Annotated in this window: 45 protein-coding genes, 1 tRNA gene and 2 pseudogenes (1 of these 48 only partly in view); 16 read left to right on the top strand and 32 right to left on the bottom strand. The window is 51.6% G+C overall.

Annotated features, from left to right (window positions below; translation table 11 throughout):
• Positions 1–53, top strand: a pseudogene (locus ACSBQN_RS10145) (hypothetical protein); its annotated part reaches 174 nt to the left of the window's first position; the annotation flags it as partial.
• Here ACSBQN_RS10145 and ACSBQN_RS10150 read toward each other — a convergent pair.
• Positions 54–141: transfer RNA gene (locus ACSBQN_RS10150), tRNA-Ser, on the bottom strand. It abuts the pseudogene before it with no gap.
• A gap of 191 nt (positions 142–332) precedes the next feature.
• Between ACSBQN_RS10150 and tusE the strand changes: the two genes are divergently transcribed.
• The gene (tusE, locus tag ACSBQN_RS10155) at positions 333–662 is read left to right on the top strand and encodes a sulfurtransferase TusE (RefSeq protein WP_004241806.1); all 330 of its coding nucleotides are present in this window, start codon (positions 333–335) and stop codon (positions 660–662) included.
• Between the two features lie 7 nt (positions 663–669).
• On the opposite strand, the gene ACSBQN_RS10160 is transcribed toward tusE, so the two are convergent.
• Positions 670–948 (bottom strand): acylphosphatase, encoded by a 279-nt coding sequence (locus ACSBQN_RS10160; RefSeq protein ID WP_214177296.1) that lies wholly within the window; start codon positions 946–948, stop codon positions 670–672.
• A 202-nt stretch (positions 949–1,150) separates the two neighbouring features.
• Here ACSBQN_RS10160 and hspQ point away from each other — a divergent pair, with 202 nt between their 5' ends.
• Positions 1,151–1,471, top strand: coding sequence for a heat shock protein HspQ (gene hspQ, locus ACSBQN_RS10165; protein ID WP_004235876.1), 321 nt, complete (start codon positions 1,151–1,153; stop codon positions 1,469–1,471).
• Positions 1,472–1,516: 45 nt separating this feature from the next.
• On the opposite strand, the gene ACSBQN_RS10170 is transcribed toward hspQ, so the two are convergent.
• The gene (locus ACSBQN_RS10170; protein ID WP_024474022.1) at positions 1,517–1,930 is read right to left on the bottom strand and encodes a CoA-binding protein; all 414 of its coding nucleotides are present in this window, start codon (positions 1,928–1,930) and stop codon (positions 1,517–1,519) included.
• A 131-nt stretch (positions 1,931–2,061) separates the two neighbouring features.
• Here ACSBQN_RS10170 and ACSBQN_RS10175 point away from each other — a divergent pair, with 131 nt between their 5' ends.
• Positions 2,062–2,520, top strand: a complete 459-nt coding sequence (locus ACSBQN_RS10175) for a methylglyoxal synthase (RefSeq protein ID WP_024474023.1) — start codon at positions 2,062–2,064, stop codon at positions 2,518–2,520.
• Between the two features lie 45 nt (positions 2,521–2,565).
• Here the strand turns inward: ACSBQN_RS10175 and helD are convergent, their stop codons facing one another.
• A complete protein-coding gene (gene helD, locus ACSBQN_RS10180) occupies positions 2,566–4,620 on the bottom strand; it encodes a DNA helicase IV (RefSeq protein ID WP_024474024.1) in 2,055 nt (684 codons plus the stop codon).
• A gap of 156 nt (positions 4,621–4,776) precedes the next feature.
• On the opposite strand from helD, the gene yccS reads away from it, so the two are divergent.
• Positions 4,777–6,993: a YccS family putative transporter gene (yccS, locus tag ACSBQN_RS10185; RefSeq protein WP_004241802.1), complete on the top strand. Its 2,217-nt coding sequence runs from the start codon at positions 4,777–4,779 to the stop codon at positions 6,991–6,993.
• A gap of 42 nt (positions 6,994–7,035) precedes the next feature.
• Here yccS and ACSBQN_RS10190 read toward each other — a convergent pair whose 3' ends face one another.
• Positions 7,036–7,647, bottom strand: a complete 612-nt coding sequence (locus ACSBQN_RS10190; RefSeq protein ID WP_052049106.1) for a TfoX/Sxy family DNA transformation protein — start codon at positions 7,645–7,647, stop codon at positions 7,036–7,038.
• A 224-nt stretch (positions 7,648–7,871) separates the two neighbouring features.
• Between ACSBQN_RS10190 and sulA the strand changes: the two genes are divergently transcribed.
• Positions 7,872–8,378 carry an SOS-induced cell division inhibitor SulA gene (gene sulA / locus ACSBQN_RS10195; RefSeq protein ID WP_036407258.1) on the top strand — a complete coding sequence of 169 codons (507 nt, stop codon included), beginning with the start codon at positions 7,872–7,874 and terminating at the stop codon, positions 8,376–8,378.
• A gap of 349 nt (positions 8,379–8,727) precedes the next feature.
• Complete coding sequence (gene ompA / locus ACSBQN_RS10200) at positions 8,728–9,810, top strand: porin OmpA (RefSeq protein ID WP_214177295.1); 1,083 nt, start codon at positions 8,728–8,730, stop codon at positions 9,808–9,810.
• 76 nt (positions 9,811–9,886) lie between these two features.
• On the opposite strand, the gene matP is transcribed toward ompA, so the two are convergent.
• The gene (gene matP / locus ACSBQN_RS10205; RefSeq protein WP_015422583.1) at positions 9,887–10,345 is read right to left on the bottom strand and encodes a macrodomain Ter protein MatP; all 459 of its coding nucleotides are present in this window, start codon (positions 10,343–10,345) and stop codon (positions 9,887–9,889) included.
• 260 nt (positions 10,346–10,605) lie between these two features.
• Between matP and ACSBQN_RS10210 the strand changes: the two genes are divergently transcribed.
• Positions 10,606–12,351, top strand: a complete 1,746-nt coding sequence (locus tag ACSBQN_RS10210; protein ID WP_354632856.1) for a Lon protease family protein — start codon at positions 10,606–10,608, stop codon at positions 12,349–12,351.
• 86 nt (positions 12,352–12,437) lie between these two features.
• Positions 12,438–12,956 carry a bifunctional 3-hydroxydecanoyl-ACP dehydratase/trans-2-decenoyl-ACP isomerase gene (gene fabA, locus ACSBQN_RS10215; RefSeq protein WP_004241796.1) on the top strand — a complete coding sequence of 173 codons (519 nt, stop codon included), beginning with the start codon at positions 12,438–12,440 and terminating at the stop codon, positions 12,954–12,956.
• Between the two features lie 68 nt (positions 12,957–13,024).
• Here fabA and rmf read toward each other — a convergent pair whose 3' ends face one another.
• The 6 genes from rmf to rlmKL all read right to left on the bottom strand — a co-directional run bounded on the left by rmf (position 13,025) and on the right by rlmKL (position 21,124).
• Positions 13,025–13,192, bottom strand: coding sequence for a ribosome modulation factor (rmf, locus tag ACSBQN_RS10220; RefSeq protein WP_015422581.1), 168 nt, complete (start codon positions 13,190–13,192; stop codon positions 13,025–13,027).
• A 347-nt stretch (positions 13,193–13,539) separates the two neighbouring features.
• The gene (gene pqiC, locus ACSBQN_RS10225) at positions 13,540–14,130 is read right to left on the bottom strand and encodes a membrane integrity-associated transporter subunit PqiC (RefSeq protein ID WP_036407263.1); all 591 of its coding nucleotides are present in this window, start codon (positions 14,128–14,130) and stop codon (positions 13,540–13,542) included.
• Between the two features lies 1 nt (position 14,131).
• Complete coding sequence (pqiB, locus tag ACSBQN_RS10230) at positions 14,132–15,781, bottom strand: intermembrane transport protein PqiB (protein WP_024474032.1); 1,650 nt, start codon at positions 15,779–15,781, stop codon at positions 14,132–14,134.
• Positions 15,771–17,048, bottom strand: a complete 1,278-nt coding sequence (gene pqiA, locus ACSBQN_RS10235) for a membrane integrity-associated transporter subunit PqiA (protein ID WP_124537707.1) — start codon at positions 17,046–17,048, stop codon at positions 15,771–15,773. Before pqiA ends, pqiB begins: the two co-directional genes overlap by 11 nt.
• Before the next feature lie 33 nt (positions 17,049–17,081).
• Positions 17,082–19,001, bottom strand: a complete 1,920-nt coding sequence (locus tag ACSBQN_RS10240; RefSeq protein WP_024474034.1) for an ABC transporter ATP-binding protein — start codon at positions 18,999–19,001, stop codon at positions 17,082–17,084.
• A gap of 8 nt (positions 19,002–19,009) precedes the next feature.
• A complete protein-coding gene (gene rlmKL / locus ACSBQN_RS10245; protein WP_024474035.1) occupies positions 19,010–21,124 on the bottom strand; it encodes a bifunctional 23S rRNA (guanine(2069)-N(7))-methyltransferase RlmK/23S rRNA (guanine(2445)-N(2))-methyltransferase RlmL in 2,115 nt (704 codons plus the stop codon).
• A gap of 196 nt (positions 21,125–21,320) precedes the next feature.
• Here rlmKL and ACSBQN_RS10250 point away from each other — a divergent pair, with 196 nt between their 5' ends.
• A complete protein-coding gene (locus ACSBQN_RS10250) occupies positions 21,321–22,391 on the top strand; it encodes an MOSC domain-containing protein (protein WP_405083826.1) in 1,071 nt (356 codons plus the stop codon).
• A 152-nt stretch (positions 22,392–22,543) separates the two neighbouring features.
• Here the strand turns inward: ACSBQN_RS10250 and ACSBQN_RS10255 are convergent, their stop codons facing one another.
• The 4 genes from ACSBQN_RS10255 to pepN form a co-directional block, all read right to left on the bottom strand.
• Entirely contained in the window at positions 22,544–23,089 is a 546-nt protein-coding gene (locus ACSBQN_RS10255; RefSeq protein ID WP_004235855.1) for a cell division protein ZapC, read from the bottom strand.
• A 187-nt stretch (positions 23,090–23,276) separates the two neighbouring features.
• On the bottom strand, positions 23,277–24,287 hold the full coding sequence (gene pyrD, locus ACSBQN_RS10260) for a quinone-dependent dihydroorotate dehydrogenase (RefSeq protein ID WP_004235854.1): 1,011 nt from the start codon (positions 24,285–24,287) through the stop codon (positions 23,277–23,279).
• A 204-nt stretch (positions 24,288–24,491) separates the two neighbouring features.
• Positions 24,492–25,721, bottom strand: coding sequence for a TPM domain-containing protein (locus ACSBQN_RS10265; protein WP_024474038.1), 1,230 nt, complete (start codon positions 25,719–25,721; stop codon positions 24,492–24,494).
• Positions 25,722–26,022: 301 nt separating this feature from the next.
• A complete protein-coding gene (pepN, locus tag ACSBQN_RS10270) occupies positions 26,023–28,641 on the bottom strand; it encodes an aminopeptidase N (RefSeq protein ID WP_354632857.1) in 2,619 nt (872 codons plus the stop codon).
• 274 nt (positions 28,642–28,915) lie between these two features.
• On the opposite strand from pepN, the gene pncB reads away from it, so the two are divergent.
• From pncB to ACSBQN_RS10290, 4 genes are all read left to right on the top strand, one after another.
• Positions 28,916–30,130: a nicotinate phosphoribosyltransferase gene (gene pncB, locus ACSBQN_RS10275; RefSeq protein ID WP_024474040.1), complete on the top strand. Its 1,215-nt coding sequence runs from the start codon at positions 28,916–28,918 to the stop codon at positions 30,128–30,130.
• 223 nt (positions 30,131–30,353) lie between these two features.
• On the top strand, positions 30,354–31,754 hold the full coding sequence (gene asnS / locus ACSBQN_RS10280; protein WP_004235849.1) for an asparagine--tRNA ligase: 1,401 nt from the start codon (positions 30,354–30,356) through the stop codon (positions 31,752–31,754).
• 293 nt (positions 31,755–32,047) lie between these two features.
• Positions 32,048–33,148, top strand: a complete 1,101-nt coding sequence (gene ompC, locus ACSBQN_RS10285; protein ID WP_354632858.1) for a porin OmpC — start codon at positions 32,048–32,050, stop codon at positions 33,146–33,148.
• A gap of 237 nt (positions 33,149–33,385) precedes the next feature.
• On the top strand, positions 33,386–34,576 hold the full coding sequence (locus tag ACSBQN_RS10290) for an amino acid aminotransferase (protein ID WP_004235846.1): 1,191 nt from the start codon (positions 33,386–33,388) through the stop codon (positions 34,574–34,576).
• A gap of 69 nt (positions 34,577–34,645) precedes the next feature.
• Here the strand turns inward: ACSBQN_RS10290 and ACSBQN_RS10295 are convergent, their stop codons facing one another.
• From ACSBQN_RS10295 to aphA, 4 genes and pseudogenes are all read right to left on the bottom strand, one after another.
• Positions 34,646–35,293: an MBL fold metallo-hydrolase gene (locus ACSBQN_RS10295; RefSeq protein ID WP_024474042.1), complete on the bottom strand. Its 648-nt coding sequence runs from the start codon at positions 35,291–35,293 to the stop codon at positions 34,646–34,648.
• Positions 35,294–35,331: 38 nt separating this feature from the next.
• Positions 35,332–35,880, bottom strand: a complete 549-nt coding sequence (locus ACSBQN_RS10300) for a YcbK family protein (RefSeq protein ID WP_024474043.1) — start codon at positions 35,878–35,880, stop codon at positions 35,332–35,334.
• Between the two features lie 467 nt (positions 35,881–36,347).
• Positions 36,348–38,081: pseudogene (ldtD, locus tag ACSBQN_RS10305) on the bottom strand (L,D-transpeptidase).
• A 338-nt stretch (positions 38,082–38,419) separates the two neighbouring features.
• Complete coding sequence (gene aphA / locus ACSBQN_RS10310) at positions 38,420–39,133, bottom strand: acid phosphatase AphA (RefSeq protein ID WP_036407279.1); 714 nt, start codon at positions 39,131–39,133, stop codon at positions 38,420–38,422.
• 279 nt (positions 39,134–39,412) lie between these two features.
• On the opposite strand from aphA, the gene ACSBQN_RS10315 reads away from it, so the two are divergent.
• Positions 39,413–40,090, top strand: a complete 678-nt coding sequence (locus ACSBQN_RS10315; protein WP_004235839.1) for a hydrolase — start codon at positions 39,413–39,415, stop codon at positions 40,088–40,090.
• Positions 40,091–40,154: 64 nt separating this feature from the next.
• Here ACSBQN_RS10315 and mukB read toward each other — a convergent pair whose 3' ends face one another.
• The 4 genes from mukB to cmoM are packed head-to-tail and all read right to left on the bottom strand — an operon-like array spanning position 40,155 to position 47,463.
• Positions 40,155–44,642, bottom strand: coding sequence for a chromosome partition protein MukB (mukB, locus tag ACSBQN_RS10320; protein WP_024474047.1), 4,488 nt, complete (start codon positions 44,640–44,642; stop codon positions 40,155–40,157).
• On the bottom strand, positions 44,639–45,376 hold the full coding sequence (gene mukE, locus ACSBQN_RS10325; RefSeq protein ID WP_434991671.1) for a chromosome partition protein MukE: 738 nt from the start codon (positions 45,374–45,376) through the stop codon (positions 44,639–44,641). The genes mukB and mukE overlap by 4 nt, the downstream gene beginning before the upstream one ends.
• Positions 45,357–46,682, bottom strand: a complete 1,326-nt coding sequence (gene mukF / locus ACSBQN_RS10330; protein ID WP_024474048.1) for a chromosome partition protein MukF — start codon at positions 46,680–46,682, stop codon at positions 45,357–45,359. The genes mukE and mukF overlap by 20 nt, the downstream gene beginning before the upstream one ends.
• Entirely contained in the window at positions 46,675–47,463 is a 789-nt protein-coding gene (gene cmoM / locus ACSBQN_RS10335; protein WP_004235834.1) for a tRNA uridine 5-oxyacetic acid(34) methyltransferase CmoM, read from the bottom strand. Before cmoM ends, mukF begins: the two co-directional genes overlap by 8 nt.
• A 209-nt stretch (positions 47,464–47,672) precedes the next feature.
• Here cmoM and elyC point away from each other — a divergent pair, with 209 nt between their 5' ends.
• Positions 47,673–48,470: an envelope biogenesis factor ElyC gene (elyC, locus tag ACSBQN_RS10340; RefSeq protein WP_024474049.1), complete on the top strand. Its 798-nt coding sequence runs from the start codon at positions 47,673–47,675 to the stop codon at positions 48,468–48,470.
• A 59-nt stretch (positions 48,471–48,529) separates the two neighbouring features.
• Here the strand turns inward: elyC and kdsB are convergent, their stop codons facing one another.
• The 8 genes from kdsB to rpsA all read right to left on the bottom strand — a co-directional run bounded on the left by kdsB (position 48,530) and on the right by rpsA (position 57,624).
• Complete coding sequence (gene kdsB, locus ACSBQN_RS10345; protein WP_036407286.1) at positions 48,530–49,279, bottom strand: 3-deoxy-manno-octulosonate cytidylyltransferase; 750 nt, start codon at positions 49,277–49,279, stop codon at positions 48,530–48,532.
• Between the two features lie 5 nt (positions 49,280–49,284).
• Positions 49,285–49,461: a Trm112 family protein gene (locus ACSBQN_RS10350; protein ID WP_004235830.1), complete on the bottom strand. Its 177-nt coding sequence runs from the start codon at positions 49,459–49,461 to the stop codon at positions 49,285–49,287.
• A 106-nt stretch (positions 49,462–49,567) separates the two neighbouring features.
• Positions 49,568–49,783 carry a cold-shock protein gene (locus tag ACSBQN_RS10355; protein ID WP_024474051.1) on the bottom strand — a complete coding sequence of 72 codons (216 nt, stop codon included), beginning with the start codon at positions 49,781–49,783 and terminating at the stop codon, positions 49,568–49,570.
• Positions 49,784–50,143: 360 nt separating this feature from the next.
• Entirely contained in the window at positions 50,144–51,127 is a 984-nt protein-coding gene (gene lpxK / locus ACSBQN_RS10360) for a tetraacyldisaccharide 4'-kinase (RefSeq protein WP_024474052.1), read from the bottom strand.
• 12 nt (positions 51,128–51,139) lie between these two features.
• Entirely contained in the window at positions 51,140–52,885 is a 1,746-nt protein-coding gene (gene msbA, locus ACSBQN_RS10365; protein WP_004241767.1) for a lipid A ABC transporter ATP-binding protein/permease MsbA, read from the bottom strand.
• Between the two features lie 37 nt (positions 52,886–52,922).
• Positions 52,923–55,223 (bottom strand): DNA internalization-related competence protein ComEC/Rec2, encoded by a 2,301-nt coding sequence (locus tag ACSBQN_RS10370; RefSeq protein WP_214167698.1) that lies wholly within the window; start codon positions 55,221–55,223, stop codon positions 52,923–52,925.
• A 377-nt stretch (positions 55,224–55,600) separates the two neighbouring features.
• Complete coding sequence (ihfB, locus tag ACSBQN_RS10375; RefSeq protein WP_004235823.1) at positions 55,601–55,885, bottom strand: integration host factor subunit beta; 285 nt, start codon at positions 55,883–55,885, stop codon at positions 55,601–55,603.
• Positions 55,886–55,950: 65 nt separating this feature from the next.
• Positions 55,951–57,624, bottom strand: a complete 1,674-nt coding sequence (gene rpsA / locus ACSBQN_RS10380) for a 30S ribosomal protein S1 (RefSeq protein WP_004235822.1) — start codon at positions 57,622–57,624, stop codon at positions 55,951–55,953.
• Positions 57,625–57,671 lie beyond the last annotated feature (47 nt).

The following is a 57,671-nucleotide window of genomic DNA, read 5'->3' on the forward strand; positions in this document are numbered from 1 at the left end:
ACGAAACCATAAAAGAAAAACGCCATGCTGGTCAGCAGCATGGCGTTGAATGATGGCGGAGGAGGAGAGATTCGAACTCTCGGACGGTTTCCCGTCGGCGGTTTTCAAGACCGCTGCCTTAAGCCGCTCGGCCACCCCTCCGCAATGACGTGCACTATAGTCCCCTCCCCGTGCCTTGTAAAGTCCCGGATAGTTTAAATGCCGGAAATTTAGTCATTTCTCAATGTGTTAGCTGATTTTATCATCATAATCACCGCTTTCTTTCTTCTGATGCTTGGGGTAGCGGCAGATTTTTGCTACATTTTCATTCTCATTTTCAGCAGGTTCAGATTATGTTTGTGTTTGAAGGGCGTGAAATCGCCACTGACCCCCACGGCTATTTACTCAATGTGCAGGACTGGCAGGAAGCAATGGTGCCGCTGCTGGCTGAACAGGAAGAAATCACCCTGACAGAACAGCACTGGGAAGTTATCCGCTTTGTGCGGGATTTTTATCTGGAATTTAATACCTCACCGGCTATCCGCATGCTGGTGAAAGCCATCACACAGAAGTATGGCGAAGAGCGCGGGAACAGCCGTTATCTGTACCGCCTGTTTCCGAAAGGCCCTGCCAAACAGGCAACAAAACTGGCCGGTCTGCCGAAACCGGTGAAATGTATCTGACCGCCGTTTATTCGTGGCGGACACGGAATACCGCAACTTCCCTGTAATCACAGGGGGTTGCGATAATATCTGTCACTTTCGCCCCCGGCGGCCCGCCCGCCTCCAGCCATGCAGTCATCGCCTCCAGCACACTTTTATCGCCATACGCCTCAATTTCCACACTGCCATCCTGACGATTACGGACAAAACCGGTCACATTATGGCGTTTTGCCCAGTAAAACGTTTGATAGCGGAAACCAACGCCCTGAACGCGTCCGTATACGGCAAAATGTCGTCCGATCTTCATTATGTCGCTCCTTTTTCCGAAAATGTCACTATTTTAATCTGTATCGCTGTCCGCCGGTTGTAATTTTACCCACTCCCCGATAACCTGAAATTGTCAGCTGTTGCTGATTGCAGTGATAGGAAACAACAATCTGTTAAGGGATTGAATCTGTCATCAGTACCCCCCATATTAGTAACAGAGCAAAGTTTCTTCGGAGGTGATTATGATGATTTCAAGTAAATTCGGTATCGGACAACAAGTTCGCCATAAGCTGCTTGGCTACCTGGGCGTGATTGTCGACATTGATGCTGAATACTCACTGGATCAGCCGGAAGAGGACGACATCGCATCCAATATGAACCTGCGCTCTGCGCCCTGGTACCACGTCGTGATGGAAGACGATAACGGTGAGCCTATCCATAGCTATCTGGCAGAAGCCCAGATCACCTATGAGATGGATGAAGACCACCCCGATAACATCACTATGGATGAGCTGGCTGAGTCCATCCGCAACCAGTTACAGTCTCCCCGGTTGCGCAATTAACATACGAAGAGCCCCGCCACTCACATGCCGGGGCTTTATTTTTGCTTACTTTTCCAGCCCCAGACGCGGGATCTCAATTTTCGGGCAGCGATCCTCAACAAACAGCAACCCGGCGTTTTCCGCCAGCGCTTTCGCCTCACTGCTGGTAATCCCCTGCTGCAGCCACAGCACTTTCGCTTTTATGGCAATCGCTTCCTGCGCAATGCCCGGTGCGGCATCCGCGTTACGGAAAACATCCACCATATCCACCGGCTCCGGAATATCGGCAAGCGTGGCATACACCATCTGCCCGATCAGGGTTTTTCCTGCCAGTTTCGGATTCACCGGAATCACCCGGTATCCCTGTCCCAGCAGATACTCCATCACATGATAAACAGGACGGTCCGGTTTATCACTCGCCCCCGCCACGGCAATCGTTTTTACCTGCTGAAGAATACCGGTCAGAAATGTGTCATTCATAGAAGCCTCTTTTATCATCCTGCGCAACAATCTGAGTTATAGCATACTGAATTGAAAATCACCTGTTGGCGGAACCCTTTTTTTCGCTTATGTTATTGAATAACATTTTATTCGCCGGAAAAGAGAGCGTTATGGAATCGACCACCCGAGTACTGACCAAGCATAAAAAAATTGCCCTTGTGGCTCATGATCACTATAAAACCAAATTACTGGACTGGGTTAAACGCAATCTGGCTAAATTAGAAAGCCATGAACTGTTCGCCACCGGCACCACCGGCAAACTGATCAGCCGTGAAACCGGGCTTGAAATCACCGGCATGCTGAGCGGGCCGATGGGCGGGGATCAGCAGATAGGCTCGATGATTGCGGAAGGGAAAATTGATGTGCTGATTTTTTTCTGGGATCCGCTCAATGCCGTGCCTCATGACCCTGATGTGAAAGCGCTGCTGCGCCTGGCGACCGTCTGGAATATCCCGGTGGCGACTAATATGTCCACCGCCGACTTTATTATTCACTCGCCGGATTTCGATAACGATGTGGATATTGTTATTCCGGATTACAACCGCTATTTAAATGAGCGGACTCAGTAACGGCTTTCTGCGGCGGTAATGCTTTACCGCCGCTTCTTTCATATTTCAGGGCTTTTTCACCCGGCTGACACCCATATCCGCCAATTCTTCCGCAAAGCAGGACGGCGAGTCTTTGTCATACAGCAGCCAGACCTGTTTTTTCGCCCGGGTGAGCGCCACATACATCAGGCGGCGCTCCTCGGCATGTATAAATTCCTCTTCCCGCGGCAGTAATCCCTGCTCAATCACCGATTCCCGTGCCGCAGCCGGGAAACCGTCCCGTTCATCCGTCAGTCCGGTGATAATGACGTAATCCGCCTGCTGACCTTTCGAGGCATGCATGGTCATAAAACGGATATTGAGATGCGGCCAGCGGGTTGCCGCCACCGACAGAATCTCCGGTTTAAGGTGGTGATAGCGCGCCAGGATCAGAACCGTTTCTTCTCCGGTCACATAACCGCTCATTTTATTCAGCAATGCTTCCAGCTGTCTATCTGGCAGTAACAGCACCGCTTTTTTATCCCCTTTTGTCAGGCTGTTCAGGGGTTTGGTTAACTGCTGCGGGTTACGCTGAATAAATTCGTTAGCGATCTCCCCGATACGGCTGTTAAAACGGTATGTGGTGTCCAGTGCACACTGACCGCCCTCGCCGAAGACCGCGCTGAAATCCGTGGTCAGTGTCAGTTCCGCACCGCTGAAACGGTAAATCGCCTGCCAGTCATCACCGACAGCAAACAGTGTGGTCTGCGGGTTCTGGGCCCGCAGGGCGTGGATAAGTTTTGCCCGCAGCGGTGAGATATCCTGGAACTCATCCACCAGCACCGCTTTCCACGGCGAGATAAAGCGACCTTTTTCAATCAGATTCACCGCCTGATGGATAAGCCCGGAGAAGTCTGTCGCTCCCTCTTCTTTCAGGGCACTTTTCCAGGCTTTTAAAAACGGCGCCATCAGTTTGATTTGTTTTGTGAATTCCGGTGCGATATCCGGCGGTGCGGACTCAATCATCACTTTCTGACTGCCGCCGTTCATGCGCATCAGGCTCAGCCAGCGGTCAATTCTCGGCACCATGCGGCGGCACAGGGTTTCATCTTCCCAGTATTCCCCCTCATCCACCAGCCAGTTCATACTGCCGCTGATAAGTTCGCGCCAGCCTTTTGCCTGTGCTTTTTTCTCACGGCACTGAGTCTGCCAGACGGATTTAATCAGTTCATGACGGGCGGCTGTGTCACTTTCCAGCGCACTGATAACCGGCGATTTATTGGATGCTTCGCGGATAATATGCAGTGCAAGGGCGTGAAAGGTTTTACTGCGGATATCTTCTGTGTGCAGACAGGTGCGGATCCGTTCATTCATCTCATCCGCCGCCTGCCGCCCGAAGGCGAGCATCAGGATCTGCTCCGGCAGCGCCTGCTGACGGCGCAGCAGCCAGCCTGCCCGTGCCACCAGCACCGATGTTTTACCGCTTCCGGCTCCCGCCAGTACCAGCACGGAAGGCTCACCATTAACCACCGCCTCACTCTGCGAGGTATTCAGCGGGGAGGATTCCACACCGGCAAAGAAATCCGCATACGTTTCAAGGCATTGTTGTGTCCATTCGCGGTTACGCTGACGGCGTTTTTCATCGGTGTGGCTGAGCCAGTCCAGACAAAACTGATAAGACTGTGCACAGTTGTCAAAACCGGCCAGACGCGCACGGGGCAGCGGCAGTGCCGCAAAGGCGTGCAGAATGTTGTCACGGAGTTTCTGACTATCCGGTTGTGTCAGCCAGTGGTCGGCCTGAATCACCGACTTAATTTCACTGACCTGTTTATCCAGCACACCCGCGCTGACCACGCTCATTTCTTCACTCCAGCGTGACCAGATATCGGTAAGATACTGATAGAATTCCTGAGTTTCCTGCCACTGGGTACCGTGCAGACGCACAACCTGCTCATCCGGCAGTTCAAATTCCAGCTCACCCCAGACGATACCGCGTTTACATTGAATATTGATTAACTCATTGAAAGGAATAACATACCGGTGTTTTGCCCCGCTGACTTCGATACCTGCGTTAAGTAACCGCACGCGGTTGTAAGGATGCCGGGCCAGTGTCTGCCCCATTTGTGTTGATTTTAATTCCATGTGTTCCGCACCGTTACAAGATTGAAATCAATATGTGATAAAACCAGATGTGGTAAAACGTATGCCAGCGCCATACCATTGCCATATTACAGGAAAGACACAATTAGTTTACTGCCAAATTCCCGTTAAGGGTATTTCTGACTCATTGAGGTTATTGTGCTTGCAGCGTTTCTCGGCTTCAGCCGGTATATTTATAACAGCCATTTTCTTTATTATTTCCGCATCCTGATTGCGCTGACAGGTACCACACTGGTGCCGTGGCTGCTGCACATGCCGCCGAAAGTCACCATTGCCCTGACACTCGGGATGGTAGCCGCCGCACTGACAGACCTGGATGACCGGCTCGCCGGGCGTCTGCGTAATCTGTTTATCACGCTGATATCTTTCTTTGTCGCATCTGCGGCCATTGAACTGCTGTATGACCACCACCTCCTGTTTATGGCAGGTCTTGCGGTATCAACCAGCGGGTTTATCCTTCTGGGTGCCCTCGGGCAGCGTTATGCCACCATTGCTTTCGGGGCACTGCTGATCGCGATTTACACCATGCTGGGAAAAAACCTGTTTGATGACTGGTATCAGCAACCACTGTTACTGCTGACCGGCGCAGTCTGGTATAACCTGCTGACCCTGACCGGGCACCTGTTTTTCCCTGTCCGTCCGCTGCAGGATAATCTGGCCCGCTATTATATGCAGCTCTCCAATTACCTGGAGGCAAAAGCAAATCTGTTTGACCCGGATATCGAAGAAGATTATCAGCAATCCGTCTTTGAACTGGCGATGGCGAACAGCGCACTGACGGAAGCTATGCATCAGGCAAAAATGACACTGTTTTCCCGCCTGAAAGGTGATCGCGGCCAGCGCAGTACCCGCCATGCCCTTCATTATTACTTTGTCGCCCAGGATATTCACGAGCGGGCGAGTTCGTCTCATATCCAGTATCAAAATTTAAGCAATGAACTGCGTTACAGCGATATTATGTTCCGCTTTCAGCGGCTGATGACCATGCAGGGACACGCCTGCGCCGCTGTTGCGCAGGCCATTTTGCAGCGCCGCAAATATCACCATAACCCGCGTTTTGAGCGGACATTTTCTTATCTGGAAAACTCCCTCAACCTGCTGGAGCAGCAAAAGCCCGGCAACAGCAGTGTGATGGCTCTGCGCCATCTGCTGACCAACCTGCGCGGTGTCGATTCCCAGCTTAAAGGACTGACCGCAGAGCAGACTCAGCTTCCGGCGGAAAAGATGCAGGAAGATGCGCGGCTGTCCAACGAAAACCTGCAGGGATTGCGTGATATCTGGGCGCGTGTCCGGCAGAACCTGACACCGCGCTCTGCCCTGTTCCGCCATGCTATCCGGATGTCACTGCTGCTGTGTGCCGGCTATGCCATTATCCTGACCTTCGATCTGACCCGCGGTTACTGGATTATGCTGACCAGCCTGTTTGTCTGCCAGCCGAACTACAGTGCCACACGGCGCCGCCTGATGCTGCGTATAGTGGGGACACTCGCCGGGATCCTTATCGGCCTGCCGATCATGTATTTTGTGCCGTCTTATGAGGGACAGCTTATTCTGATGGTGCTGTCCGGGCTGATGTTCTTTGTGTTCCGCACCAGTCAGTACGCCCAGGCCACCATTTTTATCACCCTGCTGGTGCTGTTCAGTTTTAACCTGCTGGGTGAAGGATTTGATATCGCCATTCACCGTATTATTGATACCCTGATCGGTTGCGGACTCGCCTGGTTTGCTGTCAGTTATATCTGGCCGGACTGGAAATACCGTCAGCTGCCGCTGGTGATTGACCGCACCATGCAGGCAAACGGCCGTTATCTGGAGCAAATCCTGCAGCAGTATTACAACGGTAAAACTGACAGCCTGGAGTACCGGGTTGCCCGCCGTGATGCGCATATCAGCGACGGGGAGTTTGCCTCTGTGGTAGCGAACATATCCTCAGAGCCGAGCAGTTACCGCACATCGCAGGATGAGGCGTTCCGCCTGCTCTGTCTCAACCACACGCTGCTCAGTTATATTTCCGCGCTCGGGGCCCACCGCACCAAACTCACGGATGACACTATTCTGCGTCTGCTGAATGATGCCATCCGCTATATCGAGACCGCACTGCAAAAAGGGCACCGGGAAGATTTGCAGATTCAGGCTATTTCAGATGCGCTCGCACAGCGCCTGGATAAATGTACCTGTGACAATAACAGCACCGAGCAGCTGGTGCTGGAGCAGATCCGCCTGTTACTCAGCCTGACACCGGACATTACCGGGCTTATCCGGCAGATCAATGATAAAGAGCATAATCTGCAGCCTTCCGCCGGGCGGTTCCGCCGCAAAAAACAGACTGCGGCGGAAGAAACACCGGACAGCTGATGTCTTCACGGGGAAAAAACTTCCCCGGGATACCTGCGCCGTTTAGTTCAGCCGTCCGTGCCAGTGGATAAGATCCTCCCGCAGTGCTTTCGGTAATACCGCACTGTGGCACCCCTCAATGGCTCCCGCGATGGCAAACAGCAATTTCAGCTCATTCTGCGGCCGGGCTTTGACCTTCAGAAAGCTCGCTTTGGCACCCAGCAAATAGAGGTCATCCACGCGGCGGATCCCCGCCTGCCATAAGCGGCGTTCCAGAGCTCTGTCCACATTCGGCAGATCTTTAATCCGCGACGGCAGTTGCTGCTGTGACTGTGCATGTTCCCGTGCATGCAGGTAGGTCTGGTAAAAAAGGAACTCACACTGCTGAGGGCACTGCCATACCGCATCCGGAACACGGTAATAATTAATCCGCATCGGCAGGATCCGTTTGGGATAAGTAAACCGGTCACTCAGTTCCAGACGACAGAACAGCTCGCGGGTGGCCTCTGTGCTTTTCAGCCAGAGCTGACTGTTGGCTATCAGTGCGAAAGTGACCCGGTCAATGGATAATCCCATACACCCGAACTGTGACTTCAGGCGGATCCGGCCGAACGGCTGTGTGCTGTGTTGAAGACGATCAAACTGAACATCTGACAATTTCAAATAATCCTTCATATTATCAGTCCTTTGAAAGCAGGTTAAACGTATCGTTGTGTCATTCCCTGACTGAGCTCAGCTGTCGCCACAAAATAAGGAATGTTTCCCCGATTGCCAACGATAAATTCGTATTTGCATCCGGCAAACCTGAATTTTGCGAGTTGTATGGAAAAAATTTACTTGATCTGAGCGGAATTGGATTATACTGTACACATATACAGTATCACTATGTGAGGTTAACTATGCGCCAGCAGGCAACCCGGGAATACGTCCCTGTTACACCGGCATCTGTGTCACCCGCCCTTGCGGAGGAACGCCGTCTGAACGGAATGGTCAGCGAACTGGTTTATCGCAATAATGATATCGTCCTGACCCACATTCTGCTTCCTTTATTACGTCAGCTTGCCGGGGAGTCCCGCTGGCTGTTATGGCTCTCACCGGGTGCAAAACTTAACCGCACCTGGTTATCGCAGAATCAGCTGCCGGGTGATAAAATCATGCAGTTGTCCCGTATCCCGGCAATCAACAGTGTTGCCGCTATGGAGAAAGCACTCGCCAGCGGTAACTACAGTGTGGTTCTGGGCTGGTTGCCGGTACTGACTGAGCAGGAAAATGCCCGGTTACAGCGCGCTGCGGAACAGGGCGGCTGCCTCGGTTTTATTATGCGTCCGCAGGAGTGGCATCATGACAATGCACCTGTTGCACGACAACTGAATACATTACAAATTCACTCTTTCCCTTATCATTAAGGAAAATTAAGAATATTCTCAGAGTTTTTTACATGCCCGTATCATTTGCTCTGCTTGGTTAATAAAATTACACTATTTCAACGCGTTAAGTCAAATACCCAAAAAAATTGACTATTTTGTATGTTTATGAATCAGTACAGTTTTTTACATTTTTTTAGTCGAATTCCGCAGGACAGGCTTGTAACTTTTATAGTTCGCTGTAGACTTTACACCGTTAAGGTAGTGCTTAAAATTCCCTGTTGGGAGCTATTTACTAAATAGCGCACATAATCCCTGACTATTTTTAAAAACCAAAGGCGATAATAAGGCTATTAAGCCAGAGCCAATTTGGATGATAACGAGGCGTAAAATGAAAAAGACAGCTATCGCAGTAGCAGTGGCAGTGGCAGCTTTCGCAAGCGTTGCGCAGGCAGCTCCAAAAGACAATACCTGGTATGCCGGTGGTAAATTAGGTTGGTCTCAGTATCAGAACACCGGTACTGGTGATGTTTTCCCTAATGGTGAAAACTTAGGTAACACTGGTCCGGTTCACAAAGATCAGCTCGGTGCTGGTATCTATGCTGGTTATCAGCACAACCAGTACATGGGCTTTGAATTAGGTTATGACTGGTTAGGTCGTATGCCTTACAAAGGCGACGGTAACAACGGCGCATTCAAAGCACAGGGCGTTCAGCTGACTACCAAACTGAGCTATCCGGTAATGGATGACTTAGATATCTATACCCGTCTGGGTGCTATGGTATGGCGTGCAGACGCTACCGCATCTCATAACGGTCAGCGTTACAAAGACAACGATACTGGTGTTTCCCCGCTGTTCGCACTGGGTACTGAGTATGCAATCACCCGTGATATCGCAGCTCGCGTAGAATATCAGTGGATCAACAACATCGGTGATGTTGAATCAACTATGGCACGTCCTGATAACGGCATGCTGAGTGTTGGTGTTGCTTACCGTTTCGGCCAGGATGAAGTTGCTGCACCAGTTGCAGAACCAGCTCCGGTTGTTGCACCAGTTGTTGAGAACAAACGTTTCACCCTGCGTTCAGACGTTCTGTTCAACTTCAACAAATCTACTCTGAAAGCTGAAGGTCAGGAAGCTCTGAACCAGCTGTTCAACGAACTGGCGTCAATCGACCCGACTCAGGGCAACGTCCTGGTTATCGGTTACACTGACCGCATCGGTTCCCAGAACTACAACCTGCCACTGTCTCAGAAACGTGCACAGAGCGTTGTAGATTACCTGGTCGCTAAAGGCATCCCGGCCGGCAGCATCCGTGCAGAAGGCCGCGGTAAAGAAGATCCTGTTACTGGCAACAAATGTGACAATATCAAACAGCGCGCTGCTCTGATCGAATGTCTGGCACCAGACCGTCGTGTTGAAATCGAAATCCAGGGTGTAACTGAACAAGTCTCTCAGCAGGCTGCTCAGTAAGTTCTGAATTCGGTTGCATGATGCGATTCGATTGCACAATGCAATGAATTGTATAAACCCCATCTCCTGATGGGGTTTATTTTTTGTCTGTTCCCAGCAGGCTTTGCAGATCTTCCTTCAGCGATGTCATCTTCGTAGCATACTTTTCTTTGCGCTCAGCATCTTCCAGCAACTGCACAATCGTGTCCGATAAGGTACTGCCGCGCCGCTGTGATAACGCCGACAGCCGCTGCCAGACCAGAAACTCCAGATCAACCGATTTTTTGCGGGTATGCTGCTGCTCAGCATTAAAATGCCGCTTGCGCCGTGCGCGGATAGTCTGACTCATCCGGTTCGCCAGTCCCGGTGCCATATGTTTTTGTATCCACGCCGTCACTTTCACCGGATGTGACTCCAGTTTCAGTAACTGCGCCACCGCTTCCTCAGCCCGGCTTTTTTCCGTATAACGGGTAATTTCCTCACCTTCGCGGTGTTTTTTGACCAGATATGCCCACTTCCAGCCACATTCAAGATTCTCTAGTTGCTGATATTTCATGATTTTTCTCAGTGACAGGGTAACACTGACATAAGCATAGCAATATTCCCCGTAAAAAACTGCTCCTCTGCACAATTCTTTCCGCTCAGGACGGGTAAAAATAAACGCCGCGAGGATAGCTATCCGGCCTGCTTACGCGCTACAATGTCCCGCTATTTTCGTTACTATTCAAAGGCGGTGCTGATAACCGCACACTGCGGAGAGCACCAGATCCTGCCGCAACGATTAAATCCGACATTATCAAAAGCAGACAATACCGAGTGAATATTAAACAGCTGACCTGGCAGGCATTACTGCCTGATGAAAACAGTTACCACACCATCCTGCAAACCGCTTCTGAACTGCCTGCTCAGCAGGCTGATGTCGTGCAGCCGCGCTTACAGGAAAGCCTGTCACTTTTCAGCCATCCGGCGGCAAAGCGCCGTTTTATGCTGGTCAAAAGTGACGAAAGCGAGTGTTACCTGAATACCATAGCGCAATTACTGCCGCCGGAAGTCAGAACCCGGCAAAAGCGCACTATGGGCGGTGAATACCATTTCGATAATCACAGGTTTGTCTTTACACCATCGGATAACGGCCATTTCAGTGCGGTGCAGCCGTTTGCTGTCTGTGACTGGACAGAGCCGGAGCAGCTGTTCGGCCAGGTCTATACCCATCATCAGCATGTGCAGTTGCAGCCCGGTATTATTCATCAGGTTAATGGCGGCTTTCTGATCATGTCACTGCGCAGCCTGCTCGCACAGCCGCTGATGTGGCTGCGTTTAAAGCAGATGGTCTGCGCACAACGCTTTGACTGGCTGGCACACACCGAACAGCATCCGCTGCCGTTCCCGGTTGACAGCATGCCGCTCGACCTGCGGGTTATCGTGGTGGGCGATCGTCTGAGTCTGGATGAGTTTATGCTCTCCGAGCCGGAACTGAGCGAAGAAGCGCTGTACGGCGAATATGAATTTGATTGTCAGCTGGAAGAAACAGAACAGCTGACCGTCTGGTGTCAGTTTGTCAACGGGCTGCTGAAGCAAAATCAGCTGCAGCCGCTCAGTGCTGACGGCTGGTATGAGCTGCTCCGTCAGGGGATGCGTTTTCAGGAAGATAAAAGGACCCTGCCGCTCGACCTGACATGGCTGACCACTCTGCTGCGCGATGCCGCCACCCTGCTGCCTGCGGACACCATCACCGCAGAAGCGCTGCGCAAAATCAAAGACAACCGCAGCTGGCGCCACGGCTATCTGGCCGATCGCGGGCTGGATGAGATTCTTCAGGGTCAGGTGTATATCCAGACTCAGGGCAGTGCTGTCGGCCAGATCAACGGACTGTCCGTTCTGCAGTATCCGGGACACCCGGAAGCGACCGGAGAGCCCTCCCGTATCACCTGTGTGGCACATATCGGTGATGGTGAATTTGTTGATGTGGAGCGCAAATCAGAGCTTGGCGGTAATATTCACGCCAAGGGTATGATGATTATGCAGGCTTACCTGATTGCGGAGCTTAAACTGGAGCAGCCGTTCCCGTTCTCCACCTCCGTGGTCTTTGAACAGTCCTACGGCGAAGTGGATGGTGACAGCGCCTCTCTGGCTGAGCTGTGCGCACTTATCAGTGCCCTCTCCTGGCAGCCGGTTGACCAGCAGATTGCCGTGACCGGTTCTGTTGACCAGTTCGGGTTTGTGCAGGCCATCGGCGGCGTAAATGAAAAAATCGAAGGTTTCTTCCGGCTGTGTCAGGCCAGAGGGCTGACCGGCAAACAAGGTGTGATTATCCCGGCCTCCAACGAGCGTCACCTGGTCCTGTCAGATGATGTGGTTGAAGCGGTACGTCAGGGTGAATTCCACATATGGACAGCAAGCCACGTCTCTCAGGCGGCCTCACACCTGATGAATATGCCGTACTATGAAGAGGACGGTAATCCGTCCGGAGAACACCTGTTAGCTATAATTCAGGATCGGATTTTCCTGGCGAACAATCAGGATAAACCAAGAAATTCGTGGTTTTCCCGCTGGTGGAAATAGCACAATTTTTATCTGATCGGACTTGTTCAGCGTACAAGTGTAAGCTATTGTGTAGCCTATCTGATAAACAAGGCAAAGATTGAGTTATGGTCGCAAAACAAGAATCCTACACAAAGCAAGAACTTGAAGCCTCAGGACGGGGCGAACTCTTTGGTGAAGACGGACCGCCGCTGCCATCCGGCAACATGCTGATGATGGATCGCGTCATTAAAATGAGCGAAACCGGCGGGCATTTTGATAAAGGCTATATCGAAGCTGAGCTGGATATCAAACCTGAGCTGTGGTTTTTCGGTTGCCATTTCGTCAATGATCCGGTCATGCCGGGCTGTCTGGGCCTGGATGCCATGTGGCAGTTAGTCGGTTTTTATCTCGGCTGGCTGGGCGGCGAAGGGAAAGGCCGTGCACTGGGTGTGGGTGAAGTGAAATTTACCGGCCAGGTACTGCCGACCTCGAAAAAGGTCACCTACCGCATCCACCTCAAGCGTGTGATCAACCGCAAGCTGATCATGGGTATCGGTGACGGCGAAGTCTTTGTTGATGATAAGCTGATTTACACCGCAACAGATCTGAAAGTGGGTCTTTTCAAAGACACCAGCGCGTTTTAATCTTTCCTGCCGTGGTGTTATCCGTAAAAAACCTCCGCATGCGGAGGTTTTTTATCCTTCAAACCGGGTTACGCAATGACCGCCCTTTTATCGATGGCCTCGCGCCAGCCTCCCAACCAATGAGAACGTTCGTCAATTTTAAGATACGGGCAACTCTCTTTAGAACGTCCTAAAATACCCGCCTGATAACCTTTGGTTAATGCTCTGGCTAAACGATCACGCTTTTGTCTTTTCATGCCGTTACTTCCCTCATGTTATTCAGTGCTGAAAACAGGTTGATTTTTATTCAACCCATAATAGAAATACGCTTTCGGGCCGGAGTTTGCAAGTAAAGAAGGTTCAGGGTGTGTCAGTCCCGCTTTTCATAAAAATACACAATAAAAACAGGGCTGTTATTTTACCAGCGTAATCAGATTATTAGTTTTCAGGGGACCGTAAGGGCATTCAGAAGGATATATCAGGCGGAATAAGAATCGTTTTAGCGATCAGAGGATTAAGCGGATTAATGTGGCGTGTTTCACAAATTTGTCATTTTAATGACAATTTACTCTCTGCACATCCGGTGCAGAGAGTAAACCAGCAATTACTTACGCAGCTCGTCAGCCACCGATTTTGATACCTGCGCCCAGCCTTCACCCAGCGTGCGTACCAGCGCCGGATAGCCGTTTTCTGCCTGTTCCAGTACCAGATTAAACGGGTGGCGGATAACCGCGTCACCGTGGGTGTAAATCCAGCTGCCCGCCACAATCACTTTGCCATCATAACGGCCGTGAAAACCGGTGACCGTGACAGTCAGAGTATCCGGTTTGGTTTCCAGCGGCTGCACCGAAACCAGTCTGTCCGGCAGTGCCTGACTGAGTTCCGCCGTCATCACCGTCAGCAGTTGCTGCTCCAGCGGACCGGCCCATAAATTGGTGCTGCCGATGTTGTATTCCACATCACTGGTCTGATAGACAATCCCGGCATTCCCCAGCACGTCCCCGAGCGTGATACGCTGGATCCATAACTGCGGATGGCGGTTGTCACTGCCGGTACTGCGGAAGCTTGTCTGTTCACTGCTGCTGTCCGCAGCCGCCACCACAGGTAACTGATAATACTGTTTGACCGGGGTGCTGCTGCACCCCGCCAGTACAAAAACGCCCAGGAATGCCAGTGCTTTTGTCAGTTTTTTCATCTTAATTCTTCGCCTTCTTAGGTTGCGGATCCGCCTGCGGCGCGGCTTCAAAGACCAGAGCATTGCTCTTGTTATTAAGGGTACGCAGTACCGGCTGTAATTCACGCAGAACCTGATCCAGACGCTGCATATCATCAACCAGTTTGTTGTACGCCGGTGACCCCGGCTGGATACCCTGCATACTGCGGTTCAGTTCACGCAGCGTGGCCTGCATGTCTTTCGGCAGCGCTTTGAACTCTTTGCTGCTGAGTAACACATTCAGCTCAGACAGTGTTTTCTGTGCTTCCGCAATGGTTTTTTCGCTGGCACGCAGTGTTTCTGTCGCCTGTTTCATCATCGGTTCAATCGGCATACCGTTGATTTTATCCAGCGCCGCCAGTACTTTTTGCTGCAACTGTACCAGGCCGCCGCTGGTGGTCGGCAGAATGTCATAATCCGCAATTTTCATCGGTGCTTTCCACGCCGGCTGATCCGGGTAGAAATCGAGATCAACATACAGTGCGCCGGTCAGTAAGTTACCGGATTTCAGTGAGGCGCGCAGCCCCTGCTGTAATGCGGTTTCCAGTTCCTGTGCCAGTTTGAAATCTTTACCTACATCTTTCTCGAAACGCTCGGGCTCGATATGGATCAGCACCGGGATACGGAAATCCTGATCAAATGTCTGCCCCAGCCCTTTGGCGTAGAACGGAACCTGTGCCACCGTACCGAGACGAATACCGCGGAATTCCACCGGTGCCCCCGGAGACAGGCCGCGCACGGAGTCAGAGAAGAACAGCAGGTAACTTTTATACTGGGTATACAGTGAGTTTTGTGTGCTCTTCTGGTTATCAAACAGCTTAAACAGGGTCTTAGGATTGACTTCCTCACCCGGTTGCCAGCCGTCCGGCACATCAAAACTGACACCGCCGCTGAACAATGTGGAGAGTGAACCGACCTGCACACTCACGCCCTGCGAGGACATATCAAAGGCAATGCCGCTGTCCTTCCAGAAGCGGGCGTTGGTGGTCACCAGTTTGTCATAAGGTGCGTTGATAAAGAGCTCATACTGCATTTCCCGCTCATCAAGATTAAACTCGGCCGTTTCCACGGAACCGACACGGTAGCCACGGAACAGCACAGCATCCCCCGGATTCAGTTGTCCGGCCTGCTGACTGGTTAATATCACGCGGATCCCTTTGGCGTCCGGAGACGCCAGCGGCGGTGAATCAAGCAGTTCAAATTCATGGCGTTCGCCGCCGGTATTGGCAGGCTGCACCTGGATATACGCCCCGGAAAGCAGTGTGCCCAGCCCGGAGACCCCTTCACGGCCGACCGTCGGTTTCACCACCCAGAAAACGGTATCTTTGCGCAGAACGTCTTTCATCTCTGCGTTCAGGCGGGCCTTGATGATCACGCGGCTGTAACTCTGATCCAGCATGACGCTTTCGACCACGCCGACATCCACGCTGCGGCTTTTGATTTTGGTTTTACCGGCTTCGACCCCTTCCGCGTTATAGGTGATCAGGGTGATTTCCGGTCCCTGTCCGCGAAAGTGGCTGATAAGGATCCAGGCACCAATCAGTACCGTGACGATGGGAATTATCCAGACCGGTGACCAGCTTTTCAGTTTGCTGACCTTCGCTTCTGTCAAATCATCAGTTTTATCGTTCAACCTGAGGCTCCTTAGCACTCTCCGCCCGTTTTTTTTCAAGCCGATCCCACGTCAGACGCGGGTCGAACATTTCGGCGGCAATCATTGTCAGAATGACCACCATCGCAAATAAAATCACACCGATATCCGGATAGATGCTCATCAGACGCCCCATCCGCACCAGTGCCGCCAGTACGGCTATCACAAACACATCAATCATGGACCAGCGTCCGACAAACTCCACGATTTCATAAATAAAGTGCATCCGGCCGGGATCACGCCAGCCGTGACCTTTGGCATCCAGACACAACCAGCCGATGGCCAGCATTTTCAGGCTCGGCACCATTATACTGGCGATAAAAATCACCATCGCCACCGGATAAGAGCCATCCCCCCACAGCAAAATCACCCCGGCCATAATGGTCGAGCCGAAATCACTGCCGAGGGATTCGGTAACCATAATCGGCATCAGGTTTGCCGGGATATATAAAATCACGGAGGTAAACAGCAGTGCCATGGTCAGCTGTAAACTGTTCGGCCGCCGGGCATGACCCCGGCTGCTGCAGCGCGGACACTCATGCATATCTGCCGGCAGAATCGCCTGACAGGTACCGCACAGCCGCACTCCCTGACACAAACCGCCTTTTCCTGCCTCCAGCGCCACCGGCAGCGGAGGACGCGGTGCAATCCGTTGCCAGACCCAGTGTTTATCCAGGCACTGGAATGCCCGCACCTGCATCACACAGAACAGACAATAAGGCAGAAAACTCACGCCCAGCCCGATATCCCCGTATGCCATCAGTTTCACGAAACTGACCAGCACACCGGCGAGGAAAATCTCCGCCATACACCATGCACGCAGCCTGAACAGCAGCCGCGTGACCGGAATGGCCAGCGAAGGCGGCAGACGGATCCCGCTGCACAGTAAGGTAATGGCAAACAGGCAGAAGGCCGGTACCGCCAGTACAAATCCCATAAAGAACAGTGCCAGCCCGCCGTAGTTATCCCCGAACATCACAGACGGTATCTGATAAAGCGTGATTTCGCTTTCAATACCCGCCACTTTCATTGAGACAAACGGAAACATCCCGGCGAGCACAAACATCACCAGGCCGCTGAGTGCATACATCAGCGGCTGGCGGCGCGGTTCACGCCAGCGGGCGGCCAGGTGGGTGTGGCAGCGCGGACACTCAGCTTTGGTTCCCCGTTCCAGCTCAGGGATTTCCACCACCAGGTCGCACTGCGGACACAGCACCGTGACTGAATCATGTGAATGATGAGCACACACTGTTTCGTTATTTCTCCAAAATCACAGGCGGGATCAGTTCCCGCTCTGCATTGCTTCCAGCGTCTGCCAGCGCTCAAACGCCTCTTCCAGCGCATGCTCTTTCTCTGCCAGCAGCTTCAGCACTTTATCTGTTTCATCATGCGGCTGGTTAAAGAATTCAGGCGCACTGACCTGACTTTGCAGTTGCTGTATTTCCTCGTCGAGAGATTCCAGCAATGACGGCAGTTGTTCAAGTTCCCGCTGTAATTTATAACTTAATTTTGCAGATGTATTTGCTTTTTTAATGTTATCTTTACGTTTTTCTTCCGCCGCCTGCGGTTTTACTGCTTTTTCCGCCGGGGCTTTCAGCGACTGAACCTGTGCGCGCTGCTGTTGTGCATCAAAATAACCGCCGACATAACGCCCTATGGTACCGTTGCCTTCAAAAATCCAGCATTCGGTCACGCAATTATCAACAAACTGACGGTCATGGCTGACCAGCAGGACGGTGCCCTGATAGTTATCCACCAGCTCTTCCAGCAGTTCCAGTGTTTCGACATCAAGGTCGTTGGTCGGTTCATCGAGGATCAGCAGGTTGCTTGGTTTCAGGAACAATCTTGCCAGCAGCAGACGGTTACGCTCCCCGCCGGACAGGGCCCGCACCGGTGTTCTTGCCCGTTTCGGGTGGAACAGGAATTCCTGTAAATAGCCGAGCACATGGCGCGGTTTGCCGTTAACCAGCACTTCCTGTTTGCCTTCCGCCAGGTTATCCATCACGGTTTTATCCGGATCCAGCGCTGCACGGTGCTGATCGAAATACGCCACTTCCAGCTTGGTGCCGATATGCACACTGCCGTCGTCCGGCTGCAAATCACCGAGCATCAGTTTCAGCAGCGTGGTTTTACCGCAGCCGTTCGGGCCGACGAGGGCAATTTTGTCCCCCCGGTTTACCTGAGCACTGAAATGGCTGACCAGATCCTTACCATCAATACCATAGCTGATGTCATCGATTTCAAAGACGATTTTGCCCGAGCGGGTCGCCTCTTCCACCTGCATCTTCGCTTTGCCCATCACCTCACGGCGTTCCGCGCGTTCGCTGCGCAGAGCCTTCAGGGCACGGACGCGCCCTTCATTACGGGTGCGGCGGGCTTTGATGCCCTGACGGATCCACACTTCTTCCTGTGCCAGCTTGCGGTCAAATTCCGCATTCTGCATCTCTTCGACACGCAGTGCCTCTTCCTTGGCCACCAGATAATCATCATAACTGCCCGGCCAGGAGGCTAATTTACCGCGATCCAGATCGATAATCCGTGTCGCCATATTGCGGATAAATGAACGGTCATGGGAAATAAAGACAATGCTGCCGCTGAAGTTTTTCAGGAAGCCTTCCAGCCACTGGATGGTTTCGATATCCAGGTGGTTGGTCGGTTCGTCCAGGAACAGCACTTTCGGCCCGCTGACCAGTGCACGGCCGAGTGCCGCTTTACGCAGCCAGCCGCCGGACAGTGCGGATAATTTTTCATCCGCCGGTAATTCCAGGTGCGCGATCACATCCGCAATCCGGCTGTCGAGCAGCCATAAGTTCTGCGTGTCTAAAATTTCCTGCAGTTCCGCCATTTTTGACAGATTTTTATCACTCGGGTCACTTTCCACTAATTTTGAGATCTGATGGAATGCCTTGATATGCTGCGCCTGCTCTGCCACCCCTTCGGCGACAAAGTCAAACACGGTGCCTTCCACATCACGCGGCGGATCCTGCTGCAGACGGGCAACAATCAGATCCTGTTCATAGATAACCGTACCGTCATCCAGCGGCTGCTCTTTGGTCAGCACACGCATCAGGGTGGATTTCCCCGCTCCGTTGCGTCCGACCAGACAGACACGCTCATTTTCTTCGATATGCATCTCCGCATTTTCCAGCAGCGGAGCATCACTGAATGCGAGCCAGGCGCCCGCCATATTAATCAACGACATAATTTCTGTTATTCCTCGCCTGCGTGGCGGATAAGCCAGCAGTTATGGATCTGACGGTTACGGGCAAAATCCTGTGACTGTGTTTTGGCGGTGATCTCCTGAGCAACCAGCCCCAGAGCATCCATACCGTCCTGATCTAATTTAAAACCGCGTTTGTTGTTGGAGAACATCAGGGTACCGCCGCGGCGCAGCATGCGTTTCAGATGTTTCATCAGGTCGATGTGATCACGCTGGACATCAAAGGTGTCCTCCATCCGTTTGGAGTTGGAGAACGTCGGCGGATCGATAAAGATCAGATCAAACTGTTCCGGCGTCTGTGCCAGCCAGCTCAGACAATCCGCCTGAATTAAACGATGCTGTCTGCCGCTCAGGCCGTTGCTCTGCAGGTTGCGTTCCGCCCACTCCAGATACGTGCGTGACATATCCACAGACGTGGTGCTGCGCGCCCCGCCGAGACCGGCGTGAACCGTTGCCGAGCCGGTGTAGGCAAACAGATTGAGGAAGTCTTTGCCTTTGCTCATCTGTCCCAGCATTTTGCGGGCAATACGGTGATCAAGGAACAGACCGGTGTCCAGGTAATCAGTCAGATTAACCCATAACTGCGCGTTATACTCTTTCACCAGGAAGCTGTTCTGTTTCTCCGCCAGTTTTTCATACTGCTGTTTGCCCTTCTGGCGCTGACGGGTTTTCAGGATCAGCTTGTGCGCCGGTAACTCCAGCACGGCCAGTGTTGCGCTGATCACATCAAACAGGCGCTGACGCGCTTTGTTCGGATCCACGGTTTTCGGCGGCGCATATTCCTGCACCACCACATAATCCGCATAGCGGTCAACCGCAACATTATACTCAGGCAGATCCGCATCATAAAGGCGATAACATTCAACACCTTCCTGCTTCGCCCATTTTGCTAATTTCTTTTCGTTCTTGCGCAGACGGTTGGCGAAATCCGCCCCGATATCCTGCGCCGTTGCCGGTGGTGTGTCACTTAACTGATAGTTTTTCTGCACACAGTCCAGCGGACCGTTTTTTGCCTTGAATTCACGCTCCGCACGCAGCTGCAGGCTGCTGAGCAGTTCCGGGGAAGCACTGAATAATGACAGACGCCAGCCCGGGAAACGGGTTTTCACCACACGGCCGAACACACTGTGCAGGGCAATCAGCGCCGGTTCGCTTTCCAGACGCTCGCCGTACGGCGGGTTGGAAATAATGGTGCCTTTCGGGCCGTCCGGCAGCGGATTTTCCAGTTTGGTGGCATCTTTCTGCTGGAAAGTGATCAGTTTATCCACCCCGGCGCGGCGGGCGTTGGCACGGGCCATATCCAGCACACGTTTATCGGTATCAGAACCGAAGAAGCGCGCGGTTGCGCTGACCAGACCGGCATTAGCGCGTTCGCGCGCTTCTGCACGGACAGATTCCCAGACCGCTTTATCATGGCCGCCCCAGGCTTCAAAACCCCAGTGGTGGCGGTTCAGGCCCGGTGCACAATCAGAGGCAATCATTGCCGCTTCAATCAGCAGGGTGCCGGAGCCGCACATCGGATCCACCATCGGGGTCTCTTTCTGCCAGCCGGAACGCAGAATAATCGCCGCCGCCAGGTTCTCCTTCAGCGGCGCCTGACCGGCCAGTTCACGGTAGCCGCGGATATGCAGGGAATCCCCGCTCAGGTCGATCGCCAGCGAGGCTTTTTCTTTATTGAGATAGACATTGATGCGGATATCCGGCTGCTGTTTCGCCACATCCGGGCGCGTGCCGGTTTTGCGGGTAAAGCTGTCGACGATAGCATCTTTGACTTTCAGTGCGCCGTACTGGCTGTTACGGATCTCATCGTTAGTCCCGTTGAAATGCACGGCAAATGTCTTGTCAGCGGAGAATACCGACGGCCAGTCAACGGACTGTACCGCGAGATAAAGATCCATATCGCTATAGACATTAAACTCATTCAGCGGTAATAAAATACGGGATGCCAGACGACTCCACATCAGACACGTGTACATCGTACGCGGCTGCGCCCGGAAGTGAACGCCACCCTGCGTAATACTGAGATCCTCAGCGCCCAGTGTCGCTAATTCATTTTTTAAGAGTTCTTCGAGCCCGCGGGCGGTGCTGGCAAAATACGCGTTCATCATGGTTTACCGTTGAAATAAAAAATTGGAGCGCATTATAGCGGATCCGGGCGGTAAATCATAAAATTGACGTTCACCTTTTTCCGGATAAACCGGGATGCCATTGTGGTATTACTGATAATAACGAAAAGAACGGATAACAATGACGACAACACCCATCACACTCTCCCGTTTATACACCTTTCCTGTGAAGTCAATGAAGGGCATCCGCCAGTCGCAGAGCCATGCAGGGGAAACCGGGCTGAGCTTTGACCGTAATTTTATGATAACGGATGAAACCGGAAAATTTATCACCGCCCGCCGTTATCCGCAGATGGTGCTGTTTACCCCGGTGCTGCTGAGTAACGGAATTTACCTGCGCAGCCCGGAAGGCAGCGGTGCCACGATACTGTTTGAGGATTTCCGCCCTGACCACCTGCCGTGCGAAGTCTGGGGAAACCATTTCACCTCACTGCTTGCGCCGGAAAAAATCAATCAGTGGCTGTGTCAGTTCTTTGATATCCCGGTACAGCTGCGCTGGCTCAGCCCGCAATCCACCCGCAGAGTAAAAAAATTCCCGGACACTGCGGTGTCGTTTGCCGACGGTTATCCCTATCTGGTGGTCAATGAAGCCTCTTTCCGTGAGGTGCAGCGCCGCTGCGGTGCCGGTATTAAAATTGAACAGTTCCGCGGCAATATTATTGTCACCGGTGCAGAGCCGTTTGCGGAAGACCGCTGGAAAACCATTCAGGTCGGTGATGTTGTGTTTGATCTGAAAAAACCGTGCAGCCGTTGTATTCTCACGACTGTCAGTACCGATAAAGGGATTAAACACCCGGAAATGGAGCCGTTCCACACCCTGCAAACCTTCCGGAAAGCCGCAGATAATGATGATGTGGATTTCGGCATGAATGCCATTGCCCGCAACAGCGGTGTGATTCAGGTCGGTGATGCCGTCACCGTACTGGAAACCCGCGAGCCGCGTCAGTATCAGGAACAGGAAGTGGAAAAGGTGCAGGCCGCGCCCGCACAACCGGAAGCAGCACTGGAACTGACATTCAACGGTAAACTCTACCCGGTGAATAATCAGCACGTCTTACTGGAGCAGCTGGAAGGCCATCAGGTCAATATTCCGTATTCCTGCCGTGCCGGTGTCTGCGGTTGCTGTAAAGTCACGCTGGTCTCCGGCGAAGTGACTCCGCTGAAAGCCGGGGCGATAAAAGAGAACGGCGATATTCTGGCATGCAGTTGTATTCCGAAAACCAATATTACTATTCGTCACGCATAACCGGCCGTCACGGATGACCAGTAAAAAAATACCCCCGGCAGATAAACTACCGGGGGTATTTCCGGCTGAATTGATCACTTATTAATAATAAGGATCCGCCGGGGGTTATATAACGTTATCTGATCCTGATTATGATCGTTTACCGGACAGCTTCAGACAGCCCTGCCCATTAATAAACTCCGTGTTACCGGGGTTCTTGGTAATAAACGATCATTCATGATCTTTATCGGATCACAAAAACACATACTCCGATCATGTAATTCAAGTACCGGATCAACCAGCAGACATAAACTGGCACTGTCCCCTGCTTCCGCCACAATAAAGTTGCTGCGCTGACGATTGTTATCCGCCACCACTTCAACCAGCTGCCCCTGCTCCGGTTTTGTCATTGCGCAGAACAATGAGAAATACCAGCTCTTCGGCATTTGCGGCTTTAAAAAACGCGATGCAATTAACGCATTCAGTGTTAATTCAGCACACTGCTGTGCCGGAATATCTAATTTCTTAATCTGTTCTTCAAAGATAAAAAATAATGCGGCATCATCAACAGAAAACGGACTGTGACACCGTGCGTACGGCGCCAGCAGGCGTGGTGCAAAATGGGAGCGGAATACCATTCCGTTGGCAAGATCCAGCATAATACGCTCATGCGTATCATCGTAATACCACTGCCATTGATCGTCAGGTTTTATTTTCATCTGATCACATTCCCGGCTAATACCTGATTAGCGATTTATATTTTCACTACACATTAAATAAAATAATTAAAAGTGATTGTTTGATTTAACGTGTATTGCCTGTCAGTGACAATTTTTCAGGCAACATCTGAAAATATAAAAGAAACAGGGGGAAAAATAAACCCCCTGACAGGAATAATAGTGAAAATTACAGGCAATTTACAATATTTTTAATTAATTTGGGCCCGTGGTAGATAAATCCTGAATAGATTTGGATCAGAGATGCACCCGCTTCCATTTTTTCCCGGGCGGCAACCAGGGAATCTATTCCGCCGACACCGATGATTGGTAATTTCCCGTTCAGCTCTTTCGATAATAAACGGATAATTTCGGTGCTCTTACTCTGCACCGGGCGGCCACTTAATCCGCCGGTTTCATTACAGTGATTTAATCCCTGCACTAATGAGCGGTCTAATGTGGTATTGGTGGCAATCACACCGTCAATATTATGGCGCACCAGGCTGTCAGCGACCTGAATTAATTCTTCCGCTGTTAAATCCGGGGCAATTTTTACGGCAACAGGCACATATTTCCCGTGCTTCTGATGCAGTTCCTGCTGCTTTATTTTTATTGCTGACAACAGGTCATCCAGCATATCGCCGTATTGCAGTGTCCGTAATCCCGGAGTATTCGGTGAGGAGATGTTAACAGCGATATACCCAGCGTGGGTATACACTTTATCCATACAAATCAGATAGTCATCCTTTCCCTGTTCGACCGGTGTATCTTTATTTTTGCCGATATTAATTCCCAGAATACCGCCGAAACGGGCCTGTTTAATATTCTCAACCAGGTTATCCACCCCGAGGTTATTAAAACCCATCCGGTTAATTAACCCTTCTGCTTCGACAATACGGAACAGACGCGGCTTATCATTTCCCGGCTGTGGTTTCGGTGTGACCGTACCGACCTCAACAAAACCAAAACCCATTGCATCAAATGCCTCAATACATTCACCGTCTTTATCAAGACCGGCGGCTAATCCGAGCGGGTTTTTAAAAGAGAGTCCCATGCACTGAACGGGTTTGGTGGCGACATGCTGCTGAATAAGAAAACGGAAAGGAGAGCGGGAAAGACGTTTAAGCTGGTGAAAGGTGAATTCGTGGGCACGTTCCGGATCAAGGCGGAACAGGGCCTTCCTGACTAGCGGATAATACATCTTAAATACCTTTTGCTATAGATATGTGTTTTCGGCACAACACGCCGTACCGGGCAATTTCTCTGTAACAAAATAGGTCGTGAATCATAGCTGAAACAGCGGGAGCCTATCTCAGGCGGCTATAATAGGTGAAATGCGTCCGTTCTGCACGGCTTTTTTACGCAGTAAATGACGCACAAAGAATGTGCGTCATTTATTATCAGATCACCAGCGACCGGATGCCCCGCCGCCACCGCTGCGTCCTCCGCCTCCGGATGAGGATCGGCTGCTGCTCCGGCTGCCCCCGCTGTAACCACCGCCGCTGCTTCCCCCGCCACGGCCGCCGCGCCCTGAACCACTGCCGCCTCCGCCGCCGACAGTAACAAAACCGAAATAGTGCCCGATCCCGACAAACATGCCGAATCCCACTCCCGCCACCACACCGGCGGCCAGACTCCCCTCTGAAAACAGTAATCCGAAAATAAAAGCAAATCCGCCGAACAGAAAACCAACACAGATTGAAACCCGCAGCTTCTGAGGCCGGACAATTTTCGTCAATATCCAGTACAATCCGCCGAGCGTAAGCAGGAATAAGAAGAAGGCCGCGATAAACATGGTGAATGTCAGTACTATCACCAGCCAGAACGGCAGAATCTGCAGGAACAGGAACTGACTCCAGCGCGGTAATTCTGTGTAGAGAAAATCTTCCCCGAAATGAATACCGTTTCCGGCCGGATTATTAAAGCCGCCGGCGTACCAGGTCAGATAAAGAATAATGGCGATCGGAATTGCCGCTTTCAGTTTAAAGCGTTTCACCATGCCATACAGGAAAGCGCCCCACAGATATGCACTCGCGGCCAGTACCGCCCCAAGCACAATATCAATCCAGCCGACGGGCCCTGCCTGTTTGGCAATAAAGAATGCCGGGGTGGTAACCGGTGGCAGTGGTTCATTGCGGACTCTGGCAATCAGCGCATCGACGGTATCATTAATACCACCGGCATAATTTCCTATTTTAAAATTCGGAATGAAATAATCCTTGAGAATACGGTTTGCCACCGCATCACTCACCGCCCCTTCCAGCCCGTATCCGACCTCAATCCGCATCGCGCGATCATCTGACGCCACCAGCAATAAAATGCCGTCATCAATATTGATACGACCAAGGCGCCACTGGTTAAAGACTTTTTCCGCATAACTTTCAATATCACGCGAGCCGGTAGTGTTCACCGTCAGTACCGCAATCTGCGTACCGGTCCGCTCGCGCAGTGCATTCAGTTTCTGCTCAATACTGCTGCGCTCACCGGCGGTCAGCAATCCGGCGGTATCGGTGACCGATCCCTGCATACGGGGAAATGTCTCCGTCTGAGCAAATGCCGTCACAGCAAAAAGCAGCAAAAACAGGGAGAACATCCCCTGTAACCAGCGACTGCACCGGTTTATTTCATTTCTCATCACGAAATCCTTTCTTTATATATACAGGTCGTCATTGGCCTGAGTTTACCGTATCCGGTTAAAAATAACGCCCTGTTACTGTGACAATGTATTGCAGTGCAAAAAAAAACACCTCCGGGGAGGTGTTTTGTCTGTAACAATGCCGGTGCAATCATCCGGATGGCGGGCAGAGAAATAAAAAGCATGCGCGTCATGGATGACGCGCCTGAGCGTATAGGGACATATTTACAGCGTCTTTTTATTTTGCCCGTTATCCGGATCTTCCCCGGGGTAACAGATTTCCCCGGAGAAGTTTCAACGATCAGTTCTCATCCAGTGCTTTGGTGATTTTCTCATACAAATCACCGGAGAGATTTTCCAGCCCTTTCAGGCGCAGCAATGCATCACGCATTTTACTCTGACGACTGTCGTCATACCGTTTCAGGCGGATCAGCGGCTCAATCAGACGTGACGCGACCTGTGGGTTACGGCTGTTCAGATCACAGAGGATCTCCGTCAGGAACTCATAGCCTTTACCGGATTTATCATGGAACGCTTTCGGGTTATTCATCACAAACGCACCGACCAGCGAGCGCACCCGGTTCGGGTTTGCCATAGTGAAGGAACGGTGAGTGAGCAGTGATTTCACATTGTCCAGTACATCCGCATCCGGACGTGTGGCCTGAAGAATAAACCACTTGTCCATCACCAGACCATCCTGATGCCATTTGTTGTCGTAATCCGCCAGCAGTTTATCGCGGCACGGCAGTGCAGCTTTCACCGCCGCGGTCAGAGCCGCCAGGGAATCAGTCATATTGTCGGCCTGCGCATACTGTTGTGACACGCGCTTGTCCGCCTGCTCTTTGTCCTCATCCAGTGCCAGATAGCCCAGACAGACATTGCGCAGATCGCGTTTTGCAATATCCGCATGATCGATTTGGTATGCCCCGGTTTTCATGCTGATATACACGGCATACAGCTCATCGGCCAGTTCACGGGCAAATGTGCCGGCGATAAAAGTCATCACCGCATTGATTGCATCCGGATCCACCACCGGGAACCATTCCGCAACCTCGGTTTCTGACGGCAGGGTCAGAATCTGAGCCGCCAGTGCCGGGTCGATCTGCTCATCAAGCAGCACAGCACGGAAAGCATCGGTTATCCCTTCCGGTAATTGTAAGTTTTCACCGGCCTGATAACGGCGGATGTTTTCCTTTATATGTAATGCCAGCAGAGACTGTGCGGCATCCCAGCGGGCAAATTCATTACGGGCGTGCTGCATCAGAAATGCCAGCTGTGCATCGGTGTACGGATAATCCACTTTCACCGGTGCAGAGAATTCGCGGAACAGTGACGGTACCGGCTTTTCACTGACATCATCAAAGGTGAAGGTCTGTTCATCACGGGTAATATTCAGTACTGAATGAACCGGCTCCCCTTCATGACGCAGCGCAAGCACGTCGCCGTTACTGCCGTACAGTTCAATATCAAACGGAATATGCAGCGGCTGTTTGTCCTGCTGATCCGGTGTTGGCGGGGTCATCTGGGTCACATGCAGCTGATACTGTTTTTTATCCGCATCATAGCTGTCACGCACGGTCACCAGCGGCGTACCGGACTGACTGTACCAGCGGCGGAACAGTGTCAGATCGACATTTGACGCGTCTTCCATCGCCTGCACAAAATCATCACAGGTCGCGGCGCTGCCGTCATGGCGGTGAACATAAAGCTGCATCCCCGCCTGGAACTGCTCTTCGCCGAGCAGCGTGTGGATCATGCGGATCACTTCAGAGCCCTTCTCATACACTGTCAGCGTATAGAAGTTATTCATTTCAATGACTTTATCCGGGCGGATCGGGTGCGCCATCGGACCGGCGTCCTCGGCAAACTGAGCGGCACGCATCACGCGGACATTATTGATACGGTTTACCGGACGGGAGCCGAGGTCAGAGCTGAATTCCTGGTCACGGAAAACGGTCAGCCCTTCTTTCAGGCTGAGCTGGAACCAGTCACGGCAGGTGATGCGGTTACCGGTCCAGTTATGGAAATATTCATGACCGATAACAGATTCAATCCCGAGATAATCTTTATCTGTCGCGGTTTCATTCTTCGCCAGCACATATTTTGAGTTAAAGACATTCAGTCCTTTGTTCTCCATCGCGCCCATATTGAAGAAATCAACGGCCACAATCATATAGATGTCGAGGTCATACTCGAAACCAAAGCGCTCCTCATCCCATTTCATGGCATTTTTCAGGGAGGTCATCGCCCAGCCGGCGCGGTCGAGGTTGCCTTTGTCGACAAACAGCTCCAGTGCCACATCACGGCCGCTGCGGGTGGTAAATGTATCGCGCAGCACATCAAAATCACCGGCCACCAGAGCAAACAGATAGCTTGGTTTCGGGAACGGATCTTCCCATTTTACCCAGTGTTTATCCCCGGATTCCCCGGCATCAATCCGGTTACCGTTGGATAACAGATACGGATAACGGCCTTTGTCCGCCGTGATCCGGGTGGTGTAACGCGCCAGCACATCCGGGCGGTCAGGATAATATGTGATATGACGGAAACCTTCCGCCTCACACTGTGTGCAGAGTGCATCACCGGACACATACAGCCCCTCAAGTGCAGTATTTTCCGCCGGGCTGATTTCATTAATAATTTGCAGGGTGAATTGTTCAGGCACATTCTGAATGTGCAGCGAACCGGGTTCTTCGCGGTAATCTGACCAGACTTTGCCGTCAATGGTCAGCTGCTTCAGGGTCAGCCCCTCACCGGCAAGTACCAGCTCAGAGGCATTGTCATTCAGGCGCTTCACCTGACTGACGGCAGTCACCACTGTCGTCTGCGGGTCGAGCGCAAAATCGAGATCAATATGGGTAATGGTATAGTCAGGAGCCTGATAGTCCTGACGATACTTCGCCTGCCGCTGTTGTGTCATGGTTTTCTCTTCACTGTTTTATTAAATGATTACAATTACGCTGTACTTAGGCTCTCATAATTCAGGCGCCGTGGTAAACGAAATTTTAGCAGTTTGTGATACGCCCTGATTTCCTGACGGTGCGGTACATCATCAAATATGAATAAAATGTTAACAAATAATGTGATTGCGCGCTGAACATCACGCACAGGGAAAATAACGTGTTACTATACGCAGATAATAGTAAGCTATAACCTGTTTAGGTTGATTGCTCCGTGAGGATGCTGAAAGCGCCATGAATTCAGAAGCAACCCCGATTATCACATCACTGCTGGATACCGATGCGTATAAGCTGCATATGCAGCAGGCAGTGTTCCATCATTACCGCTCAATTCCTGTGGTCGCGGAATTCCGCTGCCGGAGCAGCAAACGGCTGGGGCAGTACGCAGATGAACTGCGCCGCCGGGTGGCAATGATGGCAGAGCTGTCAGTCAGTGATGACGAGTACAACTACCTGGCCCGCCTGCCGTTCTTTTCGGCAGACTACCTCGCCTGGTTCCGCCGGTTCCGTTTTGATCCGTCACAGGTGAATATCCGCTGTGACAGCAACGGTCAGCTGGCTGTCCGTATCAGCGGCCCGTGGGTGGAGGTTATCCTGTGGGAAGTGCCGCTGCTGGCGCTGATCAGTGAACTCGTTCACCATCATGAATCACCGCAGGTCACGCCGGAAGATGCCGTTATCCGTCTGCGTGAGCTGGTGGCGCACTTTTATCAGGATGCAGAGCAGGCAGGGATCGACCTCAGCCGCTTTAAACTGATGGATTTCGGTACCCGCCGCCGTTTCTCTTTTGATGTTCAGAAAGCCATTGTCACTGAACTGAAACAGCATTTCCCGTATCTGGTCGGTACCAGCAATTACCTGCTGGCGGAAAAACTCGATCTGGAGCCGGTCGGCACCCAGGCGCATGAATGGTTCCAGGCACATCAGCAGATCAGCGCGGAACTGGCCAACAGCCAGCGCGCAGCCCTCCAGACCTGGCTTGACGAATATCCGGATCAGCTCGGTGTCGCCTTAACAGACTGCATCACAATGGATGCTTTCCTGCGCGATTTCGATGCCCCGTTTGCCCGCGCCTATCAGGGTCTGCGCCACGATTCCGGGGATCCGGTGGAATGGGGTGAAAAAGCCATTGCTCATTATGAAAAGCTGGGTATCGACCCGATGAGCAAAACGCTGGTCTTTTCAGATAACCTGGATTTCCGCAAAGCCCTCGCGCTTTATGCCCATTTCTGTGACCGGATAAACCTGGTGTTCGGTATCGGCACCCGCCTGACCTGCAATATCCCGGATGTCGAGCCGCTCAATATTGTTATCAAGCTGGTGGAATGCAACGGTAAACCGGTTGCCAAACTCTCTGACAGCCCCGGCAAAACCATCTGCGAAGATGATGAATTTGTCGATAAACTGCGCCGTGCATTTGATATTCCCCACGTTCAGCGCGCCTGCTGATCCCTCCTTTTATATACCTGCTCCCGGAGAACAGAAAAAGACGGTTGTTTTTTCTGTTTTTCGGGCTGTTATCCCTTAATTTCTGCTTGTTTCCTGAGAGTGAGCAAGTAACATAGTGAGATTGCCCGTTTGACGGCAACTGATGACTATTCTGTTACTCACATCTCAGAGGATGGCGGGTAACGCGTGTAACAGACCTATATAAGAAGAGAGAGTTTCAACTATGAGCATAGCGCCTGTGGTCGATGTACTGCAAGGCCGTGTACCTGTTGACAGCGAAGTCACGGTACAGGGTTGGGTCCGTACAAGGAGAGATTCAAAAGCCGGGATCTCATTCCTCGCCGTCTACGACGGTTCCTGCTTTAATCCGGTACAGGCCGTCATCGAAAATAATTTACCTAATTATAATGATGAAGTGCTTCATTTAACGGCGGGCTGTTCTGTCGAAGTTACCGGGAAAGTGGTTGCTTCCCCGGGTCAGGGACAAAGCTTTGAAATCCATGCCTCACAGGTTCGTGTGGTCGGTATGGTTGATGATCCGGATACCTACCCGATGGCGGCAAAACGCCACTCTGTCGAGTATCTGCGTGAAGTGGCGCACCTGCGTCCGCGCACTAACCTGATTGGCGCGGTTGCCCGTGTCCGTCATACCTTATCTCAGGCATTACACCGTTTCTTCGACGAGCAGGGTTTCTTCTGGGTATCCACCCCGCTGATCACCACCTCCGATACCGAAGGTGCCGGTGAAATGTTCCGCGTCTCCACTCTGGATTTCCACAACCTGCCGCGTAACGACAAAGGCGAAGTGGATTTCAGCGAAGACTTTTTCGGCCGGGAAGCCTTCCTGACTGTATCCGGTCAGCTGAACGGTGAAGCTTATGCCTCTGCGCTGAGCAAAATCTACACCTTCGGCCCGACATTCCGTGCGGAAAACTCCAACACCAGCCGCCACCTGGCAGAATTCTGGATGGTTGAGCCGGAAGTGGCGTTTGCCAATCTGAATGATATCGCCGGTCTGGCCGAAGCCATGCTGAAATATGTCTTCAAAGCCGTTCTGGAAGAGCGCCGCGACGACCTCGAATTCTTTGCTGAGCGTATTAATAAAGAAGCAATCGAACGTCTGGAACGTTTTGTCACTTCCGATTTCGCACAGGTTGATTACACCGATGCGATCAAAATCCTGGAAAACTGCGGCAAAACCTTTGAAAACGACGTGTACTGGGGCGTGGATATGTCCTCTGAGCACGAACGTTACCTGGCGGAAGAGCACTTCAAAGCGCCTGTGGTCGTTAAAAACTACCCGAAAGCTATCAAAGCCTTCTATATGCGTGAAAACGAAGACGGCAAAACCGTGGCAGCGATGGACGTGCTGGCACCGGGAATCGGTGAAATTATCGGGGGTTCCCAGCGTGAAGAGCGTCTGGACAGACTCGATGCCCGCTTTGATGAACTGGGTATGAATAAAGAAGATTACTGGTGGTACCGTGATCTGCGCCGCTACGGCACAGTGCCGCACGCCGGTTTCGGTCTGGGCTTCGAGCGTTTGGTATCATATGTGACGGGTGTCTCAAATATCCGTGAAACCATCCCGTTCCCGCGCACCCCGCGCAGCGCCACATTCTGATTTTCATCAAAAATATTGAATGTAAAAAGCCGGCCTTCAGGTCGGCTTTTTTTATGTCTGATGATCTGACTGTTCAAAAAGTTCCCGATTATTTACATTTTGAAATACTTTTTTGCCATTTGTTACAGATTCTTCGTTTTTGTAGCACTTTCAGGGTAGATAAAATATTTTACCAATGGAACACTGGTCGCCGACACAGACGACACTAAACTCTCATAAATAGTTCCAAATTTTTTTCAGAACTATTTCTGGCAGTGGCAGGTGTCCGAATAACACCAATGAGGGTAATAATAATGAAACGCAATATTCTTGCAGTGGTTATCCCGGCTCTGTTAGTTGCTGGTGCAGCAAACGCAGCTGAAATCTACAACAAAGACGGCAACAAAGTAGACCTGTACGGTAAAGTTGACGTTCGTCACATGTTCGCTAAGTCTGATGACAACGGCTCTAAAGAAGATGGCGACGATTCACGCGTTCGTTTCGGCATCAAAGGTGAAACTCAGATCACTGACCAACTGACCGGTTTCGGTCGTTTCGAAAACGAAATCAAAACCAACGGCGTTGAAGGCGACAACAAAAACAAAGTACGTTTAGCTTACGCTGGTTTCAAATTCGCTGAATTCGGTTCAATCGACTACGGCCGTAACTACGGTGTGGTATATGACACTGCAGCATGGACCGACGTTCTGCCACTGTTCGGTGGCGATACCATGGCACAGACCGACGTATTCATGACCGGTCGTAATGCTAACCTGCTGACCTACCGTAACACCGACATGTTCGGTTACGTTGATGGTCTGAACTTCGCTCTGCAGTATCAGGGTGCTAACGACGATAACTCTATCGCAGCACGTGACAGCGCTAAAGCGAACGGTGACGGTTACGGTTTATCATCTTCTTACGACCTGGGCTGGGGCGTGACTCTGGGTGCTGGCTACTCTAACTCTGCTCGTACTATCAACCAGCAGAAAGGTATGTTCGGTGCTGAAGGTAAACGTGCTGAAGCATGGAACGTTGGTGCTAAATACGACGCTAACAACCTGTATCTGGCCGCTCTGTACGGTGAAACCCGTAACATGACCAAATACGGCGAAGATGATGACATCGCTAACAAAACTCAGAACTTCGAATTAGTAGCACAGTACCAGTTCGACTTCGGTCTGCGTCCATCCATCGCTTACCTGCAGTCTAAAGGTAAAGACCTGGAAAACGGTACCAAAGGCAGCGAAGACCTGGTTAAATACATCGACCTGGGTGCTTACTACTACTTCAACAAAAACATGTCTGCAGTCATTGATTATAAAATCAACCTGCTGGACAACAATGACTTCACCCGCGGTGCTAAAATCAACACTGGTGACGTTGTTGGTTTAGGTCTGACCTACCAGTTCTGATTTAGCGTTAACGCTAAGTATGAATACAAAACCCACGGCTTGCCGTGGGTTTTTTGTTATCTGTCTAACGCGTTTTGTGATGTATTTTCATGCAAACCTCAACAGGACGTCACCCACTTCACAAGATCTCCGTCTTTTTTCTGTAAACAGTTGGCAAATGATTTACAGGGAGTTAACCTGATAACCTTGTGACAGTCCTCTTATCCGCACTATCAGATACTATTGGGATCAACAACTATGTTTGAGAATATTACTGCCGCGCCTGCCGACCCGATCTTAGGTCTGGCTGACAGCTTCCGTCAGGACCCCCGTGAAAACAAAATCAATTTAGGTATTGGTGTTTATAAAGATGAAACCGGTAAAACACCGGTACTGAGCTGCGTTAAAAAAGCGGAAAAGTATCTGCTGGATAATGAAACCACGAAAAACTACCTACCGATTACCGGGATCCCTGAATTCGGAACAGTGACTCAGGCACTGCTGTTTGGTGATAACAGTGACATCATCACCGCCAAACGTGCCCGTACCGCACAGGCGCCGGGCGGCACCGGTGCGCTGCGTATCGCGGCTGATTTTATTGCTAAACAAACCAGCGCAAAACGTGTCTGGATCAGTAATCCGACCTGGCCTAACCATAACGGTATCTTTGCCGGTGCCGGTCTGGAAATCTGCACTTACAATTACTATGACGCCGAAAACCATTCACTGGATTTCAATGGCATGCTGGCAAGCCTGGAAGCGGCACAGGCCGGTGATGTGATCCTGCTGCACGGTTGCTGCCACAACCCGACCGGTATTGACCCGACTGCTGAGCAGTGGGCGCAATTATCTGTTCTGGTAAAAGAAAAAGGTCTGCTGCCGGTCTTTGACTTTGCTTATCAGGGCTTTGCCGCCGGTCTGGATGAAGATGCTCAGGGGCTGCGTATTTTCGCAAAATCTCACCCTGAAATGCTGGTGGCCAGCTCTTACTCCAAAAACTTCGGCATGTACAATGAACGTGTCGGTGCCTGCACCCTGGTTGCCGCTGATCCGGACACTGCCGATCGCGCGTTCAGCCAGATCAAAATCGTTATCCGCACCAACTACTCTAACCCGCCGTCACACGGTGGTGCTGTGGTAACGACAGTATTGTCTGATCCTGAACTGAAAGAAGAGTGGATCCAGGAACTGACCACCATGCGTGAGCGCATCAAGCGCATGCGTCAGCTCTTTGTGAACACCCTGCAGGAAAAAGGCGCGAAGCAGGACTTCAGCTTTATTATCCGCCAGAACGGTATGTTCTCTTTCAGCGGCCTGACCAAAGAACAGGTTGCACGTCTGCGTGATGAATATGCGGTATATGCGGTCAGCTCCGGTCGTATCAACGTTGCCGGTCTGACCCTGGAAAATATGGTTCCGCTGTGCGAAGCCATTGTTGCAGTGCTGTAATTTCGTTTTGACCATAAAAAATGCCTGACTTTGTATGTCAGGCATTTTTTATTGCTGCGGTGATGTAACTTACCAGACAGGCTGTTCATCCTGTAAAAATGGATTTGTGCGGCGCTCTTCCCCGAGTGTGGACATCGGGCCGTGGCCCGGGATAAAACGATACTCATCCCCCAGCGGCAGCACTTTTTCTTTAATGGAGCGGATAAGATCCTGATGATTGCCGCGCGGGAAGTCACTGCGGCCGACGCCCCCTCTGAACAGCACATCACCCATTGAAATCAGTTTGTCCTGCTTATCCACAAAAATAACATGACCCGGTGTATGACCCGGGCAGTGCAGCACATCCAGTTCAAGATTGCCGACAGTGACTTTATCACCATCTTCCAGCCACTGATCCGGGGTAAATGCACGACATGGCTCCACACCGAACATCTGGCTCTGCTGCGTCAGCCCCTCTATCCAGAAAGCATCTTCTTTCTGCGGGCCAACGATCGGCACATTGAAGTGCTCTGCCACATCCGCGGTTGCGCCGACATGATCAAAGTGACCGTGAGTCAGGAGGATCTTTTCCAGTTTCAGACCGCGTTGTTCAATTTCACGGATAAGACGCGGCGCTTCACCGCCGGGATCGACAATAGCAGCGGCTTTAGTTTCATCGCACCAAATCAGGGTGCAGTTCTGCATAAAGCCGGTGACAGGGATAATATGATATTGCATGACACAAAACTCCGGTTAAAGCGGGTAATAACAACAGATTACCACGTTCTGACCGGTCCTGTATCCATATGAACGAAATTACTGGACGGATAATAACCCACACCACCAGCCCGCATTTTCATGGCTGCTTTACGCACCTGACTTAACTGAATGCCCGGAATACGGAAATCCATTGCCTGGCCGCGGGTGTGATAACTTTTCTTCGCCACACCGGAGGTGGTTCTGCGCAGTTCATTATTGGTGACCAGAGAACGATAACCGGACACCAGCTGAATAGGTTTATTGATATTCATCATCACCTGTAACAGATACATCTGGTCAAACAGGTGCGGGTCAATGGTTTTGACTTTGTTACTGCGGTGGTCGCGGAACAGCTTGTTAAGGCGGGCGAGTTCAGAGCGGTTATAACGTTTACCGTCAAAAAATTCTGCTTTCAAAAATTCACCGGTATTGAGGTTTTCAAACCGTAAAATTTTCGGCCGGGGCGTGGTCAGGGACGCAAATGCGTGATTCGGTAATAAAGCCAACCCCAGCGCCGCCGCACCAAAACCCAGCCATTTACGGCGGTCGTTATCAATTATATCCATTGACGGTAATCACTCTTTATCTGATTAAATATTACATGGCCGGACAGCGATAATTGTGTTCACCGTTCAGACCCGCAGCGGATCGGTTTTGTCTATTTCTGTAAATTTTCGTCAGGTTATTTCAATATTAACGTCAATATGAAAAAAACAGCAATAAACAAAACTGACCGTCTATTTTTTACCGATTCAATCCCCCGGAGTCAAATAAAAAAACACATTTTTACTCAGAAAGTAAACCTCACCGACATTTTCATGAACATCCGGTGTGTGACGGGCACGATGCCGCATCTGCCGAGCCTTTGCCGGGAACGGTGATATGACAGAATTAATCATTTTTAGTTAATTAACGGAATGACAAAATATAATATTGCGCAGTAAATTATTTTTATCTGCACATCATTTTCCGGTTAATTATATTTCAGAAGAAAAAAGCCGCTTATTTGTAATAAATAAACGGCTTTATGTGATCAGCTTTTTATCAGGAAAGGCGTGATATCAGTTAATTTATCAATACCTTTCAGGCTGCTGTCATCGTAACGGTAAATATCCGCGCGATATTGCGGGATATTCTCCGCATTTACCCAGGCAGTCTGATAATAGAGATAAACCGGAATACGGTTCGGGATAGAAACATAACGGGTACTGCCCGCTTTCAGTGCACCATCCACACGGGTTTCGTTCCAGCCCGCATCACCAAGGAGTATCGCCGCGAGATCTTTGGCTTTATTCACCCTCACACAGCCGGAACTGATAGCCCGCATGTTTTTATTAAACAGGCTGTGGTTCGGGGTATCGTGCAGATAAATCGCCTCTGAGTTCGGCATATTGAATTTATAGCGTCCCAGCGAGTTGGACGGGCCCGGTGCCTGGGTTATCCGGTACGGGAAGTTTGACGGCGTGATAACACTCCAGTCAATGCTGTACGGATCAACCACAGAGGCGTTGTTACTCCAGCCGTTATAGATAGTTTAACCACGGCTGCTGAAGTAACTTGGATCGGCCCTGCCGCGCGGTACAACATCCTGGCGGCTCATGGTCGGCGGAACCGTCCACGGCGGGTTAATCACCACATTATTCAGGGCGCTGGACATAATCGGCGTTTTGCGTTCCGCACGACCGACAATGGTTCTGGATTCCAGGATCAGATTATTATCCACATAGAAATACAGGGAAAAATCCGGAATATTGACCAGAATAGCGGTCGGTTCATTGTCCGGCGTAATGCGCAGGCGCTGAATATTTACCGCCATAATGGCAGCCCGCATCTGTGGTGTCTTATTCAGCCATTCACGGGTCTGTTTACCGATGACACCATCGGCTTCCAGGCCGTGCTGTAACTGAAACTGTTTAACAGCCGCCACCAGCGTTTTATCATAAACAGCACCGGCGCTCATCATGTCATTGGCAGAGATCAGATTAAAGCGGTGCAGGATCTCACGCAGTGCCCCGACAGATTCGTGGCTTTCCCCCGGACGCAATGTCCGGTTAATCACCATTTCCGGCCACGGCGCGGTATCCGCCAGTTCTGTCAGCATGGCTTTGCGCATCGGCTGATACATCTTATTCTCCGGTAACAGCGTATCGGTAAATGCTGCCAGGGTGCCGTTATGAGCCGCTGTATTCAGCCTCGCCAGTGACGGGGCACTGACAGCCGCAAACGTAAACGGACGGGCACCGTACAGCCATTTATCGCCTTTGGTGCTCACGTTGTCGAGGTAATAGAGATAACCCAGCGCCGCATCCGTTAAAATCATATCCCGCGCCAGCGGGGACAGATCCGGTTGTGCCAGGGCATTCAGCCAGGCCGTGAACTGCGGCTGGAATCCGGCAAGTGCGGCTTCCGCCAGCTGATTTTCCAGGGACAGACGTGCTTTTTCATCGGTCCACAGCGGTTTCAGCTGATGTTCCGCATAAATGTTTGTCAGTGTGTCGGTATAAAGTAACGGTGTTGCCGCCGGCACTTCACGGCGGATACTGTCAGCGACATCGCTCAGAGGCAGTGCATTAACACCGGCCACCGGCTCTGCGGCCTGTGTTTCTGTATTTTCCGGTGATTCTGAAAATGCTTTCAGATTTTCCACTTTGGCATCTGCTTCAGTCAGATGCGTTACCGGTGCAGTTGAGGCCCACGAAACAGGCGTCAGTAACAGTGTTCCTATCATGGCGGAAATGGGAACAACTTTTTTAACTCCCGTCACCATAACATCCCTCTCTTATTTTTTATTATATCTGTTCCGGCCAATTGTTAATACTTATGGTCAGTATAGTAAATGTATCGTTTAAATGACTTCCCTGCTGATTTTACCTGTCAGAGAATAATTGAAAATAGGATAACGAAAAAATCGTAGAAAAAAGGCGCAAATACATCTTTTTAAGAGGAATACACTGCACTAATTACGCAAACGCATGTATTGAGTGCGATGAAATACATCTCATTCTCTGTTTTTCTTCCCGGATAAACAAATCTGCGCCGGACAATAAACAACACAGACAAAAAACTCCGCCGGATGGCGGAGCTGAGATGACTGACAGGTTATGATTAATATTCGGAATTAATAACCACTTCCTCGCCGAACTGACCGGCTTTCGGCAGCGGCTGATACGAAGAGTTCGAAGCGCGTAATACCCGGATACCGCGGATATTCAGTTCCCGTGCTGCGGCAATATCGGCATCCGCATCACCGTAATAAATTTTCAGTTTGTGATCACGCATCCAGCTGACTTTATTATTCTGCCCTTCCTCATCACCGGCAAAAATAACCGGGTTCATTTTATCTGCCGGAATACGCAGCCCTTCCTGCACATATTTGGTGACCGTTTCTGTTTTGGTTTTGCTGCGCCCGGTGATGAAATAAACGGTATCACCACGTTTCAGGTGCATCTGAACCAGTTCCGTACCGGATTTTTTCGGCATACTGAATTTATCCCACTCATTATTCATTTTTTCCCAGAATTCCGGGTTTTTCAGATAACTGTAGTCGTTCGGTGAGTATTCCAGTTTGCCGCGGTAAAAGCCCGGGCTTGAGAATAAGACAGTGTCGTCAATATCAAAGCCCACCGCCATCGGCGGCTGCCCTTTCAGGCTCTCTTCAATCTGTTCAACCGAAATCCAGTGAATGGCATGCTGTTCTGCCAGCTGAGTAACGGTCACGCCGTCACTGACTTTTTCCGGCATGTACACTTTGGCATCAGCCACACTGTTGAGGCTCAGAGCGAGTGCCAGGGCACTCAGGGTGAGGGTCAGTTTACGCATTGTATATCCTTAATTTTCTGTGTCGATCACGCGGAGTGAGAATCTAACCATTCCGGTTTCATATTAACGTTATTCAGATCACACGGTGAGGAATCCCCGCCGCTTTATACCTGCTGACAGCCGCCTGATTGTTCTGAATTCAGAACATTGTTTATCAATATCCGCACTACTCAGCTTTTCGCTTATGGATTAATTTTAATCCGCACAACAGAACGTTTCTGAGAAACACACTGTTTAAACAAAAATCACCATCAAATTATCATAAGTGAGGGTCTTAAAATGAGTAATCCGGCAAACTTTAATGGTCAGCGTCCTGTTATTAATCCTGATGATGCACTGATGCTGTTGATCGATCATCAGAGCGGATTGTTCCAGACTGTCGGCGATATGCCGATGACTGAATTACGCGCCAGAGCCGCTGTACTGGCAAAAATGGCAACACTCGCCAATATCCCGGTGATCACCACCGCCTCAGTTCCGCAGGGTCCGAATGGCCCGCTGATCCCGGAAATTCATCAGAATGCGCCGCATGCTCAGTATATTGCCCGTAAAGGTGAAATTAATGCCTGGGATAACCCGGAGTTTGTGGCTGCGGTGAAAGCATCCGGTAAAAAGCAGTTAATCATTGCCGGTACCATTACCAGCGTTTGTATGGCATTCCCGGCGATCAGCGCCGTGGCTGACGGTTATCAGGTGTTTGCGGTAATTGATGCTTCCGGTACCTATACCAAGATGGCACAGGAAATCACCCTGGCGCGCGTTGTCCAGGCCGGTGTGGTACCGATGGATACTGCAGCTGTGGCCTCTGAACTGCAAAAAACCTGGAACCGTGCGGATGCGGCAGAATGGGCACAGGCGTACACGCAGATTTTCCCGGCCTATCAGTTACTGATTGAGAGCTATACCAAAGCGCAGGACGTTGTGAATAACAACGAGATTTTAGATTCACAGCGCTGATATAAAAAACGGATGAGCACACTACTGTGCTCATCCGCTTCAGAGAAAAGACCGGAGGGAGAAATTAATCCTGCTCTTCTTCCCCGTCATCCTCCTCTTCCGTCACCGGCTCAGGCAATGCTTCCGGTGCCGGAGTCGGTTCCGGCTGGCCGAAGCCGCGCAGTCCCACCACATGCACATGTTCCTGATTATTGAAGACTTTACGTACCAGTTTGTACGTTGTGCCTTTCTCCGGACTGATATTTTCCGGTGCCGCGATAATCAGCTGCATCTGTAAGCGATCGCACAGCTCAAACAGAGTGGCGATAGACTTCGCATCCAGACGCGCAGCTTCATCCAGGAACAGCAGACGACACGGCGAAATATCTTTGCTGCGCAGACGGCGGGACTCTTCTTCCCAGCTCTGCACCACCATCACCAGAATGGACATCCCGGTACCAATCGCCTCACCGGTGGATAACGCGCCGCTCTCGGCTTTCAGCCAACCGTCAGAACCACGGTTGACTTCCACTTCCAGCTCGAGATAGTTACGGTAATCCAGCAGTTCCTCACCGATGGTCTGCGGCAGACGCTGCCCCATATCCACCTGCGGGTTCAGACGCTGATAGAGTTTCGCCATCGCTTCAGAGAAGGTCAGACGCTGGCTGGCGAACAGGTCCTGATGCTGCTCATGCTCTTCGGACAGCACATCCAGCAGTATCGCGTGGCTTTCGCGGATATTCACATTCAGGCGCACCCCTTTGACCTGACCGAATGCCACGGCCTGCAGGCCCTGGTTAAGCATACGGATACGGTTCTGTTCGCGCTGAATAGTTTTGCGGATGATATTGGCCACACTTTTCGAGCTGATCGCCAGTTTTTGTTCACGGGCGGTCAGTTCATCGGTCAGACGTGCCAGCTCGATTTCCATCTGTTCAATGGCGTCGATCGGGTCATCGGTTTTGATAATATCCTGGCGGATACGTTCGCGCAGATGGCGGTACACTTCGATAAAGAACTGTACTTTGCGCTCCGGACGCTTCGGATCTTCGGACAGACGCAGCGCATCACGCAGATGTTCGTTATCCGCCACGGCCTGACGCAGTGCACCGAGGGCTTTATCCGACATGGAACGCAGTGTGTCCGCATCTTCATAAGCCAGCTCACGGCGGTGGAGGCGGCGCTCAACACCACTTTCTTTCACCATCCGCATCACCGCACACCACCCCGCTTTGGCGGTCACGACCTGCTCGCGGATCTGCTGGTAATCGCGCTCCGCTTTGCGCAGACGTTTTTGCAGATTATCCATTTCCGACTCGCCGATCCCCAGCTGTTTTTCCAGCTGATTGATACGGGCGCGGTTATGGCTGACCTGATTGTACAGTTCATCACGGCGCACACGGGCGCGCTCTTCCGCATTGGCATCCGCCTGAACACCAATTTCGCTCATTTCGCGCTCAAGTTCGCGCAGCATGTCCGATTTGGTTTCATACGAGCTGCGCAGTGAGGCCAGAACCTGATTGAACTCCGCGCATTTGGTCTGCTGCTGGCGCAGCATCTCACGTGTACGGGCACGATCAGACTCCGCGTGTTCCAGACGCTGACGCAGTTTGTCATTAAGATCGGCATTTTCTGTCAGCATGCCGGCGGATCCGCCGTAATTAAAGTGCTGACGGCGCTGCGCGACTTCTTCCAGGGCAAACGCCTGCTGACGGGCCTGCTGCTGAACCTGTTTCGCGTTTTCATAATCGCGGATCAGGGCTTCATACTGCTCCGGGTCACTCTGGAGAACAGCAACCATCGGCTCCAGTTTGCGCAGTGCCGCACCGTACTGCTGAATATGACGGGCGGATTCCTGTGCATCGGTCAGTGCATCGCGGATCTCATCCGCACGATCTGCCAGTGTCTCATCAAGCAGCAGAGCGGTATTCGGGATCAGGCGGTTGAGGATGCTCAGGTTTTCTTTGATCTGCGCGTACTGCTGACGGGCAACAGCAGTCTGATCCTCAAACTGTGCCAGCTCACGCTCCAGCTCATTACGGCGCTGATTCAGTGTGCGGATTTCCGCTTCCGGATCAGCCTCAAAGGCCACCGAGATATTTTTGCCGACAAAACGGCTGAATGCCTGATGAGCACGCTGCATTTTCTGGACATCAAAAGAGAGTGTCGCCAGGCGTTCTGCCAGCTCATCCCGTTCATGTTCCAGCACTGCCAGCTGATTTTCCCGCGCCGCACGGCCGAACAGCGGCACAGACGGGAAGCGGGAGTAACGCCACTGGCGATCGGTACTGCGCACCAGTACCGCACGCTCCAGCTCTTCGGTGGTGAAGACGCTGTCATCAAAGGATTGCGGATCACCCTCAATCAGATAGAGGTCTTCCGGACAATCATCGAGGGCTTCCAGCATCGGACGCACAGCGCTGAGATCCGGCACCACAATCGCATGGCGCGCCGGGCCGTATAAGGCGGAGAAATACGGTGCGTCATCAATCGTGATGTCATCATAGATTTCTGACAGCAATACACCGCCGAAACGCTCTGCCAGTCCGAGCATACGGCCATCTTCCGCGCCGCTCGGCTGACTGAGCCGTTCAATGTCTTTTTCCAGCTGTGCTTTTTTCAGCGCGATTTCATCACGCTCAACAGTCACTTCGCGCTCACGCTCCAGCAACTGCTGCATATATTCAGTGACATCATTGGCGCTGGTGAACGTCTCATGAGACTGCTCACACAATTGAGTCAGAGCTTCCTGCGCCGCCAGCCACGCCGGGGCTTTGACGGTCAGGGACTGGATTTGCTGTTTCAGTTGCTCAGTCTGCTGACGCATTTCCATGCGGCGCTCACCGCTTTCGCTGACACTGACACTCAGGCTTTCCTGCTGCGCCTCAAGGGTCATCAGCATTTCATCGAGCCCGTCCGCCTCAATCTGCTGCCCGATACGCTTGCAGAAATCATCCAGCGATTTCTGTGCATTGTGCTGGCTGTGCAGACGCTGTTCCAGTTCCGATAACTGCTGGCGCAGCGGCTGGACGCGATCAGCCATCATCTGCTGTGACGGCAGCTCGCGCAGTAATTCACGGGCGGTTTGGTAAGCTTCGCTGCGGCTGACTTCACCGACCACTGATTTCACCAGTTCATAGGCCTGAGAGAACTGGCTGTGAGCGGCCTGCGCCACACTCATTTTCTGCTCAAGCACTAACAGGGATTCGGTTGCCTGCTCTTCGCGGGCGCGGAAGGTTTCCAGCCATTCATCCAGTGAATCAATATCCAGCTGCGGCAGCTGACACACTGCTTTGGCGCGTTCCAGCGCCTGTAATGCCTGCTGATACTGAATAGCGCGGGTCTGCTGAACATCCAGTGCCTGCTGGTAATCGGCCAGCTGGCTTTTCAGCTCATCCACTTCCTCTTCCGCAACATGGTTGCGTTCTTCATATTCCGCCAGCTGTTCTGCGGCTTCTTCCGCCACTTCGGTCTGTTCTTCCAGGCGGAATGTCAGCTCTTCGACATCAGCCTGATAGCGGTCAATTTTTTCCTGCTGACGCATGGCCGTCTGTACCAGCGTCAGATGATCACTGGCCGCCTGGTAATCAGTTTCCAGATCGGCGGATGAGGCCGTCTGCTCCGCCAGCTCACGGGACATTTCCACCTGACGGAACTGTTCGCTGATCAGCTGTTTGCGGCTGCCGAGCAGTTCCCGGCGCACAGAGAGTGCCTGGTCGATATGCACACGGCGCTCATTGGCGTGACGCATATAATCCGCAGAAACATACGCGGTCGCTTCGGTGATCAGATGCTTGAACAGATCGCGATCAGACTGGGTAACGCGGATAGCTTCCAGTGTGATACGGTTTTCACGCAGTGCCCCTTCCATGTCCTGGAAGGCTTTGCGCACCCCGCTGTTCTCCGGCAGTAAATAGTCACGCAGGGAACGGGTGATGGCACTGGAGATACCGCCGTAGAGCGAGGCTTCGATCAGGCGGTAAAATTTGCTGCGGTCGCCCGCAGAACGCAAACGTTTCGGGATAACGCCCAGCTCGAACAGAACCGAGTGGTAATCGGTAATCGAGTTAAACTGTTTGAAATGCACACCTTCGATTTCATCCAGGCGGGCTTTCAGGTCATTCAGCGGCAGAACCCGCACCTGGCGCTCACTCAGCTGTTCGCTGACAATTTGTGTCGGGGAGTACTGTGTCGGTAACCCCTGAATCATAAAGGATTTGATATCGACTTTTTTATCACGTCCGGCAATCTGCTGAAGACGCACACCCACCAGCACACGCTGATGGCGGGAGTTCACCACATCCAGCATGGCGTAGCACACGCCCGGACGCAGTTTACCGTGCAGACCTTTATCACGGGAACCGGATGTTGCCCCGGCTTCGGTGGTGTTACGGAAATGCAGCAGGGTTAAATCCGGGATCATGGCGGTAATAAAGGCCGCCATGGTGGTGGATTTACCGGCACCGTTACCGCCGGACAAGGTGGTGACCAGCTCATCCAGATCAAAAGTGCGCGCAAAAAAGCCGTTCCAGTTGACTAACGTGAGCGAGCGGAATTTACCACGTTCAATCATTCTTCATCCTCCGCTTCATCCGTCGCGTTGTCATTATCAGATTCTTCATTATCATCGTCCTGATCCTCAGGGCGCGGGTGTTTTTCATCTTCCGTCAGGGATTGGGCCTCACCGTCACGGATAAGACGCAGTTGCGCCTCACGCGGGTCATCGCCGCTGCGGACATCTGCCCCGAATCGGAAAACGGATTCGGCAATCACGAACTGGCTGTTATCCGCAGAAACAAACGTGATCATGCCCAGGCGGCGCAGGCGGTTCAGCGCACCACGGGTTTTTTCCAGTAATTTCTGTTTGTCCAGGTCAGAGCCGGTGGAGCGGTTATTCACCACTTTCAGTAACTTGGCTTCATCCGCCAGTGACAGCAGTTCTTCATAGAGCTCTGCCGTGGAGAAAATACCCTGGTTGGCGAGGCGCTCCGGGCTGAGATACAGATAACACAGTACTTTGCCGACCAGCATTTCCAGTTCGGATAACACCGAGCGCGGGATCAGCGTGGTGGAACGCGGGCGCAGATAGAAGAACCCCTCCGGTGCACGGACCAGTTCTACGTTATAACGGGCGTAAAAGCCTTCCAGTTCACCCTGGAAATCCATCAGAAAGGCATGATTATCCAGATCATCCACACCGATATGGCGGCCTGCGCGCAACTGGCTGTCAAGTTCCGGAAAAAGGTTATTGGCAAGTGCCTGAGCCAGCTTTGCTGACATAAATTGTTCAATATGTGTCGATGACATGTGCCTGCACCTTCGCTCCGTATTCATTAATTACTGACCATTCCGCCGGGATGCCTGAGAAATCAGCATCAGCCACCCCGAGGCGGACAGCCTGATCCACGATAATCCGTGCCACATCGAACTGGCGGCTGCGCGGATATTTCGCGAGGTAATCACGCAGAACCGCGCCCAGATCCAGCGGCTTCGCCTGTGCTTTATACACAGCCAGCGCAGTTTCCATCATGGCGGCAAGCTCTTCGTTGACCTCGCTGAACTCTTCATATTCCAGATCCGGCGGTAATTCCCCGGTCACTTCGTCATCACGCAGTGCCATCTCTTCGTCACGCATATCCAGCAGACGCTCCGCATTAGCCACATTAAGGGCCCACGGTGAGTCAAAATAGTGCTGAACAGAATGGCGCAGACGCTGCGAGAAAATACGGTTTTTATCCATATCGATAGCGGTACGGATAAATTTATGGACATGGCGGTCATAACCAATCCATAAATCAATAGATTGCTGGCCCCAGCTGATAATGCGGTCGAGCTTGGCCTGCAGATCAAAAATCAGCTTATCCACCAGTTCGGAGCCGGTGGCGGCACTCATATTGGCATCCTGAATACGCAGCAGATTCGCCTGTAATTTGTCACCGGCGGCTTCGAGCGTATCCTGCAGTTCCCGCAGTGTGAGAGAGGTTTCTGACAGCAACTGTTCACAGTTGGCAATCGCGGCCTGCCAGTCCTGATTCAGCAGTTTGGCGATGTCATCTTTCACGCCGTTTTGCTGCTCATCCATAACGCGCTGCGACATATCAATGCTGTCGAAAATCTCCGCCACGGAATATTTCAGCGGAGCAAACACATTACGGTGCCAGTGAAATTCATCACCGCCCTCTTCGGCGGCATCTGCTGCGCGGCTCAGTTCACCGGCCACAATCGAAAGCTGCATGGATAAACGCAGTGAGGAAAATTCACGCTGACGGATGTAATAATCACTGATGCCGATCCCGAGCGGGGTCAGCCGGTAAATCGCATTACCCTCAAAGATATCACTGGTAAAGCGGTTAAATATTTTCTGGCGCACCATATCATTGATGGCATTGTTCGCGCGGACCGCAACAGATTCCGTTGTCTGTTCAAAGCCTTTGCAGACTTCGCGGAAGGCATCCACCAGTTCCCCCTCGCTCATTTCACCGTCGATGCGCTCACTGTTGAGTACCGCAACAGACAGTAAAAAAGCCAGCCGTTCCGGCGGCAGCGCGATGGAGAAATCATTCTTTCGCGCCCATGCCACGAGTTCCGGGACTGTTTGGGTAAACTCACTCATTGTCCATCCTTCTGATCGGTTTTCGTGCCATAACGTGAATATAGCGGCCTAAGCTGATATAAGGCTCCTGACGGCAATAGCGTTGCTCCAGTGCCAGCAGCGCCGGAAAATCACGGTTTTGTAACTGGCGGCTCTGCAGATAATCATGGAAAACCCGCACGCCGGTTTTTGCCTCAATCGTCAGACGGCAATCATCCAGCCACTGATAAACCTGTTCCGGCATAAGGGGATTCTGCGGCGATAAAGAACGCTTGCGGCGGCGCTGAATTTCCGGGGTTGCCAGATGAAAATTGCCTAATATTGCATTTCGCATCACAAGTCCGTTCGCATTGTAAAACATTAACGATAATGCACCACCGCCCGCTATTATAGCGGTCAGTGCTTCAATTGCACCTTTTTGATCTGTGATCCACTCCAAAACGGCATGAAATAATACCAGGTCAAACGCCCCTTCAGTGTGAAGTGCAATATCCTGTGCCGCACAATGAATAAAGGACATATTTTCTGCCACGCCGTCATCCAGCGCGGCCTGTTGTGCGCGGGCAATCATCTCTTCTGACAGGTCGCACAATACCACCTGATGCCCCAGCGCAGCCAGACGGCGGGAGAAAAAACCGTCACCGCCGCCCGCATCCAGAATGCGCAGCGGGCCCGGTTTCAGCCGGGTCAGTAAGGCGTCCAGATCCTGCCAGACCACCGCTTCGCGGATTTGCCCTTTTGTTGTGCCATAGATATTGCGGGTGAATTTCTCCGCGATATCGTCAAAATTACGATCAACCATGAAAACCTGTGTTCAGTTCCGGGGGATATTTCGGGTCAGTCTGCGGCGGTTTCCCGCGCAATCCGGCTATCTTCAATTGTATTGCCGGGCAGAGCAGTGCAATATGCAAAGTCGGTAACTATTGTGTCACAGACGTGTTTAATGTCACCCGATTTGTGCAGACTCCTGCCGTTAACCGGTGATAAATCAATCATATTTAAGGTGCGCTCATGCTGTTTGCCCTGAAAAAATACCTCGGCGGTTTTCTGATGCCGCTGCCGTTTATGCTCCTGCTGATCCTGGCCGGATTACTGCTGCTGTGGTTTTCCCGATGGCAGAAAACCGGTAAAACGCTGATCACCGTGAGCTGGCTCGGGCTGGTGCTGCTCAGCCTGCAACCGGTGGCGGATGCCCTGCTGCTGACAACAGAAAAACCGTATGAAAAACGTTATGAGCTCATCACCCCGGCTGAGGTTCAGCAACAGGATCTGCGCTATATCGTGGTGCTCGGCGGCGGCTTTACCTATAACCCGGAATGGTCACCGTCCGCCAACCTGATCAGTAACAGTCTGCCGCGCGTCACCGAAGGTGTGCGTCTCGCGCTGCGTTACCCGCAGGCAACGCTGATTTTCACCGGCGGGCCGGGCGCAAACAGTATCAGCAGCGCAGAGGCCGCAGCGCAGGTTGCGCAATCGCTGGGGATCCCCGCTGAACGCACATTGCCGCTGGTATTGCCGAAAGATACCGAAGAAGAAGCTGCCGAAGTGAAAAAAGTGGTGGGCGATGCACCGTTCCTGCTGGTGACCTCCGCTAACCATATGACCCGCGCCAAAGCCTTCTTTGATGCGCGCGGCCTGCATCCGATCCCGGCACCGGCCAATCAGCTGGCCGTCACCACGCCGCTGCACAGCTGGGAAAAAACCATTCCTTCCGCGTACTATTTATCACACAGTGAGCGGGTCTGGTATGAAGGACTGGGGCGGCTCTGGCAGTCAGTGAAAACGTCAGATAATGAAGGACAGGAATAGAAGACAACAAAAACGCGGGTTCAGAAGTGACCCGCGCTTTTATTTATGACTGATATCTCTCAGCGGGCAGCAAACAATCTGCGCACGGTTTCAAGATCTTCCGGGGTATCAACACCGGTGCCCGGTGCTTCAGATGCCTCCGCGACATGAATTTTTTCACCGTACCAGAGTACACGCAGCTGCTCGAGCATTTCGATTTTCTCCAGCGGGCTGGTTTCCCACTGAATATAGCGGCGGATAAACCCGGCACGGTAGGCGTAAATCCCGATATGACGCAGGAAATTATCACCGGCGCTGTCACGGCTGTGCATGAAACGCTCGCGATCCCACGGAATGGTGGCCCGGGAGAAATAGAGCGCATAGCCCTGTTTATTCATCACCACCTTCACCGCATTCGGGTTAAAGGCTTCTTCCGCTGAAGTGATTTTTACCGCCAGGGTAGCCATACCGGCTTCGCTGGCTGCCAGATTTTCAGCAACCTGCGCAATAATACTGTCAGGGATTAACGGCTCATCCCCCTGAACATTCACGATAATCTCATCATCAGCAAACCGGTAGTGATCAATCACTTCCGCCAGGCGCTCGGTCCCGGACTGATGATCTTCGCGCGTCATACAGGCTTCGCCGCCCTCTGCGATCACGGCATCAAATACCGCCTGTGTGTCAGTGGCGACAATGACTCTCGCGGCACCGGAACGTTTTGCCTGCTCCATCACACGGACAATCATCGGCTTGCCGCAGATATCCGCCAGTGGTTTACCGGGCAGACGCGTGGAGGCATAACGCGCGGGAATGATAACTGTAAACATGGAGATTATCCTTCTGAGACCGGCAATTCGCGGGCTTCATTCTCTAATAAGACAGGGATATCGTCGCGGACGGGATAGGCCAGACGGCAGCCTTTGCAGATGAGTTCGAGATTTTGCTTGTCGTAGCTGAGTTTGCCGTGGCAAACAGGGCAGGCCACGATTTCGAGTAAACGGTGATCCATACGTCCCCCAATGAGATAAAAACGTTGGCTCAGAATAACATAAGCCCGGTCTCACCGTTAACTCTGTTGTTGCGATATCACTGAGATAATCGCGTTTTTACCCATATTACAGCGCGATCACATCGTTCGCTGCAATACCATAACTGCCGCGGGTCAGTGAGAATTCCACTTCCTGCCCTTCGCACAGTAATTTGTTACGGGAATTGGCGATCCCGTTACGGGTTACCCGGATATCGTCGCCGCCGTTAACCGGGGAGATGAAACCGTAACCTTCTTTCGCGTCATACCATTTAACGCGGCCAAGTTGTAATTGTTTAGACATAGTATTAACTCCTTTTATATCACCAGGAATGGTATACACCCCATCGCTGGTTATGTCTGCTCCGGCCGGGCAACACGGGTGCTCTCTTTGCGAACAGCCACCCGGTAATGAGCAAAACATTATAGTTATTATTTTTTATTCTGATTTGCAGCCGGTCAGACACCGGCTGCAAAACATACCGTTTATCCGCGGGATCCGGTCATCCGCACCACAAGATTAACAAGGTGGTGTGAAAAAATTATGACAGCGGGATCAGAATATGTGTTGACACGCGGATTGGTTGCACAGTGAGATATGAAATACATCACAGAAATACAACTTTTTGATTAAGCCATATCCGGATAAAAAGCGCAAGCCCCTTTATGCATTTTTTATGTGAGATATGACTTTATCCAGAATTAAATCGGCGGATTTTGCGGGAATAGCAGCACTGACCGGTAAATACCACCAGTCAGTTGCAGAAAAGGCAAAACATTTCACTGCATCTTTCTCGGTCATCAGGAGTGACTGGCCGGGTTTTATCAGCGCGGAAAGCTGTTCAGGGCTGTAAGACTGATGATCCGGAAACGCAACACACTGTGCCGGTGTCACGCCGAGGGAGTTCAGCGTGGCGAAAAAGCGCGGCGGATGCCCGATACCGGCCATCGCCACACACTCACCAATATCCGCTGCCGGTTTACGGGTACCGTCAGACAGATTAACAGCCTCTCCCGGCACCAGCTGCATAGCGGTTTCCCCGGGTTGTGCGGTACCGCCGTTGACGATCACCGCATCCACCTGTTTCAGACGCCCTGCCCGTTCCCGCATCGGCCCGGCAGGCAGCCACCAGCCGTTACCGAAACGGCGTTCGCCGTCAATCACCACGATTTCCATATCGCGCTGCAGCGCGTAATGCTGTAAACCATCATCGGTGATGATCACATCCACGGGTGCATGCTGCAAAATAGCATCTGCGGCAGCGGCGCGATCAGGGGCGACCGCAACCGGCACACCGGTACGGCGGGCAATCAGTACCGGCTCATCACCGGCCTGTGCTGTCGTCGTGTCTTTCGTGATAAGCAGCGGATAATGATCCGATTTACCGCCGTAACCCCGGGAAACCACCCCGGGATGGTAGCCCCGGGCCAGCAGTTGCTCTGTCAGCCAGATAACCACCGGTGTTTTGCCGTTACCGCCGGCGGTCAGATTACCGACCACCACCACCGGTACCGGCATACGGCGGGATTTTTTCAGTCCGCAGCGGAACAGCAGACGCCGCAGACCGCTCACCGCCCCGTACAAAAACGAGAGCGGTAAAAGCAGCCAATAAAGCTTTGAGCGGCCGGACCAAATCTTATCGATCATCAGCAGTGCCGCTTAGTGACCAAACTGCATGTTATAAAGCTGCGCATAGATACCCGGCTGTTTCACCAGTTCATCATGCGTACCGCGTTCCTGCACTTCGCCGTCCTGCACCACGAGGATTTCATCCGCTTTCTCAATGGTGGATAAGCGGTGAGCGATCACCAGACAGGTACGGTTTTTCTGTAACTCATCGAGCGCTGCCTGAATCGCACGCTCAGATTCAGTATCCAGTGCCGAGGTTGCTTCGTCGAGGATCAGGATCGGTGCGTCACGCAGCAATGCACGGGCAATTGCAATACGCTGGCGCTGACCACCGGAAAGCAGAACACCGTTCTCACCGATTTCTGTATCCAGCCCCTTCTCCATCTTATTGATAAAGTCCATGGCATAAGCCATTTCAGCGGCTTTTTCAATCTGCTCGCGGGTGTACTTACCTTCTGTGGCATAAGCGATATTATTCGCGACCGTATCATTGAAGAGGTGAACATTCTGCGACACCAGCGCCACCTGACTGCGCAGTGATGCCAGTGTGTAATCGCGGATATCGTTGCCGTCGATCGTAATATGTCCGCTTTCAATTTCATAAAAACGGGTGATCAGATTGGCAATGGTGGATTTCCCGGAGCCGGAGCGGCCGACCAGTGCCACCGTTTTGCCTGACGGAATAGTGAACGACACATTTTTCAGCGCCGGGTTCTCTTTCCCCTGATAACGGAAAGTCACATTCTCAAACGCCACATCACCTTTGGCATCTTTCAGCACTTTGGTGCCGGTGTCTTTTTCCTGTTCCATATCAAGCAGAACAAACAGTGTCTGACAGGCCGCCATCCCGCGCTGGAACTGGGCGTTCACGTTGGTCAGGGATTTCAGCGGGCGCATCAGGGCAATCATGGAAGAGAAGACAACTGTAATGGAACCGGCACTCAGCGCTTCTTTTATTTCAGGGAAACTGGCGGCAAACAGCACAAATGCCAGCGCAAAGGAGGCAATGATCTGAATAATCGGGTCGGCAATAGATGATGCGGTAACCAGTTTCATGCCCTGGCGGCGCATATGGTTGCTGACTTTATCAAAGCGATCATTTTCCACTTTCTGACCGCCGAAAATCAGTACTTCTTTATGCCCTTTCAGCATCTGTTCAGCACTGGCGCTGACCTGTCCCATGCCGCTCTGCATGTTTTTACTGATTTCGCGGAAGCGGACAGAGACTTTGCGGATAACAAAGGCCACGATCGGGGCAATAACAATCAGAATCAGCGACAGCTGCCAGCTGTTGTAAAACATCAGCCCGAACAGCGCAATAATATAAGCGCCTTCACGGACGACCGTAACCAGTGCGCCGGACGAAGACGAAGCCACCTGTTCGGAATCATAGGTGATACGGGAAAGCAGTGTCCCGGTGGATTGCTGATCAAAGAAGGAAACCGGCATGCCCATCATATGGCGGAACAGGTTACGGCGCATAGTCATAACCACTTTGCCGGACACCCAGGAGAGGCAGTAGCCTGACACAAAACTGGAGATACCGCGTAACAGCATCAGCCCCAGGATAATCAGCGGCATGATACGGAGAAAATCATTGTCGGCAGTGCCGAAACCTTCATCAAGCAGCGGTTTCAGCAGCGACAGCATAAATGCATCGCCCCCCGCATTGATGACTAACGCAATAGCCGCCACGATGATACCTGTTTTAAACGGTGCGATTGTCGGCCATAACCGGCGGAATGTTTGCCGGGTTGAAATATCAATATCTTTCATTATTGCGTTTACCAATACTAAAAATTAGCTGCCTATATTACCCGTTTACCGGCTGATCTCCAAACCATGCGCTGAACCAGCGGGCGGAGAGATGGGTACGGTAAGTCGCGACGGATACCTCATCAGCAAAAAAGGACACAGAAATCTGGCCGCTGTGCGCAGTATCATGCCACTGCACGCCGAGATTATGATAGCGACGGCGTACTTTATCAGAAGGCAGACGCCACGGGCTATAGCGCGCAACAGAAACCAGTGCGAAAGCGGGATTTACCGCACGAATAAAAAATTCTGATGATGAGGTTTTGCTGCCATGGTGCGGAACTTGCAGTACAGTAGCAGAGAGCTCATCTTTATACCTAATCAGCTGTTTTTCTGCTTGTTTTTCGATATCCCCGGTCAGCAAAACCTGATATTTCCCGTCACTGATGCGGATAACACAGGAGCCGTCATTTTTGCTCAGCTGATATTTTTCGTCCGGCCATAACACCTCAAAATACAATGACTGCCACAGCCAGCGTTCCCCCCGGCGGCAGGGTGTATCGGCCTGCGGAATATTACCTTTGACCACCGCAGCAGGATAAGCATGGCGCAGAGAGCCCAGCCCCCCGGTGTGGTCACGGTGATCATGGCTGATCATAATCCAGTCCGGAGTCAGGCGGTGATAACGCAGATAAGGCAATACTGTGCGCAACCCGTCATCCCGTGACCCGAAGCGGTTGCCGGTATCATACACCACCGCCCTGCCATCTTTTATCACCACTGCGGCCAATCCGTGCCCGATATCCAGTATGGTAACTGACCACTCAGGCAGCGGAGTTTTCCGCAGATACAGACAGCAACTGAGCACCATTCCCGGCAGCAGCAGCGGGTGCTGGCGCCACATATCCAGCCGGATGATATAAACAGCCGCCCACATCAGTGGTATCCATATCAGAGCGATATGTCCGGTAACCATCCAGCCCTGTGCCAGAAACGGCAGCGGCCATAATGCCAGCGCCAGAGAGAAATCCGCCAGCAGCAGTGCAGGCCCGATCAATAATCCGGCAAACAGCAGCGGGACCGTCAGAAAGGAGATCACCGGTACCACCCACAGATTGCTCAGAAACGACAGCATATTCACGCCGCCGAAGAAAAATCCCTGAACCGGCAGCAGTAACAGAAATAATCCGCACTGGTAAGAGAGAAGCGAACGGATATTGCGCCACAGGCGGGCAAAAGGTGTCAGCGGGATAAATATATTACTGCGGGAGAAAACACCGGTGTGATGCCAGAACAACAGTGCGGTAACGGCAGTATAAGACAACCAGAATCCGGCGGATAGAATTGTCAGCGGATCCGCCAGCAGTAACAGTGCGGCACTGATCATAACAAACTGATACGCTGGCAGATGGTAATGCCGCCAGCGCAGCAGATGCCACAACAGCAGCGCAGACAATGCCCGGCAGGCCGGAACCGCAAACCCGGCCAGCCAGACATAAGCAACAGCGGCACAGACTGACAGCACAGACGGAATAACAGGTGTCACCATACGCAGCGGTAACAACAGCAACAATAACCGCCCGGCCCACCATCCCCATAACGCCGCCAGCCCGATATGCAACCCGGAAATAGCCACCACATGTGCCACTCCGGTTTCCTGCACCAGTCTGCGCTGCTCTGCGGTGATGCCGCGCCGTTCACCAAATAACAGCGCCGCCATCAGTCCGTTATACGGCAGGTTATCCATCGCAGGAAGGTATGCCGCAATCATCTTCTGACGATGACTGCAGTCTGAAGATAATTTTTCACTGCGTCCCGGCGTCAGAGAAAACAAAACCCGCTCTGACAGTAAATATTGCTGCCGGTTTGACTGTCCTTCATTTAACAGACCGTGTACCGGCCTCAGTACAGGGCGGAATATACGCCAGACTTCACCGGAACATGCCGGTTTAAATGAACCTTTTATTTTTGTATTAATAAAAACAGTATCATCATACATTTTATTATTTATATTAATAATCCGCCCTTTGACGGAATAATAGTCAGATGAGTTAATCATGACATCATGGATCATAATATCGATATTATCGGGTAGTTCAGCGGAAAAGAGTGATAATGTATTACTGATATGAATATTTACTGCCAGAAAAGTACCGGCAATAATGCGGATAAAAAAACTCAGTCTGGTGCGGATAAGAAAAAGCAAGCAAATACCAGTGAATAGCAGCAGACTTTCTGCCGGTAACAACAACCGCGGAATCAGCAACAGCGGTATATGCCCGGCCACAACGGCAGCCGCAGCAAGCCAGAGCGGTAACGGATGGGGAAACAGATATTTCATCACAGCCATAACAGACATATTACTCACCGGAAAGGTAACCAGGCCGGTATTATGTTATGGCGGGCATCACGTGTTATTACGATAATAAAAAAATGCGTGTCGTCACGAATTTATATTTCAGGCATACAAATAATCAATTATTTTATGCGAGTCAACTCACAATTATTTGCTTAATTATAAACACAGTCTAATTTCCAATAGTATTTTATGGCGAACTGAATATGATGTCTCCGGTAACCTATTATCAATAAACGAATTCAACTTGCCAACACCAGAACCTTACACAACCATAATTTATTAATACAATATTAACATTTTTATAATAATGATAATTTAATGTTTGCTGCAAAAAAAAATGACGCCGGTGGCGTCATTTTTATTATCTCTGTCAATAATCAAGCATAGATATTTGCGCGGTCGCGTAACTCTTTGCCCGGTTTGAAGTGAGGAACGTGTTTACCTTCCAGTTCCACCTGTTCGCCGGTTTTCGGGTTACGACCTACCCGCGGTGCACGGTAGTGCAGAGAAAAACTGCCGAATCCACGGATTTCAATACGTTCACCGTCAGCAAGCGTATTTGCCATATGCTCAAGGATCTCTTTTACTGCTTCTTCAACAACTTTAGCCGGAAGATGAGATTGTTGGCCTGCCAGCTTCTCAATCAGTTCAGATTTGGTCATATAACCTCCTGGACTACCCTGATTATCATAAAAGCAGACCGCTTGCGCGGCCTGCTGCTGCTTAATTACTCGCCTTTAGCTGCTTTGAAAGCTTCTGCCATTGCGTTGTTAGAGAAGCCAGCTTCTTCCTGCTTGTTCACAGTAGCGATAGCGTCTTTTTCATCCGCTTCGTCTTTTGCACGTACAGACAGGTTGATTACACGGTTTTTACGATCAACACCAGTGTATTTAGCTTCAACTTCATCACCAACGCTCAGAACCAGAGTAGCATCTTCAACGCGATCGCGTGAAGCTTCTGATGCACGCAGGTAACCTTCAACGCCATCCATCAGCTCAACAGTTGCGCCTTTAGCGTCTACTGCAGTTACTTTACCGGTGACGATAGCACCTTTCTTGGTAACAGCGGTGTAGTTGTTGAACGGATCTTCAGCTAACTGCTTAACGCCCAGAGAGATACGCTCGCGCTCTGCATCAACCTGCAGAACAACAGCTGCGATTTCGTCGCCTTTTTTGTATTCACGTACTGCTTCTTCGCCTGCAACGTTCCAGGAGATGTCAGACAGGTGAACCAGACCGTCGATGCCGCCATCTAAACCAATGAAGATACCGAAGTCAGTGATTGACTTGATTTTACCTTCAACACGGTCACCTTTGTTGTGAGTTTCCGCGAACTGCTGCCATGGGTTAGATTTGCACTGCTTCAGGCCCAGGGAGATACGACGACGTTCTTCGTCGATGTCCAGAACCATAACTTCAACAACGTCGCCCACGTTAACAACTTTAGATGGGTGGATGTTTTTGTTGGTCCAGTCCATTTCAGAAACGTGTACCAGACCTTCAACGCCTTCTTCGATTTCAACGAAGCAGCCGTAGTCAGTCAGGTTGGTCACGCGACCGGTCAGACGGGTGTTCTCAGGGTAACGCTTAGCGATTGCGACCCAAGGATCTTCGCCCAGCTGTTTCAGGCCCAGAGATACGCGGGTACGTTCACGGTCGAATTTCAGCACTTTAACAGTGATTTCGTCGCCGACATTCACGATTTCGCTTGGGTGTTTAACACGTTTCCACGCCATATCAGTGATATGCAGCAGACCATCAACGCCGCCCAGATCAACGAATGCACCGTAGTCAGTGAGGTTCTTAACGATACCTTTAACTTCCATGCCTTCCTGCAGGTTTTCCAGCAGCTGATCGCGCTCTGCGCTGTTTTCTGACTCGATAACTGCACGACGGGAAACAACCACGTTGTTGCGTTTCTGATCCAGCTTGATTACTTTGAACTCAAGCTCTTTGCCTTCCAGATGCGTGGTGTCACGAACAGGACGCACGTCAACCAGTGAACCCGGCAGGAACGCACGGATGCCGTTCAGTTCGACAGTGAAACCGCCTTTAACTTTACCGTTGATAACACCGGTAACAGTCTCAGCTTCTTCGTATGCTTTTTCCAGCATCAGCCATGCTTCGTGGCGTTTTGCTTTCTCGCGGGACAGAACAGTTTCACCGAAACCGTCTTCTACTGCGTCCAGAGCAACATCAACTTCGTCGCCAACCTGGATTTCCAGCTCGCCCTGAGCATTTTTGAACTGTTCTACCGGGATAGCAGATTCTGATTTCAGACCTGCGTCAACCAGAACTACGTCTTTATCGATAGCGACAACAGTACCACGGACGATAGCGCCCGGACGGGTTTCGATAGCCTGCAGGGATTCTTCAAAGAGTTGAGCAAAAGATTCAGTCATGTTTGATCTTCAAGTGTTTAAGTATTAACGTCCATTTAGCATCCGGC

This window comes from Morganella sp. B601 (genome assembly GCF_051172335.1).
GTDB classification, from domain to species: Bacteria; Pseudomonadota; Gammaproteobacteria; order Enterobacterales; family Enterobacteriaceae; genus Morganella; species Morganella morganii.

Coding starts and splice junctions, on each gene's coding strand:
- tusE (WP_004241806.1), top strand. CDS start 333: ATGTTTGTGTTTGAAGGGCGTGAAATCGCCACTGACCCCCACGGCTAT.
- ACSBQN_RS10160 (WP_214177296.1), bottom strand. CDS start 948: ATGAAGATCGGACGACATTTTGCCGTATACGGACGCGTTCAGGGCGTT.
- hspQ (WP_004235876.1), top strand. CDS start 1,151: ATGATGATTTCAAGTAAATTCGGTATCGGACAACAAGTTCGCCATAAG.
- ACSBQN_RS10170 (WP_024474022.1), bottom strand. CDS start 1,930: ATGAATGACACATTTCTGACCGGTATTCTTCAGCAGGTAAAAACGATT.
- ACSBQN_RS10175 (WP_024474023.1), top strand. CDS start 2,062: ATGGAATCGACCACCCGAGTACTGACCAAGCATAAAAAAATTGCCCTT.
- helD (WP_024474024.1), bottom strand. CDS start 4,620: ATGGAATTAAAATCAACACAAATGGGGCAGACACTGGCCCGGCATCCT.
- ACSBQN_RS10190 (WP_052049106.1), bottom strand. CDS start 7,647: ATGAAGGATTATTTGAAATTGTCAGATGTTCAGTTTGATCGTCTTCAA.
- sulA (WP_036407258.1), top strand. CDS start 7,872: ATGCGCCAGCAGGCAACCCGGGAATACGTCCCTGTTACACCGGCATCT.
- ompA (WP_214177295.1), top strand. CDS start 8,728: ATGAAAAAGACAGCTATCGCAGTAGCAGTGGCAGTGGCAGCTTTCGCA.
- matP (WP_015422583.1), bottom strand. CDS start 10,345: ATGAAATATCAGCAACTAGAGAATCTTGAATGTGGCTGGAAGTGGGCA.
- fabA (WP_004241796.1), top strand. CDS start 12,438: ATGGTCGCAAAACAAGAATCCTACACAAAGCAAGAACTTGAAGCCTCA.
- rmf (WP_015422581.1), bottom strand. CDS start 13,192: ATGAAAAGACAAAAGCGTGATCGTTTAGCCAGAGCATTAACCAAAGGT.
- pqiC (WP_036407263.1), bottom strand. CDS start 14,130: ATGAAAAAACTGACAAAAGCACTGGCATTCCTGGGCGTTTTTGTACTG.
- ACSBQN_RS10240 (WP_024474034.1), bottom strand. CDS start 19,001: ATGTCGTTGATTAATATGGCGGGCGCCTGGCTCGCATTCAGTGATGCT.
- rlmKL (WP_024474035.1), bottom strand. CDS start 21,124: ATGAACGCGTATTTTGCCAGCACCGCCCGCGGGCTCGAAGAACTCTTA.
- ACSBQN_RS10250 (WP_405083826.1), top strand. CDS start 21,321: ATGAAGGGCATCCGCCAGTCGCAGAGCCATGCAGGGGAAACCGGGCTG.
- ACSBQN_RS10255 (WP_004235855.1), bottom strand. CDS start 23,089: ATGAAAATAAAACCTGACGATCAATGGCAGTGGTATTACGATGATACG.
- pyrD (WP_004235854.1), bottom strand. CDS start 24,287: ATGTATTATCCGCTAGTCAGGAAGGCCCTGTTCCGCCTTGATCCGGAA.
- ACSBQN_RS10265 (WP_024474038.1), bottom strand. CDS start 25,721: ATGAGAAATGAAATAAACCGGTGCAGTCGCTGGTTACAGGGGATGTTC.
- pepN (WP_354632857.1), bottom strand. CDS start 28,641: ATGACACAACAGCGGCAGGCGAAGTATCGTCAGGACTATCAGGCTCCT.
- pncB (WP_024474040.1), top strand. CDS start 28,916: ATGAATTCAGAAGCAACCCCGATTATCACATCACTGCTGGATACCGAT.
- asnS (WP_004235849.1), top strand. CDS start 30,354: ATGAGCATAGCGCCTGTGGTCGATGTACTGCAAGGCCGTGTACCTGTT.
- ompC (WP_354632858.1), top strand. CDS start 32,048: ATGAAACGCAATATTCTTGCAGTGGTTATCCCGGCTCTGTTAGTTGCT.
- ACSBQN_RS10290 (WP_004235846.1), top strand. CDS start 33,386: ATGTTTGAGAATATTACTGCCGCGCCTGCCGACCCGATCTTAGGTCTG.
- ACSBQN_RS10295 (WP_024474042.1), bottom strand. CDS start 35,293: ATGCAATATCATATTATCCCTGTCACCGGCTTTATGCAGAACTGCACC.
- ACSBQN_RS10300 (WP_024474043.1), bottom strand. CDS start 35,880: ATGGATATAATTGATAACGACCGCCGTAAATGGCTGGGTTTTGGTGCG.
- aphA (WP_036407279.1), bottom strand. CDS start 39,133: ATGCGTAAACTGACCCTCACCCTGAGTGCCCTGGCACTCGCTCTGAGC.
- ACSBQN_RS10315 (WP_004235839.1), top strand. CDS start 39,413: ATGAGTAATCCGGCAAACTTTAATGGTCAGCGTCCTGTTATTAATCCT.
- mukB (WP_024474047.1), bottom strand. CDS start 44,642: ATGATTGAACGTGGTAAATTCCGCTCGCTCACGTTAGTCAACTGGAAC.
- mukE (WP_434991671.1), bottom strand. CDS start 45,376: ATGTCATCGACACATATTGAACAATTTATGTCAGCAAAGCTGGCTCAG.
- mukF (WP_024474048.1), bottom strand. CDS start 46,682: ATGAGTGAGTTTACCCAAACAGTCCCGGAACTCGTGGCATGGGCGCGA.
- cmoM (WP_004235834.1), bottom strand. CDS start 47,463: ATGGTTGATCGTAATTTTGACGATATCGCGGAGAAATTCACCCGCAAT.
- elyC (WP_024474049.1), top strand. CDS start 47,673: ATGCTGTTTGCCCTGAAAAAATACCTCGGCGGTTTTCTGATGCCGCTG.
- kdsB (WP_036407286.1), bottom strand. CDS start 49,279: ATGTTTACAGTTATCATTCCCGCGCGTTATGCCTCCACGCGTCTGCCC.
- ACSBQN_RS10350 (WP_004235830.1), bottom strand. CDS start 49,461: ATGGATCACCGTTTACTCGAAATCGTGGCCTGCCCTGTTTGCCACGGC.
- ACSBQN_RS10355 (WP_024474051.1), bottom strand. CDS start 49,783: ATGTCTAAACAATTACAACTTGGCCGCGTTAAATGGTATGACGCGAAA.
- lpxK (WP_024474052.1), bottom strand. CDS start 51,127: ATGATCGATAAGATTTGGTCCGGCCGCTCAAAGCTTTATTGGCTGCTT.
- msbA (WP_004241767.1), bottom strand. CDS start 52,885: ATGAAAGATATTGATATTTCAACCCGGCAAACATTCCGCCGGTTATGG.
- ACSBQN_RS10370 (WP_214167698.1), bottom strand. CDS start 55,223: ATGTCTGTTATGGCTGTGATGAAATATCTGTTTCCCCATCCGTTACCG.
- ihfB (WP_004235823.1), bottom strand. CDS start 55,885: ATGACCAAATCTGAACTGATTGAGAAGCTGGCAGGCCAACAATCTCAT.
- rpsA (WP_004235822.1), bottom strand. CDS start 57,624: ATGACTGAATCTTTTGCTCAACTCTTTGAAGAATCCCTGCAGGCTATC.